The 57,671-nt window shown below is 42.3% G+C and carries 42 protein-coding genes, 1 tRNA gene and 1 pseudogene (1 of these 44 only partly in view); 18 read left to right on the plus strand and 26 right to left on the minus strand.

Annotated elements, in window-relative coordinates:
• Positions 1-491: the 5' portion of a LacI family DNA-binding transcriptional regulator gene (locus A4V03_RS17290; protein ID WP_065539732.1), read on the minus strand. Its footprint begins 526 nt before the window's first position; only the first 491 of its 1,017 coding nucleotides appear in the window; it begins with the start codon at positions 489-491; its stop codon lies off the left edge, out of view.
• A 143-nt stretch (positions 492-634) separates the two neighbouring features.
• On the opposite strand from A4V03_RS17290, the gene rbsK (A4V03_RS17295) reads away from it, so the two are divergent.
• The 7 genes from rbsK (A4V03_RS17295) to A4V03_RS17325 are packed head-to-tail and all read left to right on the plus strand — an operon-like array spanning position 635 to position 11,502.
• Complete coding sequence (gene rbsK / locus A4V03_RS17295; protein ID WP_065539733.1) at positions 635-1,543, plus strand: ribokinase; 909 nt, start codon at positions 635-637, stop codon at positions 1,541-1,543.
• A 40-nt stretch (positions 1,544-1,583) separates the two neighbouring features.
• Positions 1,584-2,519, plus strand: a complete 936-nt coding sequence (gene rbsK, locus A4V03_RS17300; RefSeq protein WP_065539734.1) for a ribokinase — start codon at positions 1,584-1,586, stop codon at positions 2,517-2,519.
• Positions 2,520-2,531: 12 nt separating this feature from the next.
• A complete protein-coding gene (locus A4V03_RS17305) occupies positions 2,532-5,783 on the plus strand; it encodes a SusC/RagA family TonB-linked outer membrane protein (protein WP_065539735.1) in 3,252 nt (1,083 codons plus the stop codon).
• A gap of 12 nt (positions 5,784-5,795) precedes the next feature.
• A complete protein-coding gene (locus A4V03_RS17310; RefSeq protein WP_065539736.1) occupies positions 5,796-7,796 on the plus strand; it encodes a RagB/SusD family nutrient uptake outer membrane protein in 2,001 nt (666 codons plus the stop codon).
• 33 nt (positions 7,797-7,829) lie between these two features.
• Positions 7,830-9,449 carry a DUF4969 domain-containing protein gene (locus A4V03_RS17315; RefSeq protein ID WP_065539737.1) on the plus strand — a complete coding sequence of 540 codons (1,620 nt, stop codon included), beginning with the start codon at positions 7,830-7,832 and terminating at the stop codon, positions 9,447-9,449.
• An 11-nt stretch (positions 9,450-9,460) separates the two neighbouring features.
• Positions 9,461-10,477 (plus strand): nucleoside hydrolase, encoded by a 1,017-nt coding sequence (locus tag A4V03_RS17320; RefSeq protein WP_065539738.1) that lies wholly within the window; start codon positions 9,461-9,463, stop codon positions 10,475-10,477.
• 20 nt (positions 10,478-10,497) lie between these two features.
• The gene (locus A4V03_RS17325) at positions 10,498-11,502 is read left to right on the plus strand and encodes a GRP family sugar transporter (protein WP_065539739.1); all 1,005 of its coding nucleotides are present in this window, start codon (positions 10,498-10,500) and stop codon (positions 11,500-11,502) included.
• Positions 11,503-11,735: 233 nt separating this feature from the next.
• Here A4V03_RS17325 and A4V03_RS20885 read toward each other — a convergent pair.
• A pseudogene (locus tag A4V03_RS20885) lies at positions 11,736-11,858 on the minus strand (peroxiredoxin); the annotation flags it as partial.
• A gap of 165 nt (positions 11,859-12,023) precedes the next feature.
• Here A4V03_RS20885 and A4V03_RS17330 point away from each other — a divergent pair.
• The 6 genes from A4V03_RS17330 to A4V03_RS17355 all read left to right on the plus strand — a co-directional run bounded on the left by A4V03_RS17330 (position 12,024) and on the right by A4V03_RS17355 (position 23,733).
• Positions 12,024-12,548 (plus strand): NUDIX hydrolase, encoded by a 525-nt coding sequence (locus A4V03_RS17330; RefSeq protein ID WP_065539740.1) that lies wholly within the window; start codon positions 12,024-12,026, stop codon positions 12,546-12,548.
• 755 nt (positions 12,549-13,303) lie between these two features.
• Positions 13,304-14,614, plus strand: coding sequence for an ATP-binding protein (locus A4V03_RS17335; protein WP_065539741.1), 1,311 nt, complete (start codon positions 13,304-13,306; stop codon positions 14,612-14,614).
• A gap of 23 nt (positions 14,615-14,637) precedes the next feature.
• Complete coding sequence (locus tag A4V03_RS17340) at positions 14,638-17,655, plus strand: tetratricopeptide repeat protein (RefSeq protein ID WP_065539742.1); 3,018 nt, start codon at positions 14,638-14,640, stop codon at positions 17,653-17,655.
• A gap of 20 nt (positions 17,656-17,675) precedes the next feature.
• Positions 17,676-19,397, plus strand: a complete 1,722-nt coding sequence (locus A4V03_RS17345; RefSeq protein ID WP_065539743.1) for a TonB-dependent receptor — start codon at positions 17,676-17,678, stop codon at positions 19,395-19,397.
• 272 nt (positions 19,398-19,669) lie between these two features.
• Entirely contained in the window at positions 19,670-22,021 is a 2,352-nt protein-coding gene (gene topA, locus A4V03_RS17350) for a type I DNA topoisomerase (protein WP_065540487.1), read from the plus strand.
• A gap of 152 nt (positions 22,022-22,173) precedes the next feature.
• Complete coding sequence (locus tag A4V03_RS17355; RefSeq protein WP_065538612.1) at positions 22,174-23,733, plus strand: IS1634 family transposase; 1,560 nt, start codon at positions 22,174-22,176, stop codon at positions 23,731-23,733.
• Between the two features lie 93 nt (positions 23,734-23,826).
• Here A4V03_RS17355 and argS read toward each other — a convergent pair whose 3' ends face one another.
• Both argS and A4V03_RS17365 read right to left on the minus strand, forming a co-directional pair.
• Positions 23,827-25,644, minus strand: coding sequence for an arginine--tRNA ligase (argS, locus tag A4V03_RS17360; RefSeq protein WP_065539744.1), 1,818 nt, complete (start codon positions 25,642-25,644; stop codon positions 23,827-23,829).
• An 83-nt stretch (positions 25,645-25,727) separates the two neighbouring features.
• Entirely contained in the window at positions 25,728-26,000 is a 273-nt protein-coding gene (locus A4V03_RS17365) for an HU family DNA-binding protein (protein ID WP_004296482.1), read from the minus strand.
• A 221-nt stretch (positions 26,001-26,221) separates the two neighbouring features.
• On the opposite strand from A4V03_RS17365, the gene A4V03_RS17370 reads away from it, so the two are divergent.
• From A4V03_RS17370 to secDF, 5 genes are all read left to right on the plus strand, one after another.
• Positions 26,222-26,899: a rhomboid family intramembrane serine protease gene (locus A4V03_RS17370; RefSeq protein ID WP_089280688.1), complete on the plus strand. Its 678-nt coding sequence runs from the start codon at positions 26,222-26,224 to the stop codon at positions 26,897-26,899.
• Positions 26,880-27,785 carry a rhomboid family protein gene (locus tag A4V03_RS17375; protein WP_065539746.1) on the plus strand — a complete coding sequence of 302 codons (906 nt, stop codon included), beginning with the start codon at positions 26,880-26,882 and terminating at the stop codon, positions 27,783-27,785. The genes A4V03_RS17370 and A4V03_RS17375 overlap by 20 nt, the downstream gene beginning before the upstream one ends.
• 4 nt (positions 27,786-27,789) lie before the next feature.
• The gene (locus A4V03_RS17380) at positions 27,790-28,875 is read left to right on the plus strand and encodes an endonuclease/exonuclease/phosphatase family protein (protein WP_065539747.1); all 1,086 of its coding nucleotides are present in this window, start codon (positions 27,790-27,792) and stop codon (positions 28,873-28,875) included.
• Between the two features lie 31 nt (positions 28,876-28,906).
• The gene (locus tag A4V03_RS17385; protein ID WP_089280675.1) at positions 28,907-30,991 is read left to right on the plus strand and encodes a M3 family metallopeptidase; all 2,085 of its coding nucleotides are present in this window, start codon (positions 28,907-28,909) and stop codon (positions 30,989-30,991) included.
• A 165-nt stretch (positions 30,992-31,156) separates the two neighbouring features.
• Positions 31,157-34,168, plus strand: a complete 3,012-nt coding sequence (secDF, locus tag A4V03_RS17390; protein WP_065539749.1) for a protein translocase subunit SecDF — start codon at positions 31,157-31,159, stop codon at positions 34,166-34,168.
• Between the two features lie 179 nt (positions 34,169-34,347).
• Here the strand turns inward: secDF and A4V03_RS20890 are convergent.
• The 22 genes from A4V03_RS20890 to A4V03_RS17490 form a co-directional block, all read right to left on the minus strand.
• Positions 34,348-34,428: transfer RNA gene (locus A4V03_RS20890), tRNA-Arg, on the minus strand.
• Between the two features lie 216 nt (positions 34,429-34,644).
• A complete protein-coding gene (locus A4V03_RS17395; protein WP_065539750.1) occupies positions 34,645-35,262 on the minus strand; it encodes a DUF6549 family protein in 618 nt (205 codons plus the stop codon).
• A complete protein-coding gene (locus tag A4V03_RS17400; protein WP_005650556.1) occupies positions 35,252-35,848 on the minus strand; it encodes an N-acetylmuramoyl-L-alanine amidase in 597 nt (198 codons plus the stop codon). Before A4V03_RS17400 ends, A4V03_RS17395 begins: the two co-directional genes overlap by 11 nt.
• Complete coding sequence (locus A4V03_RS17405; protein ID WP_009038912.1) at positions 35,845-36,444, minus strand: hypothetical protein; 600 nt, start codon at positions 36,442-36,444, stop codon at positions 35,845-35,847. The genes A4V03_RS17400 and A4V03_RS17405 overlap by 4 nt, the downstream gene beginning before the upstream one ends.
• Positions 36,441-36,821, minus strand: coding sequence for a hypothetical protein (locus A4V03_RS17410; protein ID WP_005650559.1), 381 nt, complete (start codon positions 36,819-36,821; stop codon positions 36,441-36,443). The genes A4V03_RS17405 and A4V03_RS17410 overlap by 4 nt, the downstream gene beginning before the upstream one ends.
• Positions 36,818-37,246, minus strand: coding sequence for a hypothetical protein (locus A4V03_RS17415; protein ID WP_005650561.1), 429 nt, complete (start codon positions 37,244-37,246; stop codon positions 36,818-36,820). The genes A4V03_RS17410 and A4V03_RS17415 overlap by 4 nt, the downstream gene beginning before the upstream one ends.
• On the minus strand, positions 37,209-38,396 hold the full coding sequence (locus tag A4V03_RS17420; protein ID WP_008642534.1) for a reverse transcriptase/maturase family protein: 1,188 nt from the start codon (positions 38,394-38,396) through the stop codon (positions 37,209-37,211). Before A4V03_RS17420 ends, A4V03_RS17415 begins: the two co-directional genes overlap by 38 nt.
• A gap of 332 nt (positions 38,397-38,728) precedes the next feature.
• Positions 38,729-40,090: a hypothetical protein gene (locus A4V03_RS17425; protein ID WP_065539751.1), complete on the minus strand. Its 1,362-nt coding sequence runs from the start codon at positions 40,088-40,090 to the stop codon at positions 38,729-38,731.
• A gap of 2 nt (positions 40,091-40,092) precedes the next feature.
• On the minus strand, positions 40,093-40,389 hold the full coding sequence (locus tag A4V03_RS17430; protein ID WP_024986348.1) for a hypothetical protein: 297 nt from the start codon (positions 40,387-40,389) through the stop codon (positions 40,093-40,095).
• 173 nt (positions 40,390-40,562) lie between these two features.
• Positions 40,563-45,956, minus strand: a complete 5,394-nt coding sequence (locus A4V03_RS17435; protein WP_236588604.1) for a LamG domain-containing protein — start codon at positions 45,954-45,956, stop codon at positions 40,563-40,565.
• A complete protein-coding gene (locus A4V03_RS17440) occupies positions 45,938-47,122 on the minus strand; it encodes a hypothetical protein (protein ID WP_008642527.1) in 1,185 nt (394 codons plus the stop codon). Before A4V03_RS17440 ends, A4V03_RS17435 begins: the two co-directional genes overlap by 19 nt.
• Before the next feature lies 1 nt (position 47,123).
• Positions 47,124-47,633 (minus strand): hypothetical protein, encoded by a 510-nt coding sequence (locus tag A4V03_RS17445; protein WP_005655404.1) that lies wholly within the window; start codon positions 47,631-47,633, stop codon positions 47,124-47,126.
• Positions 47,634-47,635: 2 nt separating this feature from the next.
• On the minus strand, positions 47,636-53,047 hold the full coding sequence (locus tag A4V03_RS17450; protein WP_065539752.1) for a tape measure protein: 5,412 nt from the start codon (positions 53,045-53,047) through the stop codon (positions 47,636-47,638).
• Positions 53,047-53,175 (minus strand): hypothetical protein, encoded by a 129-nt coding sequence (locus A4V03_RS21465; protein WP_005655406.1) that lies wholly within the window; start codon positions 53,173-53,175, stop codon positions 53,047-53,049. The genes A4V03_RS17450 and A4V03_RS21465 overlap by 1 nt, the downstream gene beginning before the upstream one ends.
• A gap of 104 nt (positions 53,176-53,279) precedes the next feature.
• The gene (locus tag A4V03_RS17455) at positions 53,280-53,936 is read right to left on the minus strand and encodes a hypothetical protein (RefSeq protein WP_032592241.1); all 657 of its coding nucleotides are present in this window, start codon (positions 53,934-53,936) and stop codon (positions 53,280-53,282) included.
• A gap of 68 nt (positions 53,937-54,004) precedes the next feature.
• Entirely contained in the window at positions 54,005-54,514 is a 510-nt protein-coding gene (locus A4V03_RS17460) for a hypothetical protein (RefSeq protein ID WP_024986349.1), read from the minus strand.
• A gap of 11 nt (positions 54,515-54,525) precedes the next feature.
• Positions 54,526-54,954: a hypothetical protein gene (locus A4V03_RS17465; protein ID WP_024986350.1), complete on the minus strand. Its 429-nt coding sequence runs from the start codon at positions 54,952-54,954 to the stop codon at positions 54,526-54,528.
• The gene (locus tag A4V03_RS17470; RefSeq protein ID WP_005655410.1) at positions 54,951-55,421 is read right to left on the minus strand and encodes a hypothetical protein; all 471 of its coding nucleotides are present in this window, start codon (positions 55,419-55,421) and stop codon (positions 54,951-54,953) included. Before A4V03_RS17470 ends, A4V03_RS17465 begins: the two co-directional genes overlap by 4 nt.
• Positions 55,412-55,744: a hypothetical protein gene (locus A4V03_RS17475; protein ID WP_005655412.1), complete on the minus strand. Its 333-nt coding sequence runs from the start codon at positions 55,742-55,744 to the stop codon at positions 55,412-55,414. The genes A4V03_RS17470 and A4V03_RS17475 overlap by 10 nt, the downstream gene beginning before the upstream one ends.
• A gap of 1 nt (position 55,745) precedes the next feature.
• On the minus strand, positions 55,746-56,081 hold the full coding sequence (locus A4V03_RS17480; protein WP_005655413.1) for a DUF6706 family protein: 336 nt from the start codon (positions 56,079-56,081) through the stop codon (positions 55,746-55,748).
• 5 nt (positions 56,082-56,086) lie between these two features.
• Positions 56,087-56,413 (minus strand): hypothetical protein, encoded by a 327-nt coding sequence (locus tag A4V03_RS17485; RefSeq protein ID WP_024986351.1) that lies wholly within the window; start codon positions 56,411-56,413, stop codon positions 56,087-56,089.
• Between the two features lie 11 nt (positions 56,414-56,424).
• Complete coding sequence (locus tag A4V03_RS17490; RefSeq protein ID WP_065539753.1) at positions 56,425-57,660, minus strand: hypothetical protein; 1,236 nt, start codon at positions 57,658-57,660, stop codon at positions 56,425-56,427.
• Positions 57,661-57,671 lie beyond the last annotated feature (11 nt).

Here is a 57,671-nt window from a genome sequence, read left to right on the forward strand (position 1 = left end):
TAATTATCAGTAGCTACGTATGGCAAATTATGCTTCTCAAAATAGCGGTCAATCAGCACAATCGGAGTTTTAGCACTAATCTCCTCCAGTTTAGAAGGATTTTCACCGGTTGGAACCAAAATAATCCCATCTATTTTACGCGATAGAAGCGAATCGATAGCTTTATTTTCCTGAACAGGATCTTCCAGGGTATCGATAAGCATGACAGTATAATTATAACGTTGTGCTTCACGGATGACAACACTTGCTATATTGGCAAAAAAAGGATTATCTATGTGTGGTACAAGAAGACCTATAGTATATGTCGTGTTGTTGCGCAAACTTTGCGCAACTATATCAGGCTGATAGTCCAATTCTTTAACGGACTGCAAAATAACCTCCTTAGCAGACTGGCTTATTCTATATTTCTCCGATTTACCATTTAAGACCCTAGAAATCGTAGAGATAGAGTACCCAGTTTTCTTTGATACATCAATCAGAGTTTTCTTCATTACTGGTTGTTTTTTGCAAAAATAACATTTTATTTGAGAAAAAAGCAAGAAAAATATTTTGTTTTGAAAATAATCTCTATATTTGCGCAAACGATTGCGCATCGTTTACGATTCAATTCGCCTTAATACTTAATACTCATTATATGGACACAAAGAAGAAAATCGTAGTGATAGGTAGTAGTAATACGGACATGGTTATCAAATCAGACCGTCTACCCAAACCAGGAGAAACAATTCTGGGAGGAAACTTCTTAATGAATCATGGCGGCAAAGGAGCTAACCAAGCCGTAGCTGCTGCAAGACTAGGCTCCGAAGTAACATTCATCTCTAAGATTGGTTATGATCTATTCGGTTTGCAAGCCTTAGAAATATACAAATCAGAGAAAATCAATACTGAATTCATCTTTACTGATCAGAAAAGCCCGTCAGGTGTAGCACTTATTTCTGTCGATTCGTTTGGTGAAAACAGTATTATTGTAGCGCCGGGTGCCAGCCGTTCGCTTTCGATAGAAGACATCAATAAAGCTGAAAAAAAAATCAAGGAAGCTGATATTATACTCATGCAACTTGAAGTTCCGATAGAAACAGTGGAATATGCAGCCACTATTGCCAACCAATATGGTAAGAAAGTAATACTAAATCCGGCGCCTGCGTCTACATTAAGCAATTCATTCTTAAAGAATGTACACACTATATTGCCTAACCGTATAGAAGCAGAAATGTTATCAGGAATTAAAGTAATGGATATCGAAAGTGCCCACCAAGCAGCTAAAACCATTGGAGAGAAAGGAATAGAAAATGTTGTCATCACTTTAGGAAAAGACGGAGCCTATGTCAAAGAAAAAGATACATATACCATGATTCCTGCTAAAGAAGTAGAAACCATTGACACAACAGGAGCAGGAGATGTCTTCTGTGGAGCATTCAGCGTTTATCTCTCGAAAGGGTATTCACTAGCAGAATCTGTAAGATTTGCGAATGCAGCAGTTATTGCTGTGACACGCATCGGAGCTCAAAGTGCTATTCCATATAAAAGAGAAGTTACTTTATAAAACAAATAAAACCTAGGTTAATCACATAAATCTGATTCAAATGAAAGTAGTAGTTATTGGAAGTTCAAACATCGACATGGTTGCACAAGTCAGCCATCTCCCGGCACCCGGCGAAACAATCGGAGATGCAAATTTCATGCAATCTCTCGGAGGTAAAGGAGCCAACCAAGCTGTAGCAGCAGCCAGGCTTGGTGGTTCTGTGACATTTGTCACATCCTTAGGGAATGATATGTATGCAGACATCTTAAAAAATCACTTTAAAAAAGAAGGTATTACCACTGATTACATTATTGATGATGTCAATAATCCTACAGGAACCGCACTGATTTTTGTGGCCAACAGTGGCGAAAACTGTATTGCAGTAGCTCCTGGGGCTAACTATTCTTTATTACCCGGTTCGATTACCCATTTCTCTGAAGTAATTGATGAGGCTGATATCATCGTCATGCAGGCTGAAATTCCTTATGAAACAATTAAAAAAATAGCTCTATCGGCAAAGCAAAAAGGTAAAAAAGTATTGTTTAATCCCGCACCCGCCTGTCTGATTGATGAAGAACTGATGAAGGCCATTGATATACTAGTTGTCAATGAACTGGAAGCAGCATTCATCTCAGGAATTGATTATACAGATAACAACCTCGAGGAAATTGCCAAAACATTGCTGAAAGCGGGTACAAGTAATGTAGTTATCACACTGGGAAGTCAAGGTGTGTACATGAAAAATAGAAAAGAAACAATTCAGCTTCCCGGTTGTAAAGTAAATGCGATTGATACTATTGCGGCTGGTGATACTTTTTGTGGAGCACTAGCTGTATTTTGCGCCCAAAGAGAAATAGATCGAGAAGCACTGAGTTTCGCCAATACCGCAGCCGCGATTGCTGTTACACGATCAGGTGCCCAACCATCTATCCCTACTCTCGATGAAGTAAAACACTTCATGTCAGAAAAAGAATTAGCCTTATCATTCAACTTTTAAATTTAATGGATTATGAAAACTAATCGACATTCTACTCTCTTAAAGAAAAGTGTCCACCTGATAACTTATAACTCAAGTCATAAGCTTATCTGCCTGCTAAGCTGCCTACTTTTATATTCAATGAATACGTATGCTCAGAATTATGTATCAGGAACAGTAAAAGATAATAATGGAGAACCTTTATTGGGAGTTTCCATAAAAGTAAAAGATGGAAATATAGTATCCGGAACTGTCACTGACTTTAACGGATACTATCAAGTGAAAGCAGATCCAAGTTCAACTATCGAATTCAGTTACATCGGATTTAAAACAGTCCAATTTACAGTAGGTGATAGAAAAATGATAAACGTAACACTGGGAGTTGACGAGAATTTATTAGATGAAGTGGTCGTTGTAGGTTATGGTACCCAAAAGAAGATTAATTTAACCGGTTCCGTCGGAGTCATTGACTCGAAAGCATTCGAAGCAATCCCTGTATCCAATGCAGTCCAGGCATTACAAGGGCAGGTTCCCGGTTTGAATATTTATAGCAATCAGGGAGGAGGTCTCAATCAGAAACAATCGATCAATGTACGTGGAGTCGGAACTATCGGAGAAGGCTCTACAGGAAGCGCCCTAGTCTTGATAGATGGTATGGAAGGAGATATTTATTCCATTAATCCGCAGGATATAGAATCTATTTCAGTTCTGAAAGATGCGGCAGCTTCTTCTATTTATGGTTCCAGAGCACCATTCGGAGTAATCTTAGTAACGACCAAGAAGGGAAAGACCGGTAAAGCGCAAGTTAACTACAACAACAGTTTCCGTGTAAGTAGCCCTATCAACATGCCTTCTTCATTAGACTCTTACACGTTTTCTTTATATTATAATGATGCAGCCGCCAATTCCGGATGGGGACCTTACAACTGGGTTTCGGAAGAAAGGATAAACCGCATCAAAGACTATATGGCCGGCAAGATTACCGATTCTACCATCCCCGTGCCCAATAATCCTTCGTTATGGGCAGACGGATATTCACAAGGAAATGATAATATTGATTATTATAACTATTTTTTCAAAGACAATGTCTTTGCACACGAGCACAATATCAGCGTTACTGGCGGGACAGACAAAATACAATACTATTTATCAGCGAACTATTTAGGTCAGGATGGAGAGCTCAGAATCGGAGATGAATACTCAAACAGATATACTGCATCTGCAAAAATCAACGCACAATTATCAAAAATAGTATCAGTCGGATTCAATACTCGCTTTATCAGAAGTGACTATGTACAGCCGACACATCTTAATGAAAGTTTTTTTGCCGAAATCGGACGCCAATGTTGGCCTACCAAACCTCTCTATGATCCAAATGGTATTCTATATGACGACCATGTGCTCCAAATGCAAAACGGAGGTGAAAAACAAGAGCGAAACACCTGGCTCTACCAACAACTGAATATAACGGTAGAACCTATCAAAGGGTGGCGACTGATTGGAGATTTAAGCTATCGATACAACACACAATATTCACACTGGGATTACTTAACTGTTCATCAGACAGGTGTTGACGGAAAGACTAAGGGCAATACATGGAATAACGATTCCCAAGTACATGAAGGCACTTATGCCAGCGATTATTTCAATGTGAATCTCTATACTGATTATGCAAAGACCTTTGCGAAATCACACAATATGAAAGTTCTTTTCGGATTTCAGGCTGAACAAAATAATTATAAAGATATAGCTGCTGAGAAGCTAGGAGTCATTTATCCGGGAAAACCGACTATCAACACTTCTACCGGAATGGATTCAAATAACCAAAAAGTTGCTCCGAATGTAGCAGGTGGACACAATAGATGGGCTACCGCCGGATTCTTCGGCAGATTGAATTATGATTACCTGGAAAAATATCTTCTAGAAGTAAATCTACGCTATGACGGTTCCTCACGTTTTCGTAGCGACAGTCGTTGGGGATTTTTCCCTTCCGCATCAGTAGGCTGGAACATAGCCAGAGAAAAATTCTTCCTGCCTGTTAGCAAGGTTATCAACACATTTAAAGTCAGAGTCTCTTATGGTAGTTTGGGTAACCAAAATACATCCTCTCTATATCCGACTTATTCTACAATCGGTGCAGGAACAGGATCATGGATTATTGATGGAACGTTAGCCAATATTGCCTGGGCACCTTCACTCGTCAACTATAATCTCTCCTGGGAGAAAATCCGTAGCTGGAACACCGGAATTGACTTTGGTCTGTTTAACAATCGACTAACCGGCTCTTTTGATTATTACATTCGTAAAACTGACGATATGGTCGGCCCTTCGGAGAAATTGCCTGTAGTCCTTGGAACAGCCGTTCCCAGTTCCAATAATACAAATCTTAAAACATTCGGATGGGAACTGGAACTAATGTGGAAAGACCGGTTAAATAATGGATTGAATTATAGTGCCCGCTTTACACTTGCCGACAGTCGTACCAAGATTACTCGTTATTCAAATCCTTCCGGACTGATAGATGGATTTTATGCCGGAAAATACGTGGGTGAAATATGGGGATATGAAACGATAGGCATTGCACAATCTGACCAGGAAATGGCCGAACACATCGGAAGATTAATCAACGGTGGACAAAGTAATCTCGGACAAGACTGGAAAGCCGGAGACATTATGTATAAAGATCTGAATGAAGACGGAAAAATTGATGCCGGAAGCCGCACCTTACAAGATCACGGTGATTTAAAAAGAATCGGTAACTCCACACCCCGATATAATGTAGGGCTGGAATTAGCTGCTGACTGGAAAGGGTTCGATATCAGAATGTTCTGGCAAGGAACATTGAAAAGAGATTATTTTCAAGGTAGTTACTATTTTTGGGGTGCAAACGGCAAACAGGGTCCCTGGTTTTCCACAGCACTAAAAGGACACGATGATTATTTCCGGAATGACGAAGCAAGTCCATTGGGAACGAATCTGAATTCCTACTATCCAAGACCTTTATTCAACACCGATAAAAACCAGCAATCACAAACTAAATATTTACAAGATGCATCTTATCTACGTCTGAAGAATCTGCAGATAGGATATAGCTTGCCACACAACATCGTACAAAAAATGGGAATGCAGCACCTTAGGATATTCGCATCCGGTGAAAACTTGTTCACCATTACGAGCCTTATTGACTTCTTCGACCCCGAATCAATCGAAGGCGGTAGTTGGGGACACGGAAACGTTTACCCACTATCCCGAACATTCTCTTTTGGATTAAATGTCACATTCTAAAAACAGGATATTATGAAAAGACTTACGATATCAACCTTATTGAGCGGAGTGCTCTTTTTGACAAGTTGCAATGATTTCCTAAATCAAGAACCTCTTGATCAACTTTCTCCAAATGAATATCTGACAACAGAAAGTAATATTGCAGCTTTTGCTACTGATCAATATCAAGTACTGCCTACTCATGGCACCTATGGATATGGAACTTTTGAAATTGACAATAACACAGATAATATGGCCGGTATGCAACCTAACGTAATGTATGCACCCGGATACTGGAAAGTAGGACAAGAAGGAGGCTCATGGTATTTCGCTGATATTTACCGATGCAATTATTTCTTTGAAAATGTGCTTCCATCGTATGAAAACAATGCCATTGTCGGAAACACGACCAATATCAAACACTATATCGGAGAAATGTATTTCTTCAGAGCTTTCATGTATTTTGAAAGATTAAAATCATTAGGCGACTTTCCTATTATTACTAAAACTTATCCTAATGAACGTGAAGCTCTGATAGAAATCAGCAAACGTGCACCCAGAAATGAAGTAGCCAGGTTTATCTTATCTGATCTAGACAAGGCTATAGAAATGATGCAAGACATAGCTCCTTCCGGGGGTAAGAACCGACTAAGCAAAGACTGCGCTATCCTTCTCAAATCAAGAGTCGCACTTTACGAAGGCTCGTGGCTGAAAAATTTTAAAGGAACAGCTTTTGTACCCAATGGAGCGGGATGGCCGGGAGCAAATAAAAATTATAATGCTAATTACTCATTTAAATCCGGAAGTATTGAAAAAGAATCAGAGTTCTTCTTTGATGAAGCTATTAAAGCGGCACAAATCATAGCAGAAAAATATAATGTATTAACTACCAATACAGGAGTATTCCCGCAAACTTCTTCGGAGCCTGAAAATCCTTATTTCAGCATGTTCTGCGATATTGACATGGAAAAATACAATGAAGTACTTTTATGGAGACGCTACAACACTGGATTAGGAGTAGCAAATGAAGTTTGTCAATACGGATGTGTCGGTAACAATGGAGTAGGTACTACTAAAAGCATGATTGACGCCTTTATTCTAAAAAACGGAGAACCTATTTATGCTTCCCCAATGTGGGCAGATGAAAATTCATCTTATTGGGGAGATAATAATATCATTCACATCACTAAAAACAGGGATAGCCGCGCAGACATCTTCATCAAAAAACCGGGACAGAAAAATCTGCATACTCCGGCAGGAGATCATGGGGTAGTAGAAGAATGGGGGCCCAATATAACCGCCTCTTCTGTTACAGAAAAGTACAATACAGGCTATGCCTTACGAAAAGGATTGAACCCTGACGGGAAATACACAAATAACACTCAAAGTATTGTCGGTTCTATCATATTCCGTACAGCCGAAGCCTATCTTAACTATATAGAAGCTTATTATGAATTGCATGGTTCACTCGACTCCTATGCAGAAAAGTACTGGAAAGCGATTCGTCGCAGAGCCGGCATTGATGAGGACTATACCAAAACAATCAGGCTTACAGATATGTCAAAAGAAGCAGAAACTGATTGGGGGGCATATTCCGGCGGAGAAATTATTGATGCCACACGTTATAATATCCGCCGTGAACGAAGATGTGAGTTGATGGCGGAAGGTTTACGTAGCATGGACTTACATAGATGGCGTTCAATGGACCAGATGATTACCAAACCCTACCATATCCTAGGAATGAATTTATGGCAGGAAATGTATGGCTGGGACTGGTATAAAGATTCTAACGGCAACTCCATTCTTAAAGAAGGAGAAAATGTTTCACCACGTAGCTTCAATACTTATCTTGCTCCTTATCACATCACAGCCAATAACATTGTTTACAACGGCTATAAATGGAATATGGCACACTATCTCGATCCAATAGCAGCAGAACATTTTCTGGTTACTTCATCCGAGAGTGATTTGAATTCTTCTCCTATCTATCAGAATCCGGGCTGGCCTATGACAGGAGGGGGAATCCCGCAATAATTCAATAATCTACTAATTTAATAAAGATCAATCATGTATAAAAGAATAATAATACTAACTTACGCACTAGTTTTCTCTTCATTGTTCGCAACAGCCTGTTCTGACAATAACAATGAAACATACGTCGAACCAATACTTTCTCAAATAGAAGTAAGTAAACTAGTGACAGAGAACAACAAAACATATGTTTCCGTTGATGGTAAACCATTTCCGTTTCTTGGTGCACAAATACGCCTTGATGCTCTTCTCAATTGTGACAAGATGGCTATTAACGAAGTGGAAAACTACTTCAAAAAAGCTCAGGAACTGGGACTAAATTGTGTGCAAATTCCAATTTCATGGAATATGGTAGAGCCTAAAGAGAACAAGTACGATTATAGTATCGTAAACTCAATCTTGCAGTTCGTCAACAAGTATAATCTGAAAATGGAATTACTTTGGTTCAGTACAAATATGGTAGGAGATTCATTCTCCTACCTGATACCTCAATATGTGCTTCAAGAATATAACAAAAGATTCAGCCGGAATGATGAAGGAAATTTTTGGAACTATTATGGTTATCAATACACCATGATTCTTGATGATGAATGGGTACTGGAAAGAGAAACAAAAGCCATCACCGCCTTATTTAACCACATCCGATACTGGGATTCTCAGAATGGAGACAAGCACCCCATTATATCAGCGCAGATCCATAATGAACCTGATGCCTTAATGCGCTGGAGAATCGACCAAAAAGATTTAAAATATCGGGATGGGACTCCTCTAAGCAAAGAGAAAGCCTGGACAATGATCACAAATGCATTAAATAGTGTAGGAAAAGCTGTAAAAAACAGTTCTTACAAAGTAGTAACTCGTGTCAACCTAATTTACGGTGATGGTATTAACCCATTTCCAGAGGCAACCAATGCTCGCCCCAAAGATGTATTCGATCTTCAAGGCATTGATTTCATTGGTGTTGATGCTTATAAAGATAACATTAAACATCTCAAAAATGAAGTCATGGCATATGCATCAATTGCTGGAAATTATGCGTTGGTTGCCGAGAACAAAGGTAGTTATGCAAACACTCCAAGTCTTATCTTGACATCTTTTGCATTAGGAGGAGGCTATGATATTTACGATTTGGCTACCAGTAATTTCTTTATCAACAATACTACCGAACCGGACCAAATTGACCACGGAATTTATACGTGGGATTTACAAGAAAAAGGTTTTACGCCCCTTACTCGTAGTCTCATAAAAGGCTTGGCGGCAGCTTATATAGACATTGCCAAAGTAAAACCAGAAAATTTTGCGGCATTTAATATCAACGATAATCAGCCAAAAGAAAAATTAGAACAACTAATATGTACTACTGGAGCACAAATCACATTCCAGACAAATAATGCTTCTTTAGGTTTTGTATTAGACATGCACAATTATCTACTGATTTATAGTTTGAATGACTCTCAATTCAAACTAGAGAATGGTAAATTTGGAGAAATCATTTCCGGAAGATATGATGTAAATGGCACATTTACCAAAGAAGGAACTGCAACTTTAGAAAATCAGACCCTCCATGCCAAAGGAGGCGTACTTTATAAAGTAACTTATTCCTCGCAACAATCATTAACCAGCAATACAATTGAGAATATTGGTAATAACTTATAAAAATTCAAGATATGTTCAAATATATAGCAATCATTCTAATAACCATCTCTTTATTCTGTTCCTGTGTACAACAAAAAGAGACAACTTCTGCAATTCCTGTCATACTCGACACAGATGTTGGAAATGATATCGATGATGTTTTAGCCATGCAAATGCTGCTTAATTATGAGAAAAAAGGAAAAATTGATTTGTTAGGCATCACTATAAGCAAGTGTAATCCTTATTCACTGGAATATATTGACGCTTATTGTCGTTTCAATGACAAAAATGACATACCTTTAGGCTATGCTTATAATGGAATGAATACAGATGACGGACATTATCTCCGCCAAACGCTGGATACTATTATTGATGGAAATAAAATATTGCATTCTAAAAGAAACCTAAAAGATCATATTCCGGAAGGATATAAGCTGTTGCGTAAATTGCTGGCAGCGCAAGAAAATCATTCTGTAGTATTTATAGCTTTAGGCCCGGAAACAAATCTAGCCCGTTTACTCATCTCGGAAGCAGATGAATACAGCGAGTTGGATGGAAAAGCCTTGGTAGCACAAAAGGTAAAATTACTATCTGTCATGGGAGGACTCTATGGTAATGAATTCGACTTCCCTGAATGGAACATTATTAATGACCTAAATGCAGCCCAAATTACTTTCAAAGAATGGCCTACTCCAATTATTGCCAGCGGATGGGAACTAGGAAACAAGATTCGATATCCTCATCAAAGTATATTAAATGATTTCGCTGACAGTTATAAACATCCTCTGTGCGTATCATATAAAATATATCAGGAAATGCCATATGACAGAGAAACATGGGATTTGACATCCGTGCTACAAGCCATAGAACCGGACAATAATTATTTCAATTTATCCGAGAAAGGAACAATCACCATAGACAGTATCGGACAAAGTATGTTTTCTACTTCTGAAAATGGGAAACACCAATATCTCACTATTCAAGGGGAAGAAAATATTCAGGCAACCCGCAAGGCACTTATAAGACAAGTGACAGGAAAAGAAAATTGAAACCTTTAAAAAAAATCATTATGTATATAGTCAATAGTTACCCCTTAGCTATTATCTTCTGCTTTATCACAATGATATGCTGGGGATCGTGGGGGAATACCCAAAAACTGGCCAGTAAGAATTGGCGTTATGAACTTTATTATTGGGACTACACCATCGGCATCTTGCTGTTCGCCCTACTTCTGGTATTCACACTAGGAAATTTCGGAGATTCGGGAAGAGGTTTTCTGGAAGACATCCAACAAGTGGAAGCGGCATATATTGCCAGTGCACTTATCGGAGGAGTTATTTTCAATGCTTCCAATATTCTCCTTTCCGCCTCTGTATCCATTGCCGGGATGGCGGTAGCTTTTCCATTAGGAGTAGGACTGGCATTAGTATTGGGAGTGTTCATTAATTATTTCAGCTCTCCCAAAGGAGATCCGTTCTGGCTATTCACAGGAGTCGTGCTGATTGTTATCGCCATCATTTGCAACGGTATTGCAGCCGGTAAGAATCAGAAGGCGGGAACCAATAACAGCAAAAAGGGAATTATTCTTGCTGCTATTGCCGGTATACTGATGTCATTCTTTTACCGGTTTGTCGCCGCTGCCATGGATTTGAACAACTTTGAATCACCGACAACCGGAATGGCAACTCCTTATACCGCATTCTTCATCTTTGCTATCGGAATCTTCCTAAGCAACTTCCTCTTCAATACACTTGTGATGAAGCGTCCGTTCGTCGGTATACCTGTCACCTACAAAGAATATTTTGCAGGGAAAGCGAGTACACACATGGTAGGAATTCTCGGAGGATGCATCTGGGGATTAGGTACGGCATTAAGCTACATTGCTGCAGGAAAAGCGGGAGCAGCCATTTCTTATGCACTTGGACAAGGAGCACCGATGATTGCTGCTCTTTGGGGTGTTTTCATCTGGAAAGAATTTACCGGTAGCCCCAAAGCAACAAACAGACTTTTGGGAGTCATGTTTATATTATTCATTTTAGGCCTGACATTCATTGTCATCTCAGGAGGAAGCTAAAATAAAAAAAGAAGTAAAGGAACTATAGGTATTATCAACATAAATAAATCACCCCAAAAGTTTAGTATCTAACTTTTGGGGTGAAATTCAATTTTATGATTCAAGCTATCATATACATTATTCAGACCGTTATATCCAACAAGGTTTCTCCCTTTGCATTCAACATCCTGACTCTGAGTTCTTCTTACGATCTTTGATGCACAGGGCAGTCAGTTTATCATCATTTCCTATCACAGTTCTACCACTTTAATCTTTCCTTCTAGATTGAGAACGAATGTACCACGATAAACCATACCCTCTTCTTCGATATATACACCCAGTGTATGCCTCAAAGCATCTGTCGGGTCTGCCAATATCAGAAACAACATTTTATTTATTGTTTTCGGGGCAAAGATAAAGGCAGAAAGCCCGCCCTTTCAGAAAAGTCCAATCGAATATTTCTATGCTATGATAGCTGAAATTAATAAAAGCATTTTATACCTTTGCGTACATAAACAAAAAAACTGGAAGTATATACGATTATGAAACACCCTCTAGCTCAATTCCTATATTGTCCTGAATGTGGTTCTCCGCATTTCGAGGTAAATAACGAAAAGTCCAAAAAATGTACAGATTGCGGCTTTGTCTATTACTTTAACCCTTCCGCTGCTACTGTGGCACTTATCTTGAATGAGAAAAACGAATTGCTTGTTTGCCGACGTGCTAAAGAACCGGCAAAGGGAACTCTTGATCTTCCCGGAGGATTTATTGATATGAACGAGACAGGTGAAGAAGGTGTTGCCCGCGAAGTACTGGAAGAAACAGGGCTGAAAGTTAAAAAAGCCGTTTACCAGTTCACACTTCCCAATATTTATGTTTATTCAGGTTTCCCTGTACATACTCTCGATATGTTTTTCCTCTGCACTGTAGAAGACATGAGCCATTTCTCCGCCATGGATGATGTAGCAGATTCTTTCTTCCTACCTCTCTCCGAGATTCATCCGGAAGATTTTGGGTTGGATTCTATCCGTCGCGGACTTAGCTTGTTTCTAGCTCAATGCCGCTAAGATAATCTCATCAGCCTGATAGATTGAGAGTATTTCATTTATAGTTATGTCCCATTTTTAAGATATTCCTCCAAAACATCAGATAAAAAAATAATGATCTGGAGAATAAAATGCATAAAAACATGCAACTGTATGCAAAATCATAGGCAAATACCGTATAAATTCAAGTCGAATATGCATCTTTTTCTATCAAGAAAAGATTCGTTGGTTTAAAACCAAGGAGTTCTTCCCCACTGAGGAACGCTTCCTTTCTCACCGACGAAGCAACTTTTGCTCGGTGAGGAAGAAAAATAAGGGAAAATTAAGACCGTTTTTCTTCTATTTCATCACAAATATCGAAAAGGCAACAAACAACAAAATGCCAGTTTCTAACCACATTTCAGTTTACACAACAAGTGAAAAAGAAGAAAAGCATTACAATTTAATCGACAAATATCTCCTATAACAAAAAGAAAGAATTTCGCACCTACAAATCTCTGCGTTTTTTTATATTTCTCAATCCCTCCCAGTAATTACGCCTTTTATTCCCGTTCAAATATTCCTTTTTTTAAGATGAGCCATTTTTCAGTAGTCAATTGATGTATTTGTAAAATAGAAGCTCATCTCAACTAAATAGATCAGAGCAATTTATCACACAATCTTAAACAATCATATTATATTACTATAAATGAAGAAAATACAACATATTGTGTTATCTTTGTAACCACTATTAATTTAACGGCTATTAAATTAACCGCCATTAAGATAGCAATAATATGAAGTTCTACGACCGAAAGAAAGAAATGGCGATACTGTATGCAGCTAAAGAGCAATCACAAACGAGCGCTTGCTTTACTGTAATGACCGGACGCCGACGAATCGGAAAAACAGCTCTACTCTTAGAGTCTGCCAAAGACACCCGATTCGTATATATATTTGTAGCAAGAAAGAGTGAAGTCCTGCTTTGCGCACAATATCAACCAGTCATTCAGGAAACGCTTGGCATTCGTATCTATGGAGAAATCAGAGAGTTCGCACAGCTCTTTGAACTGCTGATGCAACATTCCCAAAAGGAAAATTTCACATTAATCATTGACGAATTTCAAGAATTTCTCTATATCAATCCGTCTATCGTCAGTGACATACAACGTATTTGGGACCAATATCACGCGACTTCCAAAATCAATTTCATTGTATGCGGTTCTGTTTATTCAATGATGAAAAGAATATTCGAAGACCGCAAGGAGCCACTATACGGACGCCTTACCGCCCGAATTGCCCTGCATCCATTCACCACCACCGTTATCAAAGAGATTCTAGCAGACCATGCCCCCCAATTCACAGCGGAAGATTTGCTTTGCTTGTATTTGCTGACAGGTGGAGTAGCCAAATACATCACCCTATTGATGGAAGCGAAAGCATTTAATAAAACTGCCATGATAAATTATGCACTTTCCGAAGGCTCACCATTTCTGACAGAAGGCAAAGACATGTTGATTTCCGAGTTCGGGAAAGACTATGCCAATTATTTTTCTATCCTATCTCTCATTGCAGAAGGAAAAACAACACAACGAGAAATCGATTCCATCATCAATAAAAACACCGGTTCCTATTTAGCCAACCTTGAGGATGAATATTCATTAATCAAAAAAGTGAAACCGATGTTCGCTAAACCTAATAGTCGTGCTACCCGTTATTGCTTGCAAGACAATTTTCTACGATTCTGGTTTCGCTTTATTTTCTCAAACAACGCAGTACTGGAAATGGGGAAAAACCATTTACTGATAGAATATGTAGAAAAGAACTATGAACAATACAGCGGCCTACTGTTAGAAAAATATTTCCGTGAACTTATCGCTGAAGAAGAGGAAGTTACCGATGTAGGTAACTATTGGGACAAAAACGGAGAAAATGAAATAGACCTGATCGCCCTCAACCGCTTTAACAAAACAGCACTTATCGGAGAAGTAAAAAGAAATTCGAGAAAAATAAGTATCCCAGCATTGGAAAAGAAAGGAGAAACTTTACATAAAGAATTAAATGATTATAAAATAACTTTCAAAGGATTCTCATTAAAAGATATGTAGTATTTTTGCATAAACACCCGATTATGAAAAAAGAAATTACTAGACTCATTTGTGCCGCCATCTGCTGCACGCCCATTATAGGATTTGCCCAGACAAGTGATAAGTTCACTTCGACTGACAACCTTTATAAAGAAGGAAAAGAACTTTTCCAAGAAAAGAATTATGCAGCTGCTTTGCCGGCCTTGAAAGCATTTGTAAAACAGAAGCCTGCAGCCGGTCTTCTTCAGGACGCAGAGTATATGCTGGTCAGTTCGGCTTACGAACTGAAAGATAAAAACCGTATCGAACTCCTCCGCAAATATCTCGACCGTTACCCTGATACTCCATACGCTAACCGCATTTATGCGCTGTTAGCCTCCTGCTATTTCTACGAAGGAAAATATGATGAAGCACTGGCACTCTTCAACTCTGCCGATCTTGATTTGTTGGGTAATGAAGAACGAGATGACTGCACCTACCAACTGGCTACCTGTTATCTGAAAACCGATAATCTAAGAGAAGCAGCTATCTGGTTTGAAACGTTGCGCACCAACAGCCCCCAATATGCCAAAGATTGTGATTATTATCTTTCTTATATCCGCTATACACAAAAACGCTATAGTGAAGCATTGAAAGGTTTCCTTCCCTTACAGAACGACTCGAAGTACAAAGCACTCGTTCCTTATTATATAGCCGAAATCTATACGCAACTCAAAAACTATGATAAGGCACAAATTGTAGCACAAAACTACCTGTCAGCCTACCCGAACAACGAGCACGCTGCAGAAATGTACCGTATTCTGGGAAATGCCTATTACCACTTCGAACAATATCACCAAGCCGTAGAAGCATTCAACAATTACTTGAATAAGGATAACTCGGCTCCCCGCCGAGATGCCCTTTATATGCTAGGACTCTCCTACTACCAAACAAAAGTCTACTCCAAAGCAGCCGAAACATTAGGTAAGGTGACAACTGACAACGATGCTCTGACCCAAAATGCATATCTCCACATGGGACTCTCTTATCTGCAACTGGCAGAGAAAAACAAAGCACGCATGGCTTTTGAACAAGCTGCTGCCTCTAATGCCAATATGCAAATCAAGGAACAGGCAGCCTACAACTACGCTCTTTGCTTGCACGAGACTTCTTTCTCTGCTTTCGGTGAATCAGTTACTGCCTTCGAGAAATTTTTGAATGAATTTCCAACTTCTCCTTATGCTGAAAAAGTCAGCAGTTACCTGGTGGAAGTTTACATGAATACACGTAGCTACGATGCAGCATTGAAATCAATCGACCGGATTGCCAAACCAAGCGCGCAAATATTGGAAGCCAAACAGAAGATATTGTTCCAATTAGGAACTCAATCTTTCGCTAACGCCGACTTTGAACAAGCTCTGAAATATCTGAACCAATCCATTGCCATCGGCCAATACAATCGTCAGACCAAGGCAGACGCTTACTATTGGTGTGGAGAATCCTATTACCGTTTAAACCGAATGGTAGAAGCCGCACGGGATTTTAATGCTTATCTGCAACTGACCACCCAATCCAATAATGAAATGTATGCGCTTGCCAATTATAACTTAGGATATATCGCTTTCCATCGAAAAGACTATACGCAAGCAAGCAATTACTTCCAGAAATACATTCAACTGGAGAAAGGTGAGAATGCAACCGCACTTGCCGATGCATACAATCGTATCGGTGACTGCCACCTGCATGTACGTAACTTCGAAGAAGCCAAACATTATTATTCGCAAGCCGAACAGATGAATACTTCCTCCGGAGATTATTCTTTCTATCAACTGGCTCTTGTATCCGGTCTGCAGAAAGACTATACCGGTAAGATTACCTTACTGAACCGTCTGGTAGGAAAATACCCTGCTTCTCCTTATGCCATAAATGCTATTTATGAAAAAGGGCGTTCCTATGTTTTCATGGATAACAACAACCAAGCCATTACTTCTTTCAAGGAATTGCTAAGCAAATATCCCGAAAGTCCTGTCAGCCGGAAAGCCGCTGCAGAAATCGGACTATTGTACTATCAGAAAGGAGACTACAACCAAGCAATCGAAGCCTACAAACAAGTTATCGAGAAATATCCGGGCAGTGAAGAAGCACGCCTTGCCATGCGTGATTTGAAATCTATTTATGTAGACCTCAACCGCATCGACGAATTTGCAGCTTTAGCAAATGCCATGCCGGGACATATCCGTTTCGATACTAACGAACAAGACTCGCTTACGTATGTCGCCGCAGAAAAGATTTATGCACGAGGCAGAATGGAAGAAGCCAAAACAAGCCTCAACAAATACCTGCAAACTTTCCCAGAAGGAGCCTTCAGCCTGAACGCACATTATTATCTCTGCCTGATCGGAAACGAGCAGAAAAATTACGATATGATTCTTCTCCATTCCGGCAAACTGCTAGAATATCCTAACAACCCGTTTGCAGAAGAGGCACTGATCTTGCGCGCTGAAGTGCAATTCAACCAGCAGAATATGGCTGAAGCATTGGCTAGCTACAAAATGCTGAAAGAAAAAGCAACCAACGTAGAGCGCCGCCAACTTGCTGAAACGGGTATTTTGCGTTGTGCCTTCCTATTGCAAGATGATATAGAAACCATCCATGCAGCTACCGACCTGCTCGCAGAAGCCAAGCTTAGTCCGGAGCTAAGAAACGAAGCTCTTTATTACCGTGCTAAAGCCTACACCAAGCAAAAGGCTGACAAGAAAGCAATGGAAGACTATCGTGAACTTGCTAAAGATACACGTAATTCTTACGGTGCCGAAGCTAAATATCAGGTTGCACAATCCCTCTACGACGCAAAAGAATACGCCGCTGCAGAGAAAGAACTGCTCAACTATATAGAGCAGAGTACACCACATGCTTATTGGCTAGCGCGCAGTTTTGTCCTTCTGTCCGACGTTTATCACGCTACGGGTAAAGATCTGGACGCACGCCAATATCTGCTTAGTCTGCAACAGAATTATCAAGGGAATGACGATATTGAAAGCATGATTGAAAGCAGACTTAATAAATTGAAAGTTGAGAATTGAGAATTAAAAAATAAAAAAGTATGAAACGATCTCATTATATAATAGGAGGACTCGCGTTGGCAATCTCAATGCCATCCTGCCTTCAAGCCCAAACCACCCAACCGAAGGATACAACAATGACCCGCACGGTCGTTGTGGAACAAGAATATAACCCGGACATTATGGACGCTTCGAAAGTAAACGTCCTGCCTAAAGTAGAAGAACCGACAGTGAGCAAGAAAGAAGTAGAGTATGCTACAACATTCTTTCCGGCTACTTCCGTTCCGGCAGGCCTGATGCGCCCCTATACCGGAAAAGAAGTTCAACCCGGCACTACCCCGGGATATGTACGTGCCGGATATGGTAATTATGGCAATTTGGATGTTCTTGCCAATTATCTATTCCGCCTGTCGCAAAAAGACAAATTGAATGTACGTTTCCAAATGGATGGAATGGATGGTAAACTAACGCTTCCTTTCACAGACTCCGAAAAATGGAATGCATTTTATTATCGCACACGCGCAAATGTGGATTACACGCATCAATTTGATAAGTTGGATTTAAATATTGCCGGAAACTTCGGATTGAGCAACTTCAACTTCCAACCGGAAAGCGTAAACAGCAAGCAGAAATTCACATCCGGTGACTTCCATGCGGGCATTCATTTCACTGATGAGACTGCACCACTGCGTTTCAATGCAGAAACAAATCTGTTGATGTATGAACGTCAGCATAACATGTTCAATGAATCTGAAGCCAATACAGGTATCAAGGAAACAATCATACGCACCAAAGGCGATGTCACGGGAGCTATCGGTGACCAACAATTAATAACTATCGCTTTGGAAATGAACAATCTTCTCTACAACGGATATACAAAGAATGTTTCCACCGGAGATGAATACTTCAAAAACTACACAACGCTTCTTTTAAATCCATATTATGAACTGGATAATGATGACTGGAAATTGCATATCGGAGCCAATGTAGATTTATCTTTCGGATTTGATCAGTCTTTCCGTATCTCACCCGATATCACCGCACAGTATATTTTCTCTGATAGCTACATTGTTTATGCAAAAGCAACTGGCGGTAAGCAATTGAATGATTTCCGCAGACTTGAAAATATCTGTCCGTACAGTGAACTGCCAGAGGCAAATACCACTGCTACTTTGGGATACGTACAACGTCCTTATGATACTTACGAGCAAATCAACGGTAGTATCGGATTCAAAGCAAGCCCTTATCCGGGACTTTGGTTCAATGTGTTCGGTGGTTATCAGAATCTAAAGAACGACTTATGTTATTTAGGTTTTGACCCAAATGATATTCATTCAGGTTCTTATCTCTCTTTTGCTCAAGACAATACAGATAATCTTTACCTGGGAGGTGAAATCAGTTACGATTACAAGGATATCTTCGGAATATCAGCCAAATATACTTACCGTAATTGGGACAGCAAAACAGAGGAATATCTGTTGGCAGTGAAACCAGCCAGTGAAATGTCTTTCAATGTACGTATTCATCCAATCTCTGCTCTTAACATAAATCTAGGTTATGATTACATCAACCGGAAAGAAGTGAAAGAGTATGCAAAAATGACCGCAATTAATGATTTGCATATCGGAGCTAGCTATAATGTATTCAAAGGAGTATTTGTTTATGCGCAAGTACATAACCTGCTGAACAAGAAATATCAATATTATTTAGGTTATCCTACGGAAGGATTCAATTTCTTAGGAGGATTGAGTTTCCGATTCTAAGGGAAATAGACAGAATATAGTAAAAACACAATATGCCCATCCCGTACTATTCGAGATGGGCATATTGCATTAAATATCATCTTATTTCATTTTAATATATACCACCGAACGTCCTGAATCAAATTTTAAGATTTACCATATTAGCCTTTACCCTCATAGATGTAAATCTCAAGATTTTATTAAATTCTCCTTATAATATAAGGTAGGGAGAATCTTTTTTTTTACTTTTGTCCCCGAATATTGTGGTACAAGCCATTATAAAAGAAAGAATTATGCAGAAAAACCTTGTCATTGTCGAGTCTCCGGCAAAAGCAAAAACGATTGAAAAGTTTCTGGGGAAAGATTTCAAAGTCCTTTCTAGTTACGGACACATACGCGATCTGAAGAAAAAAGATTTCAGTATCGACGTAAATAATGATTTTAAACCCAGCTACGAAATCCCGGCAGACAAAAAGACGCTGGTTAGCACACTAAAGACAGAAGCTAAAGAGGCAGAAACCGTATGGCTCGCATCCGATGAGGACCGCGAGGGAGAGGCGATTGCCTGGCATCTGTATGAGGTCTTGAAACTAAAACCGGAAAACACAAAACGAATCGTATTTCATGAAATTACGAAGAGCGCTATCTTAAAAGCTATTGAACAACCACGCGACATTGACCTCAACCTCGTAAATGCACAGCAAGCACGACGGATTCTGGACCGTATCGTAGGTTTCGAACTCTCTCCCGTACTTTGGAGAAAAGTGAAACCGGCACTCTCTGCCGGACGTGTTCAGTCTGTCGCTGTCCGCCTGATCGTTGAACGTGAACGTGAAATACATGCCTTCAAAACGGAAGCTGCTTATCGCGTCACTGCCATATTCCTCGTGCCGGACATGGATGGAAAACTGGTGGAAATGAAAGCTGAACTGGCTCGCCGTATCAAAACAAAAAAAGAAGCAAAGGCTTTCCTCGACGCTTGTCAGGGAGCGAGCTTTGCAATCGATGATATTACCACCCGCCCGATCAAGAAAACGCCTCCTGCTCCGTTCACAACGTCCACTTTGCAACAGGAAGCCGCACGCAAATTGGGATATACCGTAGCTCAAACCATGATGCTCGCGCAGCGTTTATACGAATCGGGATTCATCACTTACATGCGTACGGACTCTGTCAACCTCTCGGAGTTTGCAACAGCAGGCAGTAAAGACGCTATCATCAAAATGATGGGCGACCGCTATGTACATCCCCGCCATTTCGATACCAAGACCAAGGGTGCACAAGAGGCTCACGAGGCCATCCGCCCTACTTATATGGAGAACCAATCCGTTGAAGGAACAGCACAAGAGAAGAAACTATATGACTTGATCTGGAAACGCACTATTGCTTCACAAATGGCAGATGCGGAACTGGAAAAGACGACTGCTACCATAACGATAAGTGGCAGCAGCGATGTATTTACAGCTATCGGTGAGGTGATTAAGTTCGACGGTTTCCTGCGTGTGTACCGTGAATCTTATGATGACGACAACGAACAGGAAGATGAAAGCCACTTGCTTCCTCCTCTGAAGAAAGGTCAGAAGTTGGAACATGGACCTATCATTGCAACCGAACGTTTCACCCAACGCCCTCCACGCTATACGGAAGCAAGTCTTGTACGCAAGTTGGAAGAACTGGGCATCGGACGTCCGTCCACTTATGCGCCTACCATCTCTACCATCCAGCAACGCGAATATGTGGAGAAAGGCAATAAAGACGGTGAAGAACGCCAGTTTAATGTCATGACATTAAAGGATCATCAAATTAAAGACGAAAATCATACTGAAATTACCGGTGCAGAAAAGGCTAAATTACTCCCAACGGATATTGGCACTGTGGTAAATGATTTCCTTACCGAGTATTTCCCGGACATTCTGGATTTCAACTTTACCGCCAGCGTAGAGAAGGAATTTGACGAAATTGCAGAAGGAGAAGTAAAGTGGACTTCTATCATGAAGAATTTCTATGATAAATTCCACCCGTCTGTAGAAAGCACGTTAGCTATCAAGACGGAACATAAAGTAGGCGAACGCATCCTGGGGGAAGAACCGGGAACAGGTAAAACCGTTTCCGTTAAGATTGGCCGTTTCGGTCCTGTTGTACAGATTGGCTCTGCAGAAGATGAAGAAAAGCCACGCTTTGCACAAATGAAAAAGGGGCAGTCCATGGAAACCATTACATTGGAAGAAGCACTGGAGTTATTCAAATTGCCTCGTACACTGGGCGAATATGAAGGAAAGACAGTCAGTGTCGGTGTAGGTCGTTTCGGTCCGTATATCCTGCATAATAAGGTATATGTATCGCTCCCTAAAGGACTCGACCCGATGGAAATTACCTTGGAAGAGGCGGAACAACTCATTTTGGACAAACGCCAGAAAGAAGTGGAACGCCATATCAAAAAGTTTGAAGAGGAACCGGAACTCGAAATTCTGAACGGACGCTACGGACCTTACATTACTTATAAAGGTTCTAATTATAAAATCCCCAAAGATATTGTCCCACAGGATTTGAGTCTGCAAAGTTGCCTGGAGTTAATCAAGATACAAGACGAAAAAGGGGAAACGTCTTCTTTCAAACGAGGAAAACGAACCACTAAGAAAAAATAAAAAAACAGGGTGTTGGCCATATCTGACCAACACCCTGTTTCCTGACTTTATCACTTTTTTAAAATTTTCTCATGAACCTGCCCTATAGATATCTGTAGCAGTGTTTTTAAGTCTAATTTGGGTGACGCACGGGAATTTTGTATCTTCGTGCTATGTTTGTGCGTAGGAAAAAGAATCGATCCGGTTCGACCAGTGTTGTCGTCGCCGATAAGAGTTCCAGTAGATTTACGGAACTCCATGTCATAGGTGTGGGTACAACCGAGGATGAAATTAGTCAACTTGTAAATGAAGGAAAGAATTGGATAGCCCATTACGGTGGACAGCAAACCATAAGCTTCCCTGATGATGAGTGTGAAAAACTAAGACGGGAAGAGAATTCAATGACTGAGTACATAGTATCCAATATAATAAGTACTTCTCTGAATTCACCTCAGAGAATCATCAATAAAGTTTACGATAAAATCGGATTCAATATCATACAGGATGAAGAACTACGTCATCTTGTAGTATCCAGAATATGCTCTCCTATGAGCAAGAAGGCCACAGTGGATTATCTGAGACGGCATTTCAAGGAAGAGGTCAGTTTACAGAAGATTTATCGTTATCTCGATAAACTATATAATACCCAGCAGGAACTCGTGCAGGAGATAAGTGTTAAGCATACAAAAGGATTGTTTGGCGGGAATTTAGGGATACTTTTCTACGATGTCACAACCCTTTATTTTGAGACAACGAATAAGGACGAGTTACGGGAATCCGGTTTTTCCAAAGATGGTAAAAATGCAAATTCACAAGTAGTTTTAGGACTTCTTGTCAGTCGTGGAGGATATCCCTTGTCTTATTCTCTGTTTAACGGTTCACAATATGAGGGATATACAATGCTTCCCATCGTAGATGATTTTGTTCAAAGATTCAATCTCGGCAATGATTTTGTAGTAATTGCAGACTCCGGGCTTATGAGCGCAAAGAATGTAAAGCTACTCCGTGATGGTGGATATAAGTATATAATAGGTGCCAGGATAAAGAAGGAATCCGGCCGGATAATGGAGAAAATAATTGCAACAGAGCGTCGGTGTGGGGTGTTCAATGATATCAAATATCCGGATGGAGACAGGCTTATTGTTGGATACTCTGATGAAAGGGCAAAGAAGAACGCATTCGATAGAGAACAAGGTGTGGAAAGGCTAAGAAAACGTTTTTCTAAGGGAACACTGACGAAGGCGGACATCAACAAACGAGGCTACAACAAGTTCCTTTCAGTCAGTTCTGGAATTACAGTCAGTATAGATGAGGAAAAGATAAAGGAAGATGCAATATGGGATGGATTAAAAGGGTATAAGACAAATACGGATCTAAGTCCAGAGAAAGTCTATGAAGCCTATCAGAATCTATGGAATGTGGAACGGTCGTTTCGTATTACCAAAGGTACGCTGGATGTAAGACCGATGTTCCATTTCACGCCAAGAAGAATTGAGGCTCATGTTTGTATATGTTTCGTTGCTTTGAAAGTATACAAGGAACTTGAAAGGCTATTAAAATTGTCTGGGTGTCCATACTCTGTAGATGAAACACTCAAGATAGCCGAGACTATAGTTACTATTGAGATTGCACGTCCGGAGAATAAAGACACTATAACAAAAACTCTCTGCCTCACAGAGGAGGAGAGAGCTATAGCGTACCTCATTGATACTGATGATTGGTTAGAGTTATGATTTGGGTGACGCAATGATAAAGTCAGGAAAAACAGGGTGTTGGCCATATCTGACCAACACCCTGTTTTTTTATTTAAAAAGTTCCAGAAGTTCTTACATCCGTGAGGGTACTTCGATACCCAACAAGTTCATTCCCAAGCGAACAACTTTGGCTACATTAGCAGACAGAGAGATACGGAATATTTTCACTGCCTCATTCTCTTCACGCAAAATGCTGAAGTCGTGATAGAATTGATTGTATTCTTTCACCAAATCATAGGTATAATTAGCGATAATAGACGGGCTATAATCTTCACCGGCTTGTTTTACAACAGCCGCAAAGTCAGCCACCATCTGAATCAATCCTTCTTCTTTTTCGCTCAATTCAATACCAACCGGAATTTGTTCAGGAATAAGAATCCCCGATTCTGCCGCTTTCCGGAGCACCGACTGAATACGCGCATAAGTATATTGGATAAATGGTCCCGTATTGCCATTAAAGTCGATAGATTCTTTGGGATTGAACGTCATGTTCTTGCGGGCATCCACTTTCAGAATGAAATATTTCAAAGCTCCCAGACCAACGATACGAGCAATATCATCCGCTTCTTCCTGCGTCAAACCATCCAGTTTTCCCAGTTCCTGTGAAGTTTCTTTGGCAGTGGAAATCATCTCTTCCATCAAGTCGTCAGCGTCCACCACAGTACCTTCACGGGACTTCATCTTACCTTCCGGCAACTCTACCATTCCGTAAGAGAAGTGTACCAGACTCTTACCCCACTCGAAACCAAGCTTGTCAAGCAAGATAGAAAGTACCTGGAAGTGATAGTTCTGCTCGTTACCTACTACATAAATCATTTTATCAATCGGATAATCTGCAAAACGAAGTTTAGCCGTACCGATATCCTGCGTCATATACACAGAAGTACCGTCACCACGGAGGAGTAATTTGTGGTCCAGTCCTTCGGCAGTCAGGTCAGCCCATACAGAGCCATCCTCTTTTTTGAAGAAAAAGCCTTTTTCCAATCCTTCCATCACCTTCTCTTTTCCTTCGAGATAGGTGTTAGATTCGTAATATATTTTGTCGAAGCTGACGCCCATCTTTTTATAGGTCTCGTCGAATCCGGCGTATACCCAGTTGTTCATCATTTCCCACAATCCGCGTATTTCCGGGTCACCCGCTTCCCACTTCACGAGCATTTCACGAGCTTCCTGCATCAAAGGAGATGCCGCCTCGGCTTTCGCCTTAGCCTCATCGTCACTCATTCCTTGTGCTGTAAATCCAGCCATGAGTTCTGCCAGCTCCGCTTTATAATGTTTATCGAAAGAGACATAATAATCGCCTACCAGATGGTCGCCTTTCTTGCCGGATGTCTCCGGAGTTTCACCGTTTCCATATTTCTTCCATGCTAGCATGGATTTACAGATATGAATACCACGGTCGTTTACGATATTAGTCTTTACCACCTTGTTGCCGTTGGCAGCTACAATGTTAGCCAATGCATTACCTAAAAGGTTGTTACGCACGTGTCCCAAGTGAAGCGGTTTGTTTGTATTCGGAGAAGAATACTCGATCATCACCAACGGAGAAGTTTCGGTAGCTTTTACCAGACCATATTGCTCGTCAGCCTGAATCTCATTGAGCAGCTCAATCCAGGTAGCCGATGCAATAGTCAGGTTCAAGAATCCTTTTATCACATTAAAGGCAGCTACAGCCGGTTCATTGGCTTTCAGATATTCACCGATCTCCTGCGCCGTCTGTTCCGGCCCTTTTCTTGACATCTTCAGGAAAGGGAATACGACCAGTGTCAAATGTCCTTCAAATTCTTTCTTTGTTTTTTGCATTTGCACCATCTTTTCAGGGACTTCCTGACCGTAGAGTGCTTTCAGTCCGCTGATGACGGACGCTACAAGTTTATCTTCTATCTTCATAATCAAGTTATTTCTTGCGCGCAAAGATACAAAAAAAGGAGACGCATCACGCCTCCTCTCCTAATTTCTTTCAACTATCTATCTTATTCAACAGCTGCAGATAATTCAGCACCAGCTTTAAATTTAGCTACTTTCTTAGCAGGAATAGTAATAGTTGCCTTTGTAGAAGGGTTAATACCAGTTCTTTCAGCTCTTTCGCTTACAGAGAAAGTACCAAAACCTACGAGAGATACTTTGTCACCAGCCTTCATTGCATTAGTAACTGAAGTGATGAAAGCATCAAGTGCTTTTTTTGCATCGGCTTTGCTCATTTGAGCTTCAGCAGCCATTGCACTAATAAGATCAGACTTATTCATAATACGTAAAATGATTAATTAATATATATGTTACACAAAAGATTATCCCACAATGGATTAATTCCACAAATATAGCCGAACAAAACAACATATCAAATAAAAACATAAAAAAAACGTAGCAAATTATTGAAAAAGAGCTAATAGGAAGCGTTTTTCATGCTTTAAAACAGAATTTATTCGTACTTTTGCGTTTATTATCTAAATATTCAGAAATTAAAATGATGCCAACTGTAACTAAAAACCTGATAATTATCAATGTACTAGTATTTTTCGGGACAATCGTAGCCCAACGTTATGGCCTGGATTTAACGAATTATCTGGGATTACACTTTTTCCTAGCGAGTGACTTTAATCCGGCACAGCTTATCACTTACATGTTCATGCATGGAGGATTCAGCCACATTTTCTTCAATATGTTTGCTGTTTTCATATTCGGACCGATTCTCGAACAAACTTGGGGACCCAAACGTTTCCTCTTCTACTATATTCTCTGCGGTATCGGTGCGGGACTTATCCAAGAAGGAGTACAGTATATTCGATATGCGATGGAATTTAGCCAACATACACAAGTGAATTTGATAGGTTATGGCGTTATCCCAATGGAAGAGTATCTGAACATGATGACCACCGTAGGTGCTTCAGGAGCCGTTTACGCCATTTTGCTGGCATTTGGTATGCTGTTTCCCAACAACCAGTTGTTCGTCTTTCCGCTGCCTTTCCCTATCAAGGCGAAGTTCTTTGTGATAGGATACGCCGCAATTGAATTATGGTCAGGACTTGCCAATAACATCGGAGATAATATCGCCCACTTTGCCCACTTGGGAGGAATGTTATTCGGATTGATCCTGATTTTATATTGGAGAAAAAAAAGCAATAACAATGGGACATATTATAGCTGATTTAAAGGAGACATTCAGAAGAGGAACTATTTTCATCCAACTGATTTATATCAACGTAGGCATCTTTCTGATCGGCACGTTGATTAACGTTTTCCTGCGACTTTTTGAAGTAAGTACCCCCGATATATTCGGTATATTTGCCTTACCAGCATCCTTTATCGGATTTATGCATCAGCCGTGGTCGATATTTACTTATATGTTTATGCATGCCGGTATCCTGCATATTTTATTCAATATGCTCTGGCTGTATTGGTTCGGAAGTTTGTTTCTCTACTTTTTCTCGGCCAAACATTTAAGAGGACTATATGTATTGGGAGGTATCTGTGGTGGGTTACTTTACATGATTGCCTACAATGTATTTCCTTTATTCAGTTCGCAAGTGGTAGGCTCAACATTGGTAGGAGCGTCGGCTTCTGTATTAGCCATCGTAGCCGCTACGGCTTATCGTGAGCCTAATTACAGGGTGCAACTTTTTCTTTTCGGCGCTATCCGTCTCAAATATTTGGCACTGGTTGTTATCGGAATCGATGTATTATCCATCACCTCAAGTAATGCCGGAGGACATATCGCCCACCTGGGCGGTGCCCTTGCAGGACTTTGGTTTGCCACCAGCCTAAATAAAGGAACTGATTTAACTTCCTGGATCAACTGGATTCTGGATGGTTTCACCTCCTTGTTTCATAAAAAAACATGGAAACGGAAACCGAAAATGAAGGTACACTATGGAAACAGTGCCACCGGTCGCGAGAAGGATTATGATTACAATGCCCACAAAAAAGCACAGTCTGATGAAGTGGACCGTATTTTGGAAAAACTAAAAAAATCCGGTTACGACAGTCTGACAACTGAAGAAAAGAAAAGCTTGTTCGACGCAAGCAAAAGATAAAAGAATGGAACATATTGGCAAATTTGTCGCATATCTGATACTTGCTGTTAACGCTCTCTTCGTGGGAACGTTGATATTAAGTGCTTATAGCCCTTACCTTAACCCGAAAATAAACCCACTTGCTTCCAGCTTGGGACTTGCATTTCCGATATTCCTGACGATTAATTTGATTTTTATCGGCTTCTGGGTATTTGTCAACTACCGCTATGCGCTCTTGCCTGCCATCGGTTTTCTGATTTGTATTCCGCAGATACGGACTTATATTCCTTTTAACTCCACCACTAAAACGATTCCGGAAGGAAGCATCAAAATCCTATCCTACAACGTGATGAGTTTCAGCAATCTGGAGAAGAAAGATGGGAAAAACCCGGTATTGTCTTATCTTGTAGATAGCAACGCCGATATTATCTGTCTGCAAGAATATAACACCGCTACCAACAAGAAATACCTGACGGAACAGGATATTAAAAAAGCATTGAAAGCCTATCCTTACCGATCCATCCACCAACAAGGGAAAGGAGATGTGCAACTTGCCTGTTTCTCCAAGTTCCCCATACTCTCGACACATCCCATCAAATATGAAAGTAATTATAACGGTTCCATGAAATATGTACTGAATGTGAATAACGACACTCTTACATTAATCAACAACCACTTGGAATCCAACAAGCTCACCAAAGAAGACAGAGGGATGTATGAGGATATGATTAAAGACCCGAATGCCAAGAAAGTAAAAACCGGACTTAGGCAATTAATCAGAAAACTGGCGGAAGCATCGGCTATCCGGGCTTCACAAGCAGATTCTGTGGCTAAAGCCATTGCAGAATGTAAATATCCGGCAACTATCGTATGCGGCGATTTCAACGACGGTTCTATCTCGTATACACATCGCATCCTGACCCAAGAATTAGATGATGCGTTCACACAATCCGGCAAAGGATTGGGCATTTCCTACAATCAGAACAAGTTCTATTTCCGCATCGACAATATCTTGATCAGCCCCAACCTGAAAGCCTACAATTGCACGGTAGACCAGTCTATCAAAGCATCAGACCACTACCCGATCTGGTGCTATATCAGTAAGCGATGAGAACTAAAAACTCTAATAAAAAACACTTATGATGATTAAAAAGACACTAACCATTTTAGCAGTAAGTTGTATGATGTACTCCTGTGCTACGAAAACAGAAAGCAATCCTTTCTTTACAGAGTTTCAAACCCAGTATGGTGTTCCCTCTTTCGACAAGATTAAATTGGAGCATTATGAACCCGCCTTCCTGAAAGGGATAGAAGAGCAAAATCAAAACATCGAAGCTATTATCGAAAGCCCGGAAATTCCGACATTCGAAAATACGATTGTTGCTTTGGATAACAGTGCACCTATCCTAGACCGTGTAAGTGCCATTTTCTTCAATATGACAGATGCGGAAACGACTGACTCACTAACCACACTTTCCATCAAACTGGCACCGGTTCTTTCGGAACATGATGATAATATCTCTCTGAACGAGAAACTGTTTAAGCGCGTGAACGACGTCTATCAAAAGAAGGATTCACTGAACCTGACAACGGAACAAGAACGCCTGTTGGACAAGACTTATAAAAGCTTTGTCCGTTCTGGTGCAAACCTTAATACCGAAGGCCAAACCCGCCTCCGCGAAATCAACAAAGAACTTTCTACACTTGGCATTACTTTCAGCAACAATATACTGAATGAGAACAATGCTTTCCAACTCTTCGTTGACAAAGAAGAAGATCTGGCAGGATTGCCCAAGTGGTTCCGCCAAAGCGCCGCTGAAGAAGCAAACGCAGCCGGACAACCCGGAAAATGGCTATTCACCCTGCATAATGCCAGCCGCCTGCCTTTCCTGCAATATTCAGAAAATCGCCCGCTTCGGGAACAAATATACAAAGCTTACATCAACCGTGGCAACAACAACGACGGAAACGACAACAAGGAAAACATCCGTAAGATCGTCTCTCTCCGCCTGGAAAAAGCTAAATTATTAGGTTTCGACTGCTATGCCAACTTCGTTCTGGACGAAACGATGGCAAAGAACACCGACAACGTAATGAACCTTCTGAACAACCTTTGGAGCTATGCACTGCCAAAAGCAAAGGCAGAAGCTACCGAACTTCAAAAATTAATGGATAAGGAAGGGAAAGGAGAAAAACTGGAAGCATGGGATTGGTGGTATTATACCGAAAAACTACGGAAAGAAAAATACAACCTGTCCGAAGAAGATACAAAACCTTACTTCAAGCTGGAGAATGTGCGCAATGGTGCTTTCACTGTAGCCAACAAGCTATATGGTATCACCCTTACCAAGCTCGAAGGTGTCCCTACTTACCATCCTGATGTGGAAGTCTATGAAGTGAAAGATGCAGACGGTTCGCAACTCGGTATCTTCTACGTCGACTATTTCCCACGCTCTGGGAAAAGCGGTGGTGCATGGATGAGCAACTACCGCGAACAACAAGGAGATACCCGTCCGTTAGTATGCAACGTTTGCAGCTTTACCAAACCGGTAGGCGATACTCCCTCTCTATTAACAATGGATGAAGTAGAAACTTTGTTCCACGAATTTGGCCACGCTCTGCACGGACTGCTGACAAAATGTGAATACAAAGGAACATCAGGCACTAATGTAGTGCGCGATTTTGTAGAGCTTCCTTCTCAAATCAATGAACACTGGGCTACTGAACCGGAAGTACTGAAAATGTATGCCAAACATTATCAGACAGGAGAAGTGATACCCGACGAAATCATCGAAAAGATACTGCAACAGAAGACTTTCAATCAGGGCTTCATGACCACCGAATTGCTGGCTGCCGCCATCCTCGACATGAACTTGCACATGACGAAAGATGTAAAAAATCTGAATATGCTTGTATTCGAAAAAGAAGCAATGGACAAGCTTAACCTGATCCCCGAAATAGCACCGCGTTATCGCGTGACTTACTTCAATCATATCATTGGTGGTTACGCAGCCGGATACTACAGCTACCTATGGGCCAACGTACTGGATAATGATGCCTTCGAAGCCTTTAAAGAACATGGAATCTTTGACAAAAACACCGCCGACCTCTTCCGCCACAACGTATTGGAAAAGGGCGACAGCGAAGACCCGATGGTACTTTACCGGAATTTCCGCGGAGCAGAACCAAGCTTGGAACCACTACTGAAAAACAGAGGAATGAAATAATTCTGCAAAAAAGCCCTTAAACATCAAATATTTGAGGGCTTCTTACATATAAATGTGAAAAAAAAACTATATTTGCAGCCTTGTATGCGGCAGAAAGCACTTGTGTACGACAGAATTTAACTGAAAATTAAATTAAAGAAGTAATCATCATAAATTAAAAGTAAAATGCAAAACAAAGGATTTGTAAAGGTTTTTGCGGTATTACTCACGCTGGTATGCGTGTTCTACCTCTCCTTCTCCTTCGTAACACGCCATTATACCAACAAGGCGAAAGAAATTGCGAACGGCGACCCGAAAGTGGAACAAGACTACCTCGACTCTCTCTCTAACGAGAAAGTAATGCTGTGGAACTGGACACTGAAACAATGTCGTGAGATGGAGATTAGTTTAGGTTTGGACCTGAAGGGTGGTATGAACGTTATCCTCGAAGTTTCCGTACCTGATGTTATCAAAGCATTGGCAGACAACAAGCCTGACGAAGCTTTCAACAACGCATTGGCAACAGCTGCAAAACAAGCAGTCAACAGTCAGGATGATGTTATCACCCTGTTCATCAGAGAATACCACAAAATTGCTCCGGACGCAAAACTTTCCGAACTTTTCGCAACACAACAGTTGAAAGATAAAGTTAACCAGAAATCATCAGATGCAGAAGTTGAAAAAGTGTTGAGAGCAGAAGTAAAAGCTGCTGTTGAAAACTCATTCAACGTTCTTCGTACCCGTATCGACCGTTTTGGTGTCGTTCAACCGAACATCCAGAGCCTGGAAGACAAAATGGGACGTATCATGGTGGAACTTCCGGGTATCAAAGAGCCGGAACGTGTGAGAAAACTTCTCCAAGGTTCTGCCAATCTGGAATTCTGGGAAACCTATACAGCTAGAGAAATCCTTCCTGCCATGCAATCTGCAGACGCTAAATTGCGTGGTATTTTAGCAGAAGAAACAACAGCTGATACAGATACTATTGAAGCAGCCCTTACCGAAGCTACTCCGGTTGAGGAAAAAGCTGTAAGCGCTGCCGACAGCCTTGCAGCCGCCTTGAAAGGTGATGCAGCCGCTGAAGACAAAGCAGCCGTCAACATGGAAGAAATCAAAAAGCAATATCCTCTGTTGTCAATGCTTCAGTTGAATTCCAGCGGACAGGGTCCTGTTATTGGTTATGCTAACTACAAAGATACTGCTGACATCAACAAATATCTGGCTATGCCGGAAATCAAAGCAGAACTTCCCAAAGACCTTCGTCTGAAATGGGGTGTTTCTCCTTCCGAATTCGACAAGAAAGGCCAAACTTTCGAATTATATGCTATTAAATCTACTGAGCGTAATGGTAAAGCTCCGTTGGAAGGTGACGTAGTAACTGATGCAAAAGACGAATTCGACCAATACAGCAAACCGGCTGTAAGCATGACAATGAACTCTGACGGTGCACGCCGCTGGGCTCAGTTGACCAAGCAGAACATTGGCCGTTCCATTGCTATCGTTCTTGATAACTATGTATATTCTGCACCGAACGTAAACTCTGAGATTACAGGCGGACGTTCACAGATTACAGGTCACTTCACACCGGAACAAGCTAAGGACTTAGCTAACGTATTGAAATCAGGTAAGATGCCGGCTCCGGCTCACATCGTACAGGAAGATATCGTTGGTCCGTCACTGGGTCAGGAATCTATCAACGCAGGTATTTTCTCATTCGTTGTAGCGCTGATTCTGTTGATGATTTACATGTGCTCTATGTACGGCTTCATCCCAGGCATGGTTGCCAACTGCGCATTAATCCTCAACTTCTTCTTCACGCTGGGTATTCTTTCGTCCTTCCAGGCCGCACTGACAATGTCCGGTATTGCCGGTATGGTGTTGTCACTGGGTATGGCAGTGGATGCAAACGTACTTATCTATGAACGTACAAAAGAAGAGCTTCGTGCAGGCAAAGGAGTGAAGAAAGCACTTGCCGACGGTTATTCCAATGCATTCTCGGCTATCTTCGACTCTAACTTGACGTCTATCATTACAGGTATCATCCTGTTCAACTTCGGTACCGGTCCGATTCGTGGTTTTGCTACGACGCTGATTATCGGTATCCTTGTGTCCTTCTTTACTGCCGTGTTCATCACTCGCATCGTTTACGAACACTTCATGAATAAAGACAAGTGGTTGAACCTGACATTTACGACCAAGATTTCAAAGAACCTGATGGCCAATACACATTTCGACTTCATGGGAACCAACAAGAAATCCATGATTATCGTAAGTGCCATCATCATCGTTTGTATCGGTTCGTTCGCTATCCGCGGTTTAAGCCAGAGTATCGACTTCACCGGTGGACGTAACTTTAAGGTACAATTTGAGAATCCTGTAGAACCGGAACAAGTTCGTGAATTGATCTCTAGCAAATTTGGCGACGCTAACGTCAGCGTTATTGCTATCGGTACAGACAAAAAGACCGTACGTATCAGTACAAACTACCGTATCGAAGATGAAGGCAACAATGTAGATTCTGAAATCGAATCATATCTATATGAAACCTTGAAGCCAGTATTGACTCAGAACATCACATTGGAAACTTTCATCGACCGTGACAATCACACAGGTGGTAGTATCGTAAGCTCACAGAAAGTAGGTCCGAGTATCGCAGATGACATCAAGACAGGCGCTATCTACTCTGTAGTTCTGGCATTGATCGCCATCGGTTTGTATATCTTGATCCGTTTCCGCAACATTGCTTATAGTGTAGGCTCTATTGTAGCGCTGACAAGTGATACCATTATGATTATCGGTGCTTACTCCTTATTCTGGGGTATCTTGCCGTTCTCATTGGAAATTGACCAGACATTTATTGGTGCTATCCTGACAGCTATCGGTTACTCTATTAATGATAAGGTGGTAATCTTCGACCGTGTACGTGAGTTCTTCGGCTTATATCCGAAACGCGACAAACGTATGTTGTTCAATGACTCTCTGAACACAACGCTGGCTCGTACCATCAATACATCATTAAGTACATTGATCGTATTGCTGTGTATTTTCATCCTTGGTGGTGATTCAATCCGTAGCTTTGCATTCGCAATGATCCTGGGTGTTGTTATCGGTACATTATCTTCACTGTTTATTGCATCTCCGATTGCATACAACATGATGAAGAACAAAAAAGTCGTAGCAGCAACTACGGAAGAATAATAAATTCCAGAAATAGAAAAAGCCTCTTCCGAACATTCGGTAGAGGCTTTTTCTATTGATTATTAAAACAAATAGAAGCTATAAGACGTTCATCTTAAAAGAAGCCATTGTAAAACTTAAAACTTGATACAGTATGAAAGCCTACAACACAACTTCTTCCCATAGATTCTTCTTTGTAGTAGCCCCGAGGGGAATCGAACCCCTATCTAAAGTTTAGGAAACTTCTAATCCAACTTTGAGTATCAGTCACTTGCGAGACTATTTCAATTTTTCGTAGAACTATAGTAGAACTTTTGCATTTTTGTTGAATACCCCTGCCTCTCCAAAAGAAGAATACAGGGGTACAATGCAACACCGATTTTCAGAATCGGTACTGCAAAGATATGACTTTTATTTCAAAGGACAAAGAAAAACCGGGCGCACTTCACAGCGAACCCGGCTCAGAACAAAAGTTCTACTCTATTACTAACACCTAATCATTTCTTTTTCCGTTTCTTCAATTCTATATATTCCGAATACACTATTTTGGTATGGGGATTGCTACTTACAACTTCTTGCCTAATAGCCTTTGTTCCCCATCGGAAAAACAACCATTGCTTAGGCACTCTATGCACTACTTGAAATAGGGTATCTACAGATTGTATGCGTAAATCCAGTTTCTTATCGGGCATGATTAAGCCATCAACATTTATCCACGGGTCTTTCCATCGTATTGCTTGGACTTTAAGATAGGATGTATCACGGTATATAATGCTATCCTTAACTATGGTTTGTACCTCCACCTCCGTTTTTGTTGCATTCGTGGAAGCCGCTTGTAACCTCTTTACTTTCAAGTCAAGTTCCTTAACGGTATTCGTCAAGTCGGCACAATGCTTTTCCACCTCAGACTTGGATAAAGTCAATGCCTGTACAGAAGCAGCGGATTTTCCGGATTCTGTTTGGTAAAATTTAATTTTCTCCAACAAGGCGGTTTGGTTGCCATCCAATCTTTCCTTTTCTGATTTCAACTTGGAACAATAAGCCCATAGCCCAAAGGTAACCGCCATCAAAAGCCCACAGAGGGCGATTAATATCAAAAACGCTTTATTTCTCATATTCCTTGATGTATTGGATTATACCCTCTACGTGGGTGTTCACAATGTTTTGTTTCCCCTCCATAGATGTAAGGTAAGCAATATCTTCCTTGTTATCCATGAAGAAATTTTCCGTCAATACAGCCGGGCATTTCGTCTTGGAAAGGATGTAAAAATTTTCCTCCCAATCCGGGTCGCCATCCGAATAGTCACGCCTAATCTTTTGCCCGGTAATAAAGCAAGCGGCAGCATCATACATTCGGTTTGCCAGTTCGTCAGCTTTCGTTTTGCCCTTAGTGGTATAGGCAGACCATCCACGGGCATTCATCCATTCGCCATTCCCGGCAGCATTGCAGTGGATGGAAACAAGCAACACGTTATTAGCTCCATATCGGGCGCAAATCTCGTTCACACGCCTTGCACGTTCAGCCAAAGGCACGTCCAAGTTCTCCTTAACAATGCGTTCCGCTACATAGCCACGTTTAGCCAGTTCACGCACGACTTCATCCGCAATTTCTCTTGTATAGGCATACTCCCTGAAAGTTCCATCCGGGCTGCGTTTACCCGGTGTATTTTCTCCATGCCCATTGTCTATAAGTATCTTCATTCTTGATTCAATTTATGGTAAAAATCTATTTTAATTCTGTCATATACCATTTGTACATTGGTATAAGCTCTGCCATTGTTCACCGTTTCCGCATAAACCTCTGACAACACACATTGCTCTACCCATTCAATCCATTCGGGCGAAGTGTAGCTTGACAATCGTTTCCCTCGATACGAATGTGCATCAAATCGGCTGTTTCTGTCCTCGTGCATATTCATAATCAAGGTGTGTACTTTCGCTTTCGTGGCTTCACGGTCTGCGATGTGGTTTTCTTCACGCACTTTCTTTATTATACGGCAAACCCTCTCAACGGCAAGGTCAAAGTAAATGCTTGATATGTTTTTTATCCGCAACTGCGTTTCGGGTCTTAACCCCTCTGCAATGTCAGTGAGCATATCATTTTGGGTTTTGGTTTCCGTCAGAAGTTCGGCTACCATAGACTGATTGCTTTTAATCATGTCGTTAATGATAGACTTGAACCACTTGAAACAAGCTACCATAAGTGCAGCCGCCAAACAGAGAAACACAGCGCACACTATCACCATAAAGCCAAAATCGCTTATGCCTTGTGCTACTTTCAAACTTTCTTCCATCATCGGTTTTTCTTATACTTGTTTCGCTTGTAATACTCAAAGTTATCCCTATCCTCCTGCGTGATTGGAGTATTCGGTGGAAAGAACTTAAACCCGTACATCGTTCCATAGCGTACCACTTTGATTACGGCACGAAATGGATATTTGCGCTTCGGGTCTAAAACAACATCTTTCAACTTCTTACTATCAGTATAGAAAGCGGATGCACCGATACCCTCGCCATAGGCGATTAGTGTTCTCGTTCCGTTCTCTGTCTGTCTTTCCTTACATCCCGTAAACACCGTGACCTCATTAATCACGGCATCTACTGAGGTGTATTCACAATCGAAAATATCTTCATTCAAGGATTCTGTTTCCTCAAAGTCCATTACCTCGTTCATAAGTCCATCGGTATATTATAGGTTTCACAATCGGCATCCACCATTTCACGGATAGCCAAACGGTCTTTCAAAAAGTTCTCATAGGGGGATTTCGCACTTTCGGCAAGCAATCCCAGCATGGCAGACTGATATTCGTTTACCAGCTTACTTTCTGTCTTAGCCGGGTATCTTGCAGTAAGCAACGTGCTGAAAATATTATCAGCCGTTTTTGGATATTCCACCCTCACGCTGTCATATTGGAACATCGTGCCTGTGGCACGTTCCGCATCAGTCGTAATCTCAATGCCACCCTCTTTGTCTGCAATAACCTTAACCTCTTTGATGTTATGGTTATAAAGGAACGTTCCCTGCCCGTTATTAAGAGAATCTATCACCTCCGGCTTAGTCTTAGCCAGCAGCCCTGTAGTCAAAACATTTGCTTCCATCGTTCAAACAATTATTAAAAATGAATTTACTGTGTTCCTCCGAGCATCTGATTATCCAGCCATATTCAGATGGGAAGAAGTGTTTAATATCCGTTTCATCTTTGATTTCGTATTTATTGATGGTGCGGTGGAATTTCTTATAAAACCTTTTCAGAATACCGCTTCTTAGCAATATGCCGTAATGGTTTTGTTTGAATCCCACATAATCAATGCTACGAGCATCAACCGGGAATATCTGCCAGTTGCTTTTAATCTCTACTTTCAATTCGCCACCCAAGTAAAGCCCCATCATGTCGAGTACGAAATGCAGTGCCTCTTTGTCAGCGCATAGTATCACCATATCATCCATATAGCGATAGTAGTAGATTTTCACCCCAAAACGCTTCATCACTATCTTAGCCAGTTCTTCTTTAACCCAATGGTCGAAATATGCTAAATAGAGATTAGCCAAATATTGACTTGTGAAATTGCCTATTGGCAGCCCCTTGTCTTTACCGTTACTATCTATTATCTTATCCAACAGCCTTAACAGTTGTTCATCCGCTATAGTGTAGCGGATTATCCTTTTCAATGCTGCGTGGTCTATGTTATCATAGAACTTCTTGATGTCAATCTTCAAACAGAACCTTGTACCTTTTCTGTCTATGATTAAAGCCGTATGCACATCCTCCATACATTTATGAATACCACGCCCTTTGATACAAGCGTATGTATTCGCAATGAAGAAGTTAGTCCAGTAACGCCCCAACACATTGATAATGCAATGGTGTACTATCCTGTCCGGGAAGAACGGGGCAATCATAATCACCCTTTCTTTCGGCTCATATATAACCTTAATCCGATATTCACCGGGGGTATAAGTTTCATTGCGCAAGTCCCAGTACAAGCTATCCAAATTCTCCAAAATGTTCTCATTGAACTTGGATATTTCGGTACGCTCTCCTTTGCCTTGCTGTGCCTTATATTGCGCCCGTATGAGGTTGGAGCATTCATATATCAGGTGATAAACATTCTTAATTTTCTTAGCTTGGGAAATGAATATCTTTCCTGTATCACCGACATATAAACCGCAATCCTCAAAATCCGAGTATTGATTAAAGCAGGTATCAGCCGTATAACATAACCCGTATTCAGTCTTTACTACACCCATTTGTGCCGTTGTTCTAAAACAGAGCTTTCAATTACTTACTTGCACCGTCCTAATCCATATTATTTTACCAACTATCAGACGTGCCGATAGTCCCTGTGAGGTAAGGGCGTGGCAGCAACAGTTATAAGTTGAAACCACGGTAAAAGCGGAACCCAATGTTCGCATTCGCATTCGAGGAACGATTATTCGCATTCAGATAACCGAAACCCGCATTCGCACCATTATTCGCATTAGCAGACAAAAGGGCACCAGCCGCCACAACCCTGTTATGTTTTTATTTTTTTCAATCCAACGCCATTTTCGTTGCTCCGTTCACCGAGTTTTGCAGTCCGTCAAAAACGGCACAAGCGGAACCCAATGTTCGCATACGCATGCGAGGAACGAGTATTCGCATTCAGACAACCGAAACCCGCAGACGCACCATAAGCCGCAACAGCAGACAAAAGGGCACCATACCAGCCTACAGCAGACCACGTACTACCACCTGTGGGAGTCCAATAGTAATCGCAATACCCTTTATTACTTGAACCTCCTACTTTTTCGGCAAAGGAATAACCTTTAGTGGAATGAGCCATAGAAAGCACATAGCCCTCAGTTCGTGGAAGCTCCGTAATGGCTTCATATCCGATAGGTACGGTAGTAGCACTATCTGAATGAGAGGTGAATTTTGTCGGGTCTTCGCATACATAGGCAATAGACACATCCGCTTTATGCCAAATTAGTACATCATCAGCAAGCATCCACAAGTATTCATAAGGAGTTTCCAAGCCACGGTAAGAGGTTACTTGTACCACCTTATCGCCACCAGTCCATCCCTTGATGGTGTAGGACACCTTACCCGTGTTGTTTCCCAGCGTTGCAGTAACACCGCAAGGCACAAAGGGTCTGTAACCTCCCCATGTATTCCACTCCGTACCATTAACAACCGGACCACTCCCTAAGCCTCCTTGATGGAATCCGTCAGCAGTCAGCGTTTCGGTGTAAGCATCTTGGCAGTGCAATGAGGCATATTCCACACGTTGCAACCAAGCAATTTCATTGTACACCCTGTACGCCCCGTGGTGTGTTCCGTTCTTGCAAAGAGGACGAACACCAGCCTTTGAAATGGAAGTACGAGGCATACCCAACATGGAGTTGTAAGTACCATCCTTAGCGGCATCACCAGCACCCGAACCACCTCTGAATTGTGCGGCATTCGCTTTGAGTATAACAAATCCGTCTGAATCCCTTGCAATTTCATCGCCATTCCAAGTGAGCCAACATCCCGAAACGGCTACAGAGTTGGTAATATCCACCGTTGCATACCACGGGCTTACCGTCTTTCGTTCCATCTTGATAAAGCCGGGCAACGGATATTCGGAATAGGCACGAATCCATTTCGTCCCCTCTATCTCCAACTTGAAGTAATATTCCGGCTTTTCAAGCATTACATTACCGTCCGTGCTGTCAATCACAGCCGTTGCACCCGAATCCTTTTTACGGCTGTCATTTTGGTTAAGGTAATACTTAACCGAGCCGTCAGGGTTTTCCACAAAGCGTTTCAGCTTCGCTTGAATGGGTAATGTACGGTGCAAATCCAAATTACCCACACGCTTTAGTTTGTAGTCCTGTGAGTTGAAATCACCTTGCACCCCATACCATTGGTCGTAAGGATATTGCGGTTTCGTGTTTCCGCTTCCCAATAATAATCCCATAGCTATAAGTTATTTAATGTTTCACCAGCACCCCAATACACATCATATACCGAAAGGTCGATACCGTTTGGGGATATTACGGTTATCGCTCCGGGCGTCCAATCCCCGATAGGTACGGGGAACATACTAAATTCCTTATCACAAATGAGCTTGCATTTAAGCAGCGTACTTGTTTCCATCGTAACCTCTTTAGGTCGTACAAAGATGGTAAACGGAACACCACCCAAAGCAAAACCATTGGAAAGGTCTGTAACCTTGCCTTTGGAAAGAATCCGCAGGCTATACATTGTTGTTTCCATAATTCACTAAGTAAATCAAGTTTATCTAACTGCAAATATAATCATAAATGTGTTCGCTAAACACATTTTCAGACAAAACTAAACACATGAGGGCTATTTACATCCACCCTTGCCTTTTTTACTTGTTTTCTTACCGCCTTTCTTTGCCATTATAAACACCTCCTTTCAATATATCAATATTTATAATCCCAATCCGGGGCAAACACTACAAAATTGAAATTGCCGTCATTCCTTGAACTATCATCGGAAGTCATTACCTCAAAATAGGTAGAATATTGTACATACACATTCGCCTTTAACGGGTTAGAGCCTCCGCTTATAGTACCATTTCCGCAAACCATTACCATGTAGCCGCTTGGCAGTGTACCATTCGCAAACGAAAGTCTGTAACGCCCGGTATCTTGTCTTGATGCGGTAAATACCTCTCTTAGGTTTCTGCCATCGAAAAACTTGCCGCTTACACTTGCGCCACTACTACCATAGAACGTACCCATCGCCATAATACGGGCAAAACGCCCAGTAGCTCCATTTGTTATAAAATCATCTCTTGAAAAACGGCTTGTTATCGTCCACTCTCCAAGAATTTTACTTGGCGTACTTCCCTTACGCTCAAAACAAGTCATTTCGACAATTTCTTGCGGTCTTATTAAAGCATATAAAGATGAACTTGACGAAGTAACATTATCAGTTATTGAAAACGTATTCATCTCAACAAGATAATTGGCTTTACCAAAAGCCCCACTATTATAAAGCCGACATACTTTACCTATATCCTCTTTTTCATAGCCCATAGTAATATTGCGTTCGCTTGTCGTTTCCGGAAGATAGAATAGGTTTACATCGGAGAAATTGCCGCTAAATCCTGTTGATAGTTGCAATGTGCCTTTTAGACGTACTTCGCCTTTATTCCCGTCCATATATACATTTCCATTCTGACTTTCCAAACGTCCGTTACGGAATACCCACCCGGCTATATTGGCGTTTTCAGCCAACAATAGGTTGGTTGCCACACTCTCGAATTGCGCCCCAAAAGTATTCCATTTGCTTGTGTTGGTCGGCACGACACCCGAGAACGTTCCTGCATCAATACGGGCAACATAAAACACATTATTGTACTTTACCACATCTAACCTGTATTTGTTGCCGTAATAAGTTTTGCTACTACTGTACAATCCTTGATATACAGCAGCCGGGCTATCTCCTTTTTCGCCCTTATCACCCGGTTCGCCTTTATCACCTTTCGACCCCGTGACACATATTGCAGCCGTGGTGTCGCTCGTTCCATTCGTATAAGTGATAACCGAGCGTGTCCATATATACCATTTATCTTTCCAAGTTGGGCGTGTTGTACCCCATGAGCCACCAAGCAATGAGGTTGCCGAACTGGATAGGTAGTATTGCTCCACAATGGACGATACCCCAACACCAGTAGTACCCTTGCCGCCTGTAATACAAACCGCCTTAGTGTATGTGGTCGTATTATCGGAATAAGACACTTTCGTTCTACTCCATATATACCGCCCGTCAATCCATGTAGGAGCGGTTGTCTGCCACCCCGTAGTAGGCGCAACGGTATTAGACGTGCTTTGCGCATACTCCACATCTGCCAACGTTACACTCGTACCCGGTTCGCCTTTATCACCATTATAGGAGTTTATACGTACAGGGGTACTCCATTTCTGTACCATCGTGTCTGCCTTGCCATTCATCACGGAAGCAATATCATTCACAGGCAAAGCTCCCATCAGCAAACGCACATCATCGAAATATACGGCAGAGCCGAATACATCATCATCGTAAATAGCAAAGCCTACAGCCATGATATTAACACTGCCACTATGTAATTGCTCCCCGTTTTTGAATACCGTAACGGTGCAGTCATTGAAGCGGAATGCAAGGTGAAACCACGTGTTAGGCGTGATTGCAATACTCTTTTCCACATAGTGCCTACCGTTATACCCGTTCAACATCCACTTTATTTGCCTTTGTTCTGACTTCATCCAAAAACAGAGTGTAAAACTTTCCCCAAAGGGTAAATCATAAGGAATACGGCTCTCCATTCCACCACTCAGATTGAGGGCATATCTCGTTCCGTCCTTTACCACCGTTCCACTACCCAATACGCCATTGTAGCCATTACCCGAAACATCAGAAAAATTGTTTTCCTCAATGGGCAAATAGAACTTGGTACGGTCTGCAAGCCCGGACTTCTTAGCCATGATGCACCACAAGTATTCAAACTCATCAAGTGTTGGCATTTCCGTAGTCCATCCGGCAGGATTGGAAGAATTAATATCCAAAGTGGGGGGCGTTGAAGTCGAGCCATTTTTAGCGTAACGGTATTCGTAGTATTCGCCAGCTCCGGCATCCGTTCCACCCGTACCCGATTCTCCTTTAATTAAAGCCCACGTGTAATCCATCGGGTTGTCGCTGTCTTTCTGCACATAGTCGGTGTATTGCCCTATGTAATCGCCCGGCTCTTCACCATTGTTTGCAGTGAACGACATTCCCCCGTTGTCCGAATACTTGATATGGAAGTATGGAGTACGCCCATCTTCACCGGGTAAACCGGGCGTTCCGTCTTGTCCTTTCGTGTCGCTCCACTTGTAGGCACTTGGTTTGTCGCTATCGGTGGGTATCATATCCACATACAAACCCAACCATCTTCCGGGTGTTTCACCGTTTCCGGCTGTGAACGTTTTGCCGCCATCATCGGAATACTTCTTATGAAGATAGCTACTCTTTCCATCTTCCCCCTTAATAGCTCCAACATCTTTCCAGTTCGTGCCATCCCAAATATAGAGGTTGCCCCCGATTAGATAAGCATCGCCCTCTGAATTTCCAACGGTAGGCAGTTGTGAAACATTGTCCTTAGAACCTTTGATATTGATTGAAGTACCATCAGCACCACGCACACGAAAAGGAATACCCCACGCACCCTCCGTATCGGTCTTGGCGTTCTTTATACTCATCCAAACCACGTTTTCGGACGAAGTTCTGTGCCAACCTCCCGTAGAGCCATCCCCCGTAGGGGTGGCAGGCTTGGTTTCACTGTCATTATAGGTATAGAATACGGATAAACCGCTTTCTCCCTTATCCCCAGTAGAACCTTTCGCCACAACCGACCAATATACGGAATTGGTAGGCAGGTTGCCCATGCTTGGCGTGGGGTTGGTGTATCGGTAAGTACACGTTTCACCATTCACCGTATAAGTCACCTCATCCCCGGCATAGTACACGTACTTCGGATTATATGTGCCACGGAACACCCCGATATGTGAGGTGTCCCCACTATCAGAAAGCAAACGGACGTTGTGCAATGTTAATTGGCGTTTTGCCGTTACGTTCCAATCAATAGAACTTGAAGAATCACCGATACGGAACTTGTTGCCGTCCAAATCCAAATAGCACTCCTTATCGCTTGTTATAATCTTACCCGTAGTGATAGTGTTTCCGTTGATACGGGTAAATCCGTAGGTAGTGGTAAAGTCCCTGAAATCATCATCCGAATGCACCGACCCCAATATACCCACTTGGAAATAATAGTTGTTCGGGTCTTCGGTTGGTTCAACCTTTAGTTGTTCCTGTGTCACATACCAAATGCCATCCGTGCTTTTCTTGGAGCACTTGGCAAACACATAGTACCCCTTTGGGCTTGATAGAGTGAATGAGCCAGCCGCCATGTTCCAATGCTTGATTATCTCATCATCAATAGTCAAGTGAGCCAATACCCCGGCAGAAGCATCAAAACGATTGGATATTCCGTTTACGTTGGCTTGCAGTATCACATCTATCAAAACAAATTGTTGGCTCTTAGACCCCACCGTAAGCATATTGGTGTCAATGGAATTGGGCTTGATGTTTTCGGGGTCAAAATAACCGTCCGTATCATACACCATTGTACGCAGTTCCTCTGTTGTACGCCATCCCCTCCGTGCCTTAGTCAAGTCCCGAAGCCGATTGTTTTCTATGATTGTTTCGTGCCGTCCCACATCCACAACCGTTTGAGTGATTGGGGAAATGGCTGTAATGTCCGAAAGGGTCAGTGTATAGTCATGCTCCACAAGCAGGTTCTTTGTCACCTTTTGGATGCGGATATTCTTCTCAATACCGAAACGCTCATCTTTCACGGGTACATAGTTACCCACATGAAAGACGGTTGTTTCGCTATCGCTTGGCAAAGCGTTCAGAAAGTAGGAGCGTTCAAAGGTAAGCTGATATTGCGCCCGTGCCTGTGTGCGTGGCTTGAACTCGTTATATCCGGCATACCATAAATCTTCCTCTGCATCATCTTCATAAGATTTAGGCAGGTGAATATCCGTAATCTTATACGTGTCACCCTCCGTTATTCGGTAAGCCTCGCTTTCAGTGGTAGGAATAGTTAGCCCCCTGTTGTCCGTAAATGGAATGAGCGTAAACCTTTTTGTTGCATGGTCGTATCCTCCCTTTTGCGCCAATTCAAATTGTTGTCCGGCTAATTTACCCGAAATGAAAGTAATCTTTGCCGATACCTCGTTAATCAGATACTTTGTACCTTTATCGTCTTTCTCGTTCAGGTCAAAGTCCATTGTATCATCAATGAAGCTGTTTATATCATCAGCCACCAAAGCAGTAACCGTACCCGTCCGTTTCGGGAAAATATTATCATACGTCACAGCATCCTCATCACTACCCAGTGCATCCCTCAAATCGCCATCCTCCAAATAACGCTTGTTATCATCGGATATGCCTATATATTCGCTCTGAGGCGGTACTATTGTACCGTCCCATAGTCTGTGTTCCTTTTTGTTCAAACGCACTGGAAACGGAAGCTGTAGGCGTTCTGAATAGTCCCTGTAATCACTCCGAATGTTGGTCGTGCCACCCTCCACCCAAAGTCTTGTGATAATGGTCTTATCATCTACCTTTTGCTCTTTGAGCTTGTACAAGCCGTTGCCTTTGCCCCACTCAAAGAAAGCGTTGCCACCCGGGGGCACAACTTTTGCACCGAACTTTCCTATGTGGATGGTACGCACCCCGTCCTTTTGGGTAATGAGAAACTCCAAATCAAATTCACGGTCACTGCAAAGCATTTGCAAAACCTGTAGGCAATTGTTACGGGCAAAGGAAATGGTACGGGGTTCTGTGTCCGGGCAATTAGCTTCATCGAAAGCCCATAAGCCCGGATAGTCACGGCTCACGTTGTAGATAAGCACCTTTACAAAGTCCCGGATATTATAAGTGAGGTCAAACGTGCTTTTGCTGGATTTCCCGTTTGCATCGGTGTTTCGGTACAGGCTTTTCATCAGCTCGTACATCACTCCGTAGAAAGTGGCATCATGCACATAATGGTTGTCCGAAAGCATTTCACGGTTCACCTTAGTACGGATGGTGTATTCTTCACCCTCCACTATGATTTTATCTCCCTTGCCTAAATTAAGCAACTCAGAGGAAACAATGGAAAGCTGTACGTTATCATCCCCCATTAAGGAACTGTTTTGAGCGGCTGATTTCAGCGTACAAAACGGCTCTTTGGAAAACAAGCGTACCTTTTCACCGTTGCGCCTGATTATTTCAAGAGTTCCCATATCACAATAGCATTGGTTTCAAATTTTTCAATGTCTTCAATCACGCCCGAAACGATTATCTCGTATTCACCGGGTGTAACGTAAGTGTGTTCTATCGTTTGTTCGCTGCCGGACACATCGTAAGTGTGCGTGCCGTCACCCCAATAGATATTAAGCAGCTTGGACGAAGTGACGGTAATCGTAGCCTTGCCGTTTGCAGTTCCACCTATATATCTAAGCACTTTTTTCACAGGTTCATCTTCCACCAGCTTTAAACGGAATGTACCCACCATCAAATCGTTGCTATATTGTCCCCAGCTCTTTTCCGGGTCTGCCTCATCCAGCAATTCCACTTCATATACCAAAGGCTTTGCCTTTCCGTCATAGTCCACACGCAAACGGTGGTTCCCCTCCGCATCGAATTGGGAAAAGAAAAGGTTTACCCATTCCACATAGGCGGCACGTCCCGAAGCCTCAATAAAGCAATCCAGCGTAATGTTGCGTTCCTTGTAGCGTGGTCGCTTCTTATCCCTTACAATACCGTGGTAATTGTCCCAGTTCACTTGCAAGGCTTCTTTGCGCTCCAACCGTCCAACCAATCCGGCACTTTTGGAAACGAATACCCCAAACTCCTTGAAGTTCTTTCCGTCTATGAAATATTCCACATCCGTATCTTTCTGCAACTCGAATATTTCACGGGGTTCTTTCGCCACGTCAAACAGTTTCACTTCGTCCAGCAAGGCTTTCGTCCCAAAAAGTGATTGGTCGTTGATGGAAAGCCCCGTTGGTGTCTTTGGTAATATTTCACTGAATATCCGGGTCGTGTTCTCATAGACGGTAAACATATTGCCGGACTTAACGAAAGCAAAGAAAATCCAGCCATCGGGCATTACATCAAGCCATTGCTCTTTATAATTGTCTATACCGGGCATATTCAGCACCCAGCCTAACTTTTGAGAAACAGGCAGCACCCAAAAACAAAGTGTAAAATTACCGCTAAAGGGTATGGAACGAGCTGTTTCGCATTCGCCCGTACCATTCAAAGCAAGTGATTTACCCACTTTAGATTTCTTAGAAAAATCCGCACCATCCGATAAGGTGGCATCGTTGCGGTACTGTGAAAAGTCGTAAGCTATACTACCGTCCGGGTCATCGAAAGGCAGGTGTAAAATCATGTTCTTATCCATATCAGTAAGTATTTTTATTCATTTGTCTAACTTCTATCCCCACTCCCTCTATATCCGCTTTGGCATTGCCATACAGATTCACAAGCACCTTTGCATCCGTTCCGGCTACCGCCACATACAGATACGAGTTATCGAAAGCGTCTATGGTAACAATCGCATTGTCCGACACGTTTACGGCACTATGGGAATCATGCCGTGCATATACCCGTGAAACAGAATAGCCGTCATACTCCAACATAGCTTTGCAGTCACCATTCAGCACCACATCGGGTAAATTCACCTTATCCGTAACCTCATCATCCACAAACACCCCGTAAACCTCGCATTTGCCTTTGAAGTGTTCCCGTATAAAGTCAAGCGTGGGGTAATTCTCCGATATACAGAAATCTATGCCCTTAATGTAAAGCTGTATCAGTTGCTCATAGTCAAGCCCCGTTCTTAGCTTCATTTGCCACATCCGGCAAAGCCCCTTTGCCTTGCCATCCTCTTTAAGTTGTTGTACCAGTTCCATAACTATGCTATTCCTTGTGATAAAAGTGAACTATCTTTATTTTCAATGCGCTTCAAAGTAGTTTTAATCTCCGTCAGCTCTGATGCACTCAACTTCGTGTTGGCGGCTATTTCTGCTTGGTAAACAAGTGCCTGCCTCATAATAGAGGTTTGGTCGCTTTGGTTTATGACAAAGGCATTCAACCGCCCGGCTATCACACCGCCCGTTTCCTCACTCATGGAAGTAACCGCACCCGTAAGGGGGTCTTGCTGTACGGTTTCTTCCTCCACATCCTTAATCCAATCACCAATACCCTCCAATGCGGAATTGAACAAATCCCCGGCAGCGTTCACCATCCTTTCAAATTCTCGCTTCTCTACATCGGTCAGTTTCCCGTCTTTCATGGATTCTCCCAAATAGAGAACGGCATCATTGATTCCCTTTGCCAAAAACTCACGTTTCAACGCTTCCACAACCGCTTTTTTAAGGACTTCTTTTGTCTTTTCGCCCAATGCTTCCGCTGCATCCTCACCTTTGCAATAAGCATCTACCAACGCATCGGCAAATTCATCAATGGCGGTTTTTACATCCGTTCCGGCAAGCGTTTCCATCATTGACCTATCCAAATCCTCTATCTGTTGGGTAATGGATTCTATTTGCTCGTTCCACTGTTGGATTTTTCCGTTATCGGTTTTCTTCTTATCCTTTTCAGCTTGAATTTGCTTTCTTAAATCCTCTTGTTGCTGTTTGAGGTTCTTTTTCTGAGCCTCATAGATAGAAAACATATCTCCGTTTTCTTCCGCATTCTTCAACTGTTTGTTGAGTTCCTTAATCTCCTTGTTGAGTTGAGCGTAACGGGCAAAATCCCAATTCTTCTTTGCTATATTGGCTTCTTGTTCCAAAGCCCGTATTTGGTCGTTAATCAGTTGGATATTCTTTTCGTAGGCTTCACGTTGGCTATCATTGAACACCCAATAAGTATTATTGTAGGCTCGTTCCAAACGGTTGTAGGATTGTTCCAGCGCATCTATTTCCTTTTGCAGATTTTGAATTTTCTTCTCATACTTGGAATCATGCAATTTGGCAAATATGCCCACTACAGAAGTAACGGCACTTACCATACCCGTAACGCCTCCCAATATGTCACCGCTCATCATTTTACCTACAGAGGCGGCGGCATTGCCCAACTGCCCGAACAACTCCATTGCAGTGCCTAAGCCGTTTGCCAAATCATCCTGTCCCAAATCAGAAAACATGGATGCAATGGCATTGCCGCACGTGGTAGCCGTATCGGTAATCGTTTCAATGGACTTGGTTACGCCTTTGGCGGCTTTCTTCATGTCAGCCTCTGCCTTTTTCACATCCTCATCCGTACCCTTTCCGGCAGCAACATTCGCTTTGGCTTCTGCCAGCTTCTTTTTGGCTTCAATGTAATCATCATAGAACGTGCCTAAAGCCTTAAAAGGATTCTTTGAAATAAGCGTTTCCTTTGCTTGATTCAAACTATCAATCAAAGCACGGTAATCTACGGGATTCAGTTTCAAATCCGCATCTTTTAGCTTTGTTTCAATATCAGCCACCAACTTATCTATTTCAGCTACAGAAAGGCTATCCAAATCGCCAAATAACTTCTTCCAACTATCCGATTGCTTTAACATATTGGCGGTAAGGGTGCTTAACGCTTCTGCCTCCGACTTGTTTACTTGGTTAATCCGTTCTTGGTCGCCCGTCTTTTGAGCGGCAGCACGCAGCAAGGCGTATTCCTTTTGGATGTCATTTCTTTGTTCCTCAAAGGTTCTGTAAGAGGAAAGTATCTTTTGCTGTACTTCTTCCTGTAACTTTTCATCTTCTTCTGAAACAAATAAAGTGGCTTCCGCTTTTTCGTCAGCACCCACAAGCCCGGAACTTCCATTAGCCAGCTTCTCTTTTGCATCGGCTATGGCTTCCAACTTCTCGGCAAGTGTTTGGGCTTGCTGAATGGTCTTAGATACAGATTCCTTGAAAGAATCCATAGCGGACTTTGCCCCCGTGATTTCATTGTATTGCATATTAAGGGAAATAAGTTGGTTACTTTCTCCCTCTGTGAGTGTTCCGGCTTGTTGTTTATCCTTTAGAGCCTTGATTTCATTTTCCACATACTCCTTGTACGATTTACCGCCTTTTAAAAGCGTGGCAAATTGGGTATTGGCTACATCTTCGCCCATGTTACGCACCCAACGGAAATACAAGGCATATTGCTGTTTCTTGTACTCTATTTCACCGTCAAAGAGTTTGTTTTGGGCTTTGTCATATTTCTTGTTTTCAAGTGTTCGCCTTTCATCGAAGCCGTCCTTTTCAGACTTAGATAAGCCACCTTTTCCGGCATCCTTACGAGCTTTAGCCAAAGCCTTTTCCTCTTTGTCTATATTATCCAATGCCTCCTTGTGTTGGAGCGAAAGGGTGCGCTTGCGTTTTTCGTAGCCCTCTTCCAAGACTGCAATACGGTCAGCCTCCAATTTGCGGTCAGCTTCAAGTTGCCTTTCACGTAGTTGCTTGGCGGCACTATCCGCTTTATCCCCCGTGGTATGCTTGGGTAAACGGGCTTCCAACTTCTTTATTTGCGTATCATAGCTCTTATAGTCAGAACTACCGATAATGGCAGCTTCACGCAAATCTTTAAGCTGCTTGATACGGTCTGATATTCCCTTTTCCGTGTTAAGGTTTGTAGTCTTGGTGTTTACAGCACCATTCAATTTATCCAACAAGTCTTTCAACTCTTTCAGTTGGGTATTATCGGCTTCCACCTTTACCTTTTTGGCATTGAGGGTATCAATACTTTTCTGAGTTTCACCTATTTTCTTATCCAGCTCGTTAAACGACATAGCCACATAGTCGGTACTTTCTGTTACAGAAGTCGTATCTTTCGGAGCAATGAACGCTTCTAATTCCTTATTCACCTTGCCTATGGTTTCATCCGCCTTTTTTGCTGATTGTACAATACTTTCAAGATATGTTTTTATGTTACTTTTGAAAGCATCCATTTCTTTATCAGTCGCACTTGTACTTTGCTTGACTTGTGAAACAATGCTGTTTAATGAGTTATTGAACGCATCGGTATAGGCTTGACCTGTTAGCCCTTTCAATTGGTTTGCGGATTCTACCGCCATAGATTCTACCGCATCCCATACAGCCCCCGAAGCTCCACGAATAGAACTTGAAGCCACATCAACAACCTTATTCATCATAACGGTTACACCCTCCGGGGTGGTTTCCATAACTTCTTGAATTTCTTTGTAGGTTGCATCTTCGGCATTCTCTTTCAGCTTATCAAGTGCATCCGTTTGGCTTTGTACCAGTTCTTGCATAGCTTGTTCGGTATATTTAGCCTTGATTTTTTCGGCTGTAGTTTGCTGAATGGCTGTAGTCAATTCCTCATATTTAAGACGCTGTAAATCAAGTGTAGCGTTTTCATCAAGCAATGTCTTATTATATTGTTTACATACGGCATTGATTTTTTCAATCGTATTTTTATGTGTTTGAGTTCCTTTCTCCGTATTTTGCAATACGGCAAAAAGTAAATTCAAATCGTCAATCTCTTTTTTCGTGGTATCTTGAAATTCACCCGTTGCCGTGGTCGCTTCTTTTTGTTTGCCCGTAAAAAGAGTAATTACACTGACTAATGCACCTATCAATCCCATTACCCAGCCGATAGGATTGCTCATCATGGAAGCCCAAAGAGCTTTCACCGCTACCGTTGCTTTTGTCGTGATTGCAGTCAGTACGGAAGTTACAGCCCCTTGTGTTGTCTTTGCCGTAGTATCTGCCACGGAAGCGGCTGTGGATTGCTTGGTGGCTGTAGCTTCAAGTAGTTTTTTCTTTGCGTAAAAATCGGATTGGGTGGCTAAAGCCGTCTTTCGTGCGATAGCTGCGTTATCCTCCGCTGCCTCCATCTTCTTAGTGGCAATGGCTATCTTTTCAGCGTTCCCAGTCTGTTGTGCCCTGTACACTTCCAAATAGGCACGTTCTACAGCCGCCTTTGCCGCCAGTGCATCAGCCCGTGCCGATTCCATCTTTACGGCTGCTGCCTTGACATCGGTACGCATGGCATTTAAGGTAGCCGCACTGTTTTGTGTCTTAACGGCAACCTCATTTTCCAAAGCGGCACGATACACGGCACTTTTAGCCGACAAGTCTAACTTGCTTAGAGCTTGCTTTTGTTCAACGGTAAGAACACTCAGAGCCACCGCCTCATAATTGGCAGAAGAAGCCGTTAGATTCAAATTGGAAAGGTATTCTGCTTGTTGGATGGTAAGCATTTGTTGAATGGTGGCAATGCGTAACTGCTTTACCATGTTGGCGTGTTCCTCTACCGTCAGTTGCGCTTGCAATGCTGCGACATGGCTGTTTTGGGCTGCAACCATCGCTTTTGTCTGAGCTACCATCTGCCCAGTAGCAACGGCTTCCAACTTCATTAAGGAAATCTTAGCCTGCCTTGCCGTGTTATCCAAAAGAGCAACGCCCGTATATCCCTTTGTGGCTAATGTATTCAGTACAATAGCGGCTTTCACGCTTCCATAGCCTATAGCAACGGCTTTCAAAATACGCAAAATATCATCCAAATGCTCTGCCATATAGGTAGCACTTTCAATAGCTCCGGCAAAAACATCTTGGTTATCCGCACCCAACTTGTTTAACGATTGTTCCCACGCATCACCCATGTTGGAAATCATACCCGTTAGGGACTTGCTTTGTTCTTGCATGAGGTTGTAGTAAGTCCCGGCTTTACCCGTCATGTTTTGGAAAGCCTTTTCTACTTCCGCAAAGCCAACCTTACCCTCCGTTACAAGGTTGGAAACTTCATCTTTGGTTACGCCAAGCACTTTAGCCAGTTCCTCATAGATGGGAATACCACGCCCGGCAAACTGCCTAATATCCACGGTAAATGCCCTGCCTTGTGTCCGTAGCGTTCCATAGAGGTAGGCAATATCCTGTAGTGGCGCACCCACGCCCGAAGCCACGTTACCAAGCATTACCAGCTCATCCACCACATTATCCACGGTTGAGCCGTAAGCAAGCATCTGTTTGGCACTACTCGCAATGCCCGAAAGGTCAAACGGAGTTTTGGCGGCTGTATCAATAAGCCTATCCATCAAGCCCTTTGCTTGCGTACCACTTTTGAGCATGGTTGTAAAGGCAATTTCCAACTGTTGAAACTGCCCACGTGTTTGCACGATACTTTGAAGCAAAGTCCCCATACCCTGCCCAACGAGGTAGGAAACAATGTATTTCGCCCCATTTTGCGCAAAGCTCTGAATGGAGTTATCCATCACAGACGATTCCGATACGGCTGTGGATGAAACCTGTTTGATACTCCTTTCCATCGCTTGTGCCGACACGTTGAAATCATTTATATCAAGGGTGGCTTTGAACGCCAACGCTCCGTTTATATTATCCATTACATTATTCCTTTCAGATAATTCTTAATATCATCCTTTGTCTTTAGCTGTACAGGCGGCTTCCCACCATCTTTGTTTCCGTCCGTTTGCTCCGGCTCTTGTTCCACACGTGCCGCATCTGCCAGCATGATTTGTACGTTTAGCCAACTGATACCCCAAAGCAGATAATCGTAAGTCCAGCCAAAGGACTTGATAATTTCCCCACGATTACCCCACGGGCTATTTAGCCCGATTACTCTACTCGGTTTGCTTTGAGTTTCTTCGGATTGGTCGTTCCTATCTCCCGTATTGACCGAATAGAGGACGTAAAACCCCCGGGATTCATCATTTGGCTTATCACGTCTGCCAGCTTTTCAAGCCGGGTAGATGTAAGGTGTTCCATGAAAAACGCTTTCAAGGCTTTCACCTCTTTGTCTTTAGAGGGGTCAGCTACCACGGGATTGTTAAGCACGGCTACGGCTGCAATCTCAGCCATCAGAGGAATATACTTGAAAAGGCGTTTGCTTTCCTGTATGGGTTCGGCTTGTATCTTTTCCTCATCGTATTCTATATTCAGATACAACCGCCTCAAACAATCCATCGTACCCAAATAAAGAGGCTTCAAATGGAAGTGGCGCATATATACACGCTCCATAGTTTGCAAAGCGGCATTGGGTACTTCTGTTTCGGACACATCCCAGCCTTTGGGAATACGTTTGTCACGCCACATCCTTACATGGTTCGGAAAATGCTTATTCCACCAACGGATGAAGCGTGGCGGTTTTACCGGGTTAATTTTAAGCGGTACATTGAATTTCACTCCCATGTTCACAAGTGCCTGTATCGCCTTTTCTTCGATTTCCAAGCGTTCTTCACGGGTCAATTCACGTTCATTATTCAGTTGTTCCATTTGTCTTAAAAGTTAAAAAGCCCCCCATCCGGGGATAGGAGGCTATCGGTTCTCAGACTTTTTCAGTGTCATGCTACTGTTGGGTCGCTCATTTCCTCGCTTGCTTGCAAGTTTGATTGGAACTTGATAGTCATAGGCACAAGGCAGATACCCTTTGAAGAATAGGTAATTTCGAATGTCGGGATGATACGCACATTGGCACATCCGACAAACAAGCCCTCTTCCGGCTCAATCCACATAGCCCATTCCTTGTATTCCAACTTCTTGGGACGAATCCAAACACGCTTACCATCTTCCCCGGTAGGTGTTCCACCGAAGTAACGTGCAAGCTGTGTCAAATCCGGGTCCATCAAGGAAAGTTCAATAGCCGTAGGTGTTTCACCAACAAGCGTGATAACCTTGCTTGAAGTTTCCGACTTGTGTTCCGTGATTTCCGGGGAATCGTCTTTCAGACTACAAGTGTCTTGATAGACATCGCCCAAATCAAGCCATTCATTGCCTTTTGCGGGCATATTTCCGTCACTTTTGGCAGGGGCGATATAAATCTTTTTCAACCCCATTGTTGCTAAAATCGGCATAATCTTAATTTTTATTGGTTGATACTCTTTTCTCTTACTGTAAGCTCCAAAGCAAGGGAAACAAAATGTTCGTTTTGGTCTTTCTCCTTAATCGGTGGGTTAAACCGCCCTATGTTCCAGTTATAGCCTTTCCCACTTTCATAATGGTTTTTCAACACCTCAACCACCTTTGCCCTTATCTCTATGAGCCTCTTAAAATGTGTCCTGTAAACGGCTTTCCCCTTGCCTTTGGCTATCACCTTATCCGGCACATGAATATTCACGTTTATCTGACCGTAGCGCACGGATGCTTCACCGTCTATCGTATGAGGGACAATTATCACATCCTCTTTGGTGTAGTCGTTACGCTCGTAATCAATCACACCCGAAATGAAGTTTTTCACCTCGCTTGCTTGAAGCATGGCGTAAATCCTTGTTGCTATTTCCTCAGTCGTTATCATGCTGCGTTCCCGAATAATTCGATTGCTTTCTTATTAGCTTTCATCACCAACTTGTTAATCTCGGCAGGTAGTTCGCTTTTGGCTTTCAGTTCGGCAGGTAGAATCACGTTGTACCCTTTGGCTTCCACGTAGGCGGCATAATTCATTCCGGCTACTATAATGAGGGAAAAAGTGTTTGGCAGCGTGGCGGCATACTTCATTGCAGCCTCCAACATGGCTTTCGCACCCTCTCCGGGCTGGTCTGACCCACCATAGTAAACGATTTCCTTATTCTGTACCACGGCATAGCCTATAGAGTTGGTTAAATTGCCCGTTTGGTCTTGGTAGTTGTGGCTATCCTTAGCATACTTAGCCAGCTTTTCGCCCATGTATTTTAACAAGGTTACGAAAGCCAATTCAAGTTGCTTTTGGAAAGCAGCCACGGGGTTTAAGATAGCCCCTTTGTCAAACATCGGCATTATCCCCATATCTCTATGTATTTAGGGTTTGTATCATCTATTCCCGAAATGGTGAACTCATCCACACCTCCACGCTCCAAAGTCACTTCCACACGTGCGCCTATACTCAAATCACCCTCAAAGTAGGATGGTAAAAACACATCAAAGGTGTATGAATACATTTGCCCGTCCGTTCCCAATCGTTGCTTGGCAGGTATGAATTTCTCCACTTGACACTCACAGCCTTTCACCCACACGGGCGCATCATCGTCCGTGTAAAATCCCGTTGCTTCATCCCTCGTTGCTTCAAGGGGCAAAGCGGTGTATCTGAAAGTTCCGTTATTCCGTGCCATATCACCACAAATTAGAGCCGTCCGTAATGGAAGAAACTTCGACAAAATCCGAAACGTCCAAACCGTTCTCGTTGCAAAGGTCTTTAATGCGCTTCTCCAACTTCTCCACGCTGTAGCCTTGTGAGGACTTACCTAACGTGTCATTGGTAAGCACAATCATCCGCTTTAGCACCTTTATAGCGGCTATGGCTATCGTGCGTTGGTCTGTGTCGGCATTGTACTCACTATCCCAGTCGCTTATCTTCACATCAGCAAGTGCCTTTTGCAAAGCAAGGCGGCTTGGGGTATAGGGTTCAAGCTCACCCACCAACGCATTGTATTTTGTCAAAGTTCCCATCACTACTATTTTTCAAGGGCTTCTTTCAAAGCCGTTACACTCTCATCTGAAAGGGCTTCAATCGCTTTGGTTACACCTTTAACCCCGGCATTTTTGGCAACGGGGGCATTGATGGATTCCAAAGCATCCTTTACCACATTCAAATCATATTCATTGTCTTGGAAAGTGACCTTTTCAGCCTGTTTGCTTTCCAAAGACTTAATCACACAAATGCCCCTTGCAACCAAATCATTAACTCGGTTAAGCTCATCGGTATGCAAGGTTTCACCTACCTTGTAGATTTTGCCTTTGTCGTTTTTGTCTATAAACGCTTTCTTTACTGTCAGTTCCATAAGCAAAAGGTTTAGCCTACTTCAAGAGCTGTTGCACTCTCAAATTCGGATTTAGTCCAATAGGTACGTGCCACACCGTTTGCATCGGCTGGTACTTCCTTTTCCTCAAAGCCACGCACCTGTAAACAGATGATAGCACCAATTTCAGTGATAAGAGGCAACAAACGTCCAGAGCCTTGTGTATATTCGGCTGCAACTTGACCAGTGGATTCCCCGGTACGCCACTTGGCGATACGAATACCACCGCCAGCGTTCATGTAGTCCACGTTTTCTTCCTCTATCAACTCGCTATCTTCAATGGCGGGCTGAATTTCACCGATAACCCCGGCAGGCTTGATACAGATAAAGTTGTGATTCCACGGTTCAAGCGATTTACGCTTACCGTCCATATCCATACCCATTTTACGGGTAATCACCGTTACAGGGGGGATTTCATTACCAGCAAGCAAATCTGCCATCTGAGCCGTTGTTACGGTCTGAGCCTTTTTATCGTTACCATGTACCAACAAACGGGTCGTTTCGTCCATACGCAACCAAAAATAGAGGTCTTGGCTCATAAGGATTTCGCCCGGCTCAATGCCACGGTTACGCAGGTCACTACAGATAGCCGACAACATCAAGACTGGGGACAACTTGCCAGCTTTGGTATTGGCAGAGTTCCACAAGAAAGCTGATACCAGCTTGTTTGTTTCCGGCATTTGATAATCCACCTCGTACTTACGTCCACCCGGATTGTTGATTTCCGGCACGAACTGAGCCACACCCCAATTAGAGAATGCCATCAGAGCGATAAAGTCCATCACGTCCTTACAGCCCAAATAAGCATCTTTCATGTCGTGGGTAAGGAGCTTTTCAATTTGCTTCACCTTAGCTGATTCACTCAAACGGGGATTTTCGTAAACCTCCATCAGTTTACGGTAATCACGTGCGTACATGGGGAACTTGTGACCCACACGGGGGATTTCCTTAGTCCACACATCGAAGCCGTCAGAACGCCTCATAGGTGTAGGTGATTCATCACCAATCAATGTAGCCATGAAACGCAAGTTGTACTTACCTACAAGTGCCTCGGCAGTCAATGACATTTGGGGCGTGTTGGTAGTAAACCAGCTATCACAGTACATCTTCTGAAAAAGGGTTGTTTCACGTTCGGAAGCCTTATCAAAAGTCTTTTTCCACGTTGCCAAAAAGTCAAGCGGTTTGCCGTCCTTGTGAAGCCCTTTGAATGTTGAAAAAATAGATTTCATGTCGTTACGCT

Origin of the sequence: Bacteroides caecimuris (assembly GCF_001688725.2) — a bacterium.
Taxonomy (GTDB): Bacteria; Bacteroidota; Bacteroidia; order Bacteroidales; family Bacteroidaceae; genus Bacteroides; species Bacteroides caecimuris.

Excerpts from the sequence above, each read along its gene's own strand:
- A4V03_RS17310 (WP_065539736.1), top strand. The coding sequence starts at position 5,796 with ATGAAAAGACTTACGATATCAACCTTATTGAGCGGAGTGCTCTTTTTG.
- A4V03_RS21465 (WP_005655406.1), bottom strand. The coding sequence starts at position 53,175 with ATGCTGGCAGATGCGGCACGTGTGGAACAAGAGCCGGAGCAAACGGAC.
- A4V03_RS17330 (WP_065539740.1), top strand. The coding sequence starts at position 12,024 with ATGAAACACCCTCTAGCTCAATTCCTATATTGTCCTGAATGTGGTTCT.
- A4V03_RS17485 (WP_024986351.1), bottom strand. The coding sequence starts at position 56,413 with ATGGAACTGACAGTAAAGAAAGCGTTTATAGACAAAAACGACAAAGGC.
- A4V03_RS17465 (WP_024986350.1), bottom strand. The coding sequence starts at position 54,954 with ATGATAACGACTGAGGAAATAGCAACAAGGATTTACGCCATGCTTCAA.
- A4V03_RS17325 (WP_065539739.1), top strand. The coding sequence starts at position 10,498 with ATGTATATAGTCAATAGTTACCCCTTAGCTATTATCTTCTGCTTTATC.
- A4V03_RS17470 (WP_005655410.1), bottom strand. The coding sequence starts at position 55,421 with ATGGGGATAATGCCGATGTTTGACAAAGGGGCTATCTTAAACCCCGTG.
- rbsK (WP_065539733.1), top strand. The coding sequence starts at position 635 with ATGGACACAAAGAAGAAAATCGTAGTGATAGGTAGTAGTAATACGGAC.
- A4V03_RS17375 (WP_065539746.1), top strand. The coding sequence starts at position 26,880 with ATGGGACATATTATAGCTGATTTAAAGGAGACATTCAGAAGAGGAACT.
- A4V03_RS17345 (WP_065539743.1), top strand. The coding sequence starts at position 17,676 with ATGAAACGATCTCATTATATAATAGGAGGACTCGCGTTGGCAATCTCA.
- A4V03_RS17445 (WP_005655404.1), bottom strand. The coding sequence starts at position 47,633 with ATGGAACTGGTACAACAACTTAAAGAGGATGGCAAGGCAAAGGGGCTT.
- A4V03_RS17320 (WP_065539738.1), top strand. The coding sequence starts at position 9,461 with ATGTTCAAATATATAGCAATCATTCTAATAACCATCTCTTTATTCTGT.
- A4V03_RS17450 (WP_065539752.1), bottom strand. The coding sequence starts at position 53,047 with ATGGATAATATAAACGGAGCGTTGGCGTTCAAAGCCACCCTTGATATA.
- A4V03_RS17415 (WP_005650561.1), bottom strand. The coding sequence starts at position 37,246 with ATGGAAGCAAATGTTTTGACTACAGGGCTGCTGGCTAAGACTAAGCCG.
- A4V03_RS17385 (WP_089280675.1), top strand. The coding sequence starts at position 28,907 with ATGATTAAAAAGACACTAACCATTTTAGCAGTAAGTTGTATGATGTAC.
- A4V03_RS17315 (WP_065539737.1), top strand. The coding sequence starts at position 7,830 with ATGTATAAAAGAATAATAATACTAACTTACGCACTAGTTTTCTCTTCA.
- topA (WP_065540487.1), top strand. The coding sequence starts at position 19,670 with ATGCAGAAAAACCTTGTCATTGTCGAGTCTCCGGCAAAAGCAAAAACG.
- A4V03_RS17420 (WP_008642534.1), bottom strand. The coding sequence starts at position 38,396 with ATGGGTGTAGTAAAGACTGAATACGGGTTATGTTATACGGCTGATACC.
- A4V03_RS17365 (WP_004296482.1), bottom strand. The coding sequence starts at position 26,000 with ATGAATAAGTCTGATCTTATTAGTGCAATGGCTGCTGAAGCTCAAATG.
- A4V03_RS17335 (WP_065539741.1), top strand. The coding sequence starts at position 13,304 with ATGAAGTTCTACGACCGAAAGAAAGAAATGGCGATACTGTATGCAGCT.
- A4V03_RS17435 (WP_236588604.1), bottom strand. The coding sequence starts at position 45,956 with ATGGGAACTCTTGAAATAATCAGGCGCAACGGTGAAAAGGTACGCTTG.
- A4V03_RS17380 (WP_065539747.1), top strand. The coding sequence starts at position 27,790 with ATGGAACATATTGGCAAATTTGTCGCATATCTGATACTTGCTGTTAAC.
- A4V03_RS17305 (WP_065539735.1), top strand. The coding sequence starts at position 2,532 with ATGAAAACTAATCGACATTCTACTCTCTTAAAGAAAAGTGTCCACCTG.
- A4V03_RS17370 (WP_089280688.1), top strand. The coding sequence starts at position 26,222 with ATGCCAACTGTAACTAAAAACCTGATAATTATCAATGTACTAGTATTT.
- A4V03_RS17410 (WP_005650559.1), bottom strand. The coding sequence starts at position 36,821 with ATGAACGAGGTAATGGACTTTGAGGAAACAGAATCCTTGAATGAAGAT.
- A4V03_RS17425 (WP_065539751.1), bottom strand. The coding sequence starts at position 40,090 with ATGGGATTATTATTGGGAAGCGGAAACACGAAACCGCAATATCCTTAC.
- A4V03_RS17475 (WP_005655412.1), bottom strand. The coding sequence starts at position 55,744 with ATGGCACGGAATAACGGAACTTTCAGATACACCGCTTTGCCCCTTGAA.
- A4V03_RS17440 (WP_008642527.1), bottom strand. The coding sequence starts at position 47,122 with ATGGATAAGAACATGATTTTACACCTGCCTTTCGATGACCCGGACGGT.
- A4V03_RS17405 (WP_009038912.1), bottom strand. The coding sequence starts at position 36,444 with ATGATGGAAGAAAGTTTGAAAGTAGCACAAGGCATAAGCGATTTTGGC.
- A4V03_RS17355 (WP_065538612.1), top strand. The coding sequence starts at position 22,174 with ATGTTTGTGCGTAGGAAAAAGAATCGATCCGGTTCGACCAGTGTTGTC.
- A4V03_RS17460 (WP_024986349.1), bottom strand. The coding sequence starts at position 54,514 with ATGCCGATTTTAGCAACAATGGGGTTGAAAAAGATTTATATCGCCCCT.
- rbsK (WP_065539734.1), top strand. The coding sequence starts at position 1,584 with ATGAAAGTAGTAGTTATTGGAAGTTCAAACATCGACATGGTTGCACAA.
- A4V03_RS17490 (WP_065539753.1), bottom strand. The coding sequence starts at position 57,660 with ATGAAATCTATTTTTTCAACATTCAAAGGGCTTCACAAGGACGGCAAA.
- secDF (WP_065539749.1), top strand. The coding sequence starts at position 31,157 with ATGCAAAACAAAGGATTTGTAAAGGTTTTTGCGGTATTACTCACGCTG.
- A4V03_RS17400 (WP_005650556.1), bottom strand. The coding sequence starts at position 35,848 with ATGAAGATACTTATAGACAATGGGCATGGAGAAAATACACCGGGTAAA.
- argS (WP_065539744.1), bottom strand. The coding sequence starts at position 25,644 with ATGAAGATAGAAGATAAACTTGTAGCGTCCGTCATCAGCGGACTGAAA.
- A4V03_RS17395 (WP_065539750.1), bottom strand. The coding sequence starts at position 35,262 with ATGAGAAATAAAGCGTTTTTGATATTAATCGCCCTCTGTGGGCTTTTG.
- A4V03_RS17430 (WP_024986348.1), bottom strand. The coding sequence starts at position 40,389 with ATGGAAACAACAATGTATAGCCTGCGGATTCTTTCCAAAGGCAAGGTT.
- A4V03_RS17340 (WP_065539742.1), top strand. The coding sequence starts at position 14,638 with ATGAAAAAAGAAATTACTAGACTCATTTGTGCCGCCATCTGCTGCACG.
- A4V03_RS17455 (WP_032592241.1), bottom strand. The coding sequence starts at position 53,936 with ATGGAACAACTGAATAATGAACGTGAATTGACCCGTGAAGAACGCTTG.
- A4V03_RS17480 (WP_005655413.1), bottom strand. The coding sequence starts at position 56,081 with ATGGGAACTTTGACAAAATACAATGCGTTGGTGGGTGAGCTTGAACCC.